General features: G+C 71.2%; 48 protein-coding genes and 3 pseudogenes (1 of these 51 running past the window's edge). 27 read left to right on the top strand and 24 right to left on the bottom strand.

Features of this window, described 5'->3' with window-relative positions; translation table 11 throughout:
• The 6 genes from ACZ49B_RS21870 to ACZ49B_RS21895 all read left to right on the top strand — a co-directional run.
• Positions 1-660, top strand: the 3' portion of a protein-coding gene (locus tag ACZ49B_RS21870; protein WP_468308363.1) for an SDR family oxidoreductase. The gene continues 234 nt to the left of window position 1, outside the view; the window shows 660 of its 894 coding nt (coding positions 235-894); its start codon lies off the left edge, out of view; its stop codon occupies positions 658-660.
• A complete protein-coding gene (locus ACZ49B_RS21875) occupies positions 657-1,658 on the top strand; it encodes a PHP domain-containing protein (RefSeq protein WP_468308365.1) in 1,002 nt (333 codons plus the stop codon). The genes ACZ49B_RS21870 and ACZ49B_RS21875 overlap by 4 nt, the downstream gene beginning before the upstream one ends.
• 152 nt (positions 1,659-1,810) lie before the next feature.
• Positions 1,811-2,371, top strand: a complete 561-nt coding sequence (locus ACZ49B_RS21880; RefSeq protein WP_468308368.1) for a hemerythrin domain-containing protein — start codon at positions 1,811-1,813, stop codon at positions 2,369-2,371.
• A 195-nt stretch (positions 2,372-2,566) separates the two neighbouring features.
• The gene (locus ACZ49B_RS21885) at positions 2,567-3,070 is read left to right on the top strand and encodes a hypothetical protein (protein ID WP_468308370.1); all 504 of its coding nucleotides are present in this window, start codon (positions 2,567-2,569) and stop codon (positions 3,068-3,070) included.
• Between the two features lie 619 nt (positions 3,071-3,689).
• Positions 3,690-4,256 (top strand): dihydrofolate reductase family protein, encoded by a 567-nt coding sequence (locus tag ACZ49B_RS21890; RefSeq protein ID WP_468308372.1) that lies wholly within the window; start codon positions 3,690-3,692, stop codon positions 4,254-4,256.
• 436 nt (positions 4,257-4,692) lie between these two features.
• Entirely contained in the window at positions 4,693-5,433 is a 741-nt protein-coding gene (locus ACZ49B_RS21895; protein WP_468308701.1) for a recombinase family protein, read from the top strand.
• A gap of 189 nt (positions 5,434-5,622) precedes the next feature.
• Here ACZ49B_RS21895 and ACZ49B_RS21900 read toward each other — a convergent pair whose 3' ends face one another.
• The gene (locus ACZ49B_RS21900; protein ID WP_468308374.1) at positions 5,623-6,357 is read right to left on the bottom strand and encodes an SDR family oxidoreductase; all 735 of its coding nucleotides are present in this window, start codon (positions 6,355-6,357) and stop codon (positions 5,623-5,625) included.
• Positions 6,358-6,428: 71 nt separating this feature from the next.
• Here ACZ49B_RS21900 and ACZ49B_RS21905 point away from each other — a divergent pair, with 71 nt between their 5' ends.
• Positions 6,429-7,373, top strand: coding sequence for a LysR family transcriptional regulator (locus ACZ49B_RS21905; protein ID WP_468308377.1), 945 nt, complete (start codon positions 6,429-6,431; stop codon positions 7,371-7,373).
• A gap of 151 nt (positions 7,374-7,524) precedes the next feature.
• Here ACZ49B_RS21905 and ACZ49B_RS21910 read toward each other — a convergent pair whose 3' ends face one another.
• Positions 7,525-8,163: a hypothetical protein gene (locus ACZ49B_RS21910; protein WP_468308379.1), complete on the bottom strand. Its 639-nt coding sequence runs from the start codon at positions 8,161-8,163 to the stop codon at positions 7,525-7,527.
• 162 nt (positions 8,164-8,325) lie between these two features.
• Here ACZ49B_RS21910 and ACZ49B_RS21915 point away from each other — a divergent pair, with 162 nt between their 5' ends.
• Positions 8,326-10,098: a serine/threonine-protein kinase gene (locus tag ACZ49B_RS21915; protein ID WP_468308382.1), complete on the top strand. Its 1,773-nt coding sequence runs from the start codon at positions 8,326-8,328 to the stop codon at positions 10,096-10,098.
• Between the two features lie 19 nt (positions 10,099-10,117).
• Here the strand turns inward: ACZ49B_RS21915 and ACZ49B_RS21920 are convergent.
• Together ACZ49B_RS21920 and ACZ49B_RS21925 are read right to left on the bottom strand one after the other, a co-directional pair.
• Positions 10,118-10,249: pseudogene (locus ACZ49B_RS21920) on the bottom strand (dienelactone hydrolase family protein); the annotation flags it as partial.
• A 195-nt stretch (positions 10,250-10,444) separates the two neighbouring features.
• Positions 10,445-10,720: an isoamylase early set domain-containing protein gene (locus tag ACZ49B_RS21925; RefSeq protein WP_468308384.1), complete on the bottom strand. Its 276-nt coding sequence runs from the start codon at positions 10,718-10,720 to the stop codon at positions 10,445-10,447.
• Positions 10,721-10,925: 205 nt separating this feature from the next.
• On the opposite strand from ACZ49B_RS21925, the gene ACZ49B_RS21930 reads away from it, so the two are divergent.
• A complete protein-coding gene (locus ACZ49B_RS21930) occupies positions 10,926-11,129 on the top strand; it encodes a hypothetical protein (RefSeq protein ID WP_468308387.1) in 204 nt (67 codons plus the stop codon).
• A gap of 446 nt (positions 11,130-11,575) precedes the next feature.
• Positions 11,576-12,382, top strand: coding sequence for a hypothetical protein (locus ACZ49B_RS21935; protein WP_468308389.1), 807 nt, complete (start codon positions 11,576-11,578; stop codon positions 12,380-12,382).
• 408 nt (positions 12,383-12,790) lie between these two features.
• On the opposite strand, the gene ACZ49B_RS21940 is transcribed toward ACZ49B_RS21935, so the two are convergent.
• On the bottom strand, positions 12,791-13,369 hold the full coding sequence (locus ACZ49B_RS21940) for a hypothetical protein (RefSeq protein WP_468308392.1): 579 nt from the start codon (positions 13,367-13,369) through the stop codon (positions 12,791-12,793).
• Positions 13,370-14,124: 755 nt separating this feature from the next.
• On the opposite strand from ACZ49B_RS21940, the gene ACZ49B_RS21945 reads away from it, so the two are divergent.
• A complete protein-coding gene (locus ACZ49B_RS21945; protein ID WP_468308393.1) occupies positions 14,125-15,171 on the top strand; it encodes a calcium-binding protein in 1,047 nt (348 codons plus the stop codon).
• Between the two features lie 463 nt (positions 15,172-15,634).
• Here ACZ49B_RS21945 and ACZ49B_RS21950 read toward each other — a convergent pair whose 3' ends face one another.
• Positions 15,635-16,519 (bottom strand): MBL fold metallo-hydrolase, encoded by an 885-nt coding sequence (locus ACZ49B_RS21950; RefSeq protein ID WP_468308396.1) that lies wholly within the window; start codon positions 16,517-16,519, stop codon positions 15,635-15,637.
• Between the two features lie 578 nt (positions 16,520-17,097).
• Entirely contained in the window at positions 17,098-17,799 is a 702-nt protein-coding gene (locus ACZ49B_RS21955) for an NADPH-dependent F420 reductase (protein ID WP_468308399.1), read from the bottom strand.
• A gap of 94 nt (positions 17,800-17,893) precedes the next feature.
• Between ACZ49B_RS21955 and ACZ49B_RS21960 the strand changes: the two genes are divergently transcribed.
• Positions 17,894-18,853 carry a helix-turn-helix transcriptional regulator gene (locus ACZ49B_RS21960; RefSeq protein ID WP_468308400.1) on the top strand — a complete coding sequence of 320 codons (960 nt, stop codon included), beginning with the start codon at positions 17,894-17,896 and terminating at the stop codon, positions 18,851-18,853.
• A gap of 618 nt (positions 18,854-19,471) precedes the next feature.
• On the opposite strand, the gene ACZ49B_RS21965 is transcribed toward ACZ49B_RS21960, so the two are convergent.
• On the bottom strand, positions 19,472-20,128 hold the full coding sequence (locus tag ACZ49B_RS21965) for a class I SAM-dependent methyltransferase (RefSeq protein ID WP_468308402.1): 657 nt from the start codon (positions 20,126-20,128) through the stop codon (positions 19,472-19,474).
• 236 nt (positions 20,129-20,364) lie between these two features.
• Between ACZ49B_RS21965 and ACZ49B_RS21970 the strand changes: the two genes are divergently transcribed.
• Complete coding sequence (locus tag ACZ49B_RS21970; RefSeq protein WP_468308403.1) at positions 20,365-21,207, top strand: SDR family oxidoreductase; 843 nt, start codon at positions 20,365-20,367, stop codon at positions 21,205-21,207.
• Between the two features lie 61 nt (positions 21,208-21,268).
• On the opposite strand, the gene ACZ49B_RS21975 is transcribed toward ACZ49B_RS21970, so the two are convergent.
• Positions 21,269-22,207: a MerR family transcriptional regulator gene (locus tag ACZ49B_RS21975; RefSeq protein WP_468308404.1), complete on the bottom strand. Its 939-nt coding sequence runs from the start codon at positions 22,205-22,207 to the stop codon at positions 21,269-21,271.
• A 98-nt stretch (positions 22,208-22,305) separates the two neighbouring features.
• Here ACZ49B_RS21975 and ACZ49B_RS21980 point away from each other — a divergent pair, with 98 nt between their 5' ends.
• Positions 22,306-23,997: a carboxylesterase/lipase family protein gene (locus ACZ49B_RS21980; RefSeq protein ID WP_468308406.1), complete on the top strand. Its 1,692-nt coding sequence runs from the start codon at positions 22,306-22,308 to the stop codon at positions 23,995-23,997.
• A 41-nt stretch (positions 23,998-24,038) separates the two neighbouring features.
• Here ACZ49B_RS21980 and ACZ49B_RS21985 read toward each other — a convergent pair whose 3' ends face one another.
• Entirely contained in the window at positions 24,039-25,268 is a 1,230-nt protein-coding gene (locus tag ACZ49B_RS21985; protein WP_468308408.1) for a cytochrome P450, read from the bottom strand.
• Between the two features lie 222 nt (positions 25,269-25,490).
• On the opposite strand from ACZ49B_RS21985, the gene rph reads away from it, so the two are divergent.
• Positions 25,491-28,100 carry a rifamycin-inactivating phosphotransferase gene (gene rph, locus ACZ49B_RS21990; protein ID WP_468308411.1) on the top strand — a complete coding sequence of 870 codons (2,610 nt, stop codon included), beginning with the start codon at positions 25,491-25,493 and terminating at the stop codon, positions 28,098-28,100.
• A gap of 103 nt (positions 28,101-28,203) precedes the next feature.
• On the opposite strand, the gene ACZ49B_RS21995 is transcribed toward rph, so the two are convergent.
• From ACZ49B_RS21995 to ACZ49B_RS22005, 3 genes and pseudogenes are all read right to left on the bottom strand, one after another.
• Complete coding sequence (locus tag ACZ49B_RS21995) at positions 28,204-29,643, bottom strand: MFS transporter (protein ID WP_468308413.1); 1,440 nt, start codon at positions 29,641-29,643, stop codon at positions 28,204-28,206.
• Positions 29,644-29,906: 263 nt separating this feature from the next.
• Entirely contained in the window at positions 29,907-31,022 is a 1,116-nt protein-coding gene (locus ACZ49B_RS22000) for a chitinase (RefSeq protein ID WP_468308704.1), read from the bottom strand.
• A 42-nt stretch (positions 31,023-31,064) separates the two neighbouring features.
• A pseudogene (locus tag ACZ49B_RS22005) lies at positions 31,065-31,571 on the bottom strand (carbohydrate binding domain-containing protein); the annotation flags it as partial.
• 259 nt (positions 31,572-31,830) lie between these two features.
• Here ACZ49B_RS22005 and ACZ49B_RS22010 point away from each other — a divergent pair.
• Both ACZ49B_RS22010 and ACZ49B_RS22015 read left to right on the top strand, forming a co-directional pair.
• The gene (locus ACZ49B_RS22010; RefSeq protein WP_468308414.1) at positions 31,831-33,360 is read left to right on the top strand and encodes an MFS transporter; all 1,530 of its coding nucleotides are present in this window, start codon (positions 31,831-31,833) and stop codon (positions 33,358-33,360) included.
• The gene (locus ACZ49B_RS22015) at positions 33,357-33,980 is read left to right on the top strand and encodes a TetR/AcrR family transcriptional regulator (RefSeq protein ID WP_468308417.1); all 624 of its coding nucleotides are present in this window, start codon (positions 33,357-33,359) and stop codon (positions 33,978-33,980) included. The genes ACZ49B_RS22010 and ACZ49B_RS22015 overlap by 4 nt, the downstream gene beginning before the upstream one ends.
• A gap of 273 nt (positions 33,981-34,253) precedes the next feature.
• Here ACZ49B_RS22015 and ACZ49B_RS22020 read toward each other — a convergent pair.
• Positions 34,254-34,610, bottom strand: a pseudogene (locus tag ACZ49B_RS22020) (TipAS antibiotic-recognition domain-containing protein); the annotation flags it as partial.
• Positions 34,611-34,952: 342 nt separating this feature from the next.
• Here ACZ49B_RS22020 and ACZ49B_RS22025 point away from each other — a divergent pair.
• From ACZ49B_RS22025 to ACZ49B_RS22050, 6 genes are all read left to right on the top strand, one after another.
• Positions 34,953-36,296, top strand: a complete 1,344-nt coding sequence (locus tag ACZ49B_RS22025; RefSeq protein WP_468308419.1) for a PIG-L family deacetylase — start codon at positions 34,953-34,955, stop codon at positions 36,294-36,296.
• Between the two features lie 566 nt (positions 36,297-36,862).
• A complete protein-coding gene (locus ACZ49B_RS22030; protein WP_468308421.1) occupies positions 36,863-37,336 on the top strand; it encodes a CAP domain-containing protein in 474 nt (157 codons plus the stop codon).
• A gap of 677 nt (positions 37,337-38,013) precedes the next feature.
• A complete protein-coding gene (locus ACZ49B_RS22035) occupies positions 38,014-38,208 on the top strand; it encodes a hypothetical protein (protein ID WP_468308423.1) in 195 nt (64 codons plus the stop codon).
• 163 nt (positions 38,209-38,371) lie between these two features.
• The gene (locus ACZ49B_RS22040) at positions 38,372-38,971 is read left to right on the top strand and encodes an HXXEE domain-containing protein (protein ID WP_468308426.1); all 600 of its coding nucleotides are present in this window, start codon (positions 38,372-38,374) and stop codon (positions 38,969-38,971) included.
• Positions 38,972-39,085: 114 nt separating this feature from the next.
• Complete coding sequence (locus ACZ49B_RS22045) at positions 39,086-39,949, top strand: alpha/beta fold hydrolase (protein ID WP_468308427.1); 864 nt, start codon at positions 39,086-39,088, stop codon at positions 39,947-39,949.
• A 204-nt stretch (positions 39,950-40,153) separates the two neighbouring features.
• The gene (locus ACZ49B_RS22050) at positions 40,154-41,056 is read left to right on the top strand and encodes a hypothetical protein (RefSeq protein WP_468308429.1); all 903 of its coding nucleotides are present in this window, start codon (positions 40,154-40,156) and stop codon (positions 41,054-41,056) included.
• Between the two features lie 72 nt (positions 41,057-41,128).
• Here the strand turns inward: ACZ49B_RS22050 and ACZ49B_RS22055 are convergent, their stop codons facing one another.
• From ACZ49B_RS22055 to ACZ49B_RS22085, 7 genes are all read right to left on the bottom strand, one after another.
• Positions 41,129-41,740, bottom strand: a complete 612-nt coding sequence (locus tag ACZ49B_RS22055; protein WP_468308432.1) for an RICIN domain-containing protein — start codon at positions 41,738-41,740, stop codon at positions 41,129-41,131.
• 324 nt (positions 41,741-42,064) lie between these two features.
• Complete coding sequence (locus ACZ49B_RS22060; protein WP_468308433.1) at positions 42,065-42,724, bottom strand: MSCRAMM family protein; 660 nt, start codon at positions 42,722-42,724, stop codon at positions 42,065-42,067.
• A 153-nt stretch (positions 42,725-42,877) separates the two neighbouring features.
• Positions 42,878-43,864, bottom strand: a complete 987-nt coding sequence (locus ACZ49B_RS22065) for a hypothetical protein (RefSeq protein WP_468308435.1) — start codon at positions 43,862-43,864, stop codon at positions 42,878-42,880.
• The gene (locus ACZ49B_RS22070) at positions 43,861-45,129 is read right to left on the bottom strand and encodes an MFS transporter (protein ID WP_468308437.1); all 1,269 of its coding nucleotides are present in this window, start codon (positions 45,127-45,129) and stop codon (positions 43,861-43,863) included. The genes ACZ49B_RS22065 and ACZ49B_RS22070 overlap by 4 nt, the downstream gene beginning before the upstream one ends.
• Positions 45,129-46,475, bottom strand: coding sequence for a discoidin domain-containing protein (locus tag ACZ49B_RS22075; protein WP_468308439.1), 1,347 nt, complete (start codon positions 46,473-46,475; stop codon positions 45,129-45,131). Before ACZ49B_RS22075 ends, ACZ49B_RS22070 begins: the two co-directional genes overlap by 1 nt.
• Before the next feature lie 432 nt (positions 46,476-46,907).
• Positions 46,908-47,609, bottom strand: a complete 702-nt coding sequence (locus tag ACZ49B_RS22080; protein WP_468308441.1) for a response regulator transcription factor — start codon at positions 47,607-47,609, stop codon at positions 46,908-46,910.
• Positions 47,606-48,805 carry a sensor histidine kinase gene (locus ACZ49B_RS22085; protein WP_468308444.1) on the bottom strand — a complete coding sequence of 400 codons (1,200 nt, stop codon included), beginning with the start codon at positions 48,803-48,805 and terminating at the stop codon, positions 47,606-47,608. Before ACZ49B_RS22085 ends, ACZ49B_RS22080 begins: the two co-directional genes overlap by 4 nt.
• Positions 48,806-49,063: 258 nt before the next feature.
• Between ACZ49B_RS22085 and ACZ49B_RS22090 the strand changes: the two genes are divergently transcribed.
• Positions 49,064-49,627, top strand: a complete 564-nt coding sequence (locus ACZ49B_RS22090; RefSeq protein WP_468308446.1) for a peptidoglycan-binding domain-containing protein — start codon at positions 49,064-49,066, stop codon at positions 49,625-49,627.
• The gene (locus ACZ49B_RS22095; RefSeq protein WP_468308447.1) at positions 49,624-50,223 is read left to right on the top strand and encodes a GNAT family N-acetyltransferase; all 600 of its coding nucleotides are present in this window, start codon (positions 49,624-49,626) and stop codon (positions 50,221-50,223) included. The genes ACZ49B_RS22090 and ACZ49B_RS22095 overlap by 4 nt, the downstream gene beginning before the upstream one ends.
• A 118-nt stretch (positions 50,224-50,341) precedes the next feature.
• Here the strand turns inward: ACZ49B_RS22095 and ACZ49B_RS22100 are convergent, their stop codons facing one another.
• Together ACZ49B_RS22100 and ACZ49B_RS22105 are read right to left on the bottom strand one after the other, a co-directional pair.
• Entirely contained in the window at positions 50,342-50,701 is a 360-nt protein-coding gene (locus tag ACZ49B_RS22100) for a VOC family protein (RefSeq protein ID WP_468308450.1), read from the bottom strand.
• Positions 50,702-50,822: 121 nt separating this feature from the next.
• Entirely contained in the window at positions 50,823-51,623 is an 801-nt protein-coding gene (locus tag ACZ49B_RS22105; RefSeq protein WP_468308452.1) for a hypothetical protein, read from the bottom strand.
• Positions 51,624-51,865: 242 nt separating this feature from the next.
• Between ACZ49B_RS22105 and ACZ49B_RS22110 the strand changes: the two genes are divergently transcribed.
• Complete coding sequence (locus tag ACZ49B_RS22110) at positions 51,866-53,104, top strand: chymotrypsin family serine protease (protein WP_468308454.1); 1,239 nt, start codon at positions 51,866-51,868, stop codon at positions 53,102-53,104.
• Positions 53,105-53,176: 72 nt separating this feature from the next.
• Here ACZ49B_RS22110 and ACZ49B_RS22115 read toward each other — a convergent pair whose 3' ends face one another.
• Positions 53,177-55,063 (bottom strand): glycoside hydrolase family 15 protein, encoded by a 1,887-nt coding sequence (locus ACZ49B_RS22115; protein ID WP_468308456.1) that lies wholly within the window; start codon positions 55,061-55,063, stop codon positions 53,177-53,179.
• Positions 55,064-55,345: 282 nt separating this feature from the next.
• Between ACZ49B_RS22115 and ACZ49B_RS22120 the strand changes: the two genes are divergently transcribed.
• Positions 55,346-55,894, top strand: coding sequence for an EF-hand domain-containing protein (locus ACZ49B_RS22120; RefSeq protein WP_468308459.1), 549 nt, complete (start codon positions 55,346-55,348; stop codon positions 55,892-55,894).
• The last annotated feature ends 5 nt before the right edge of the window (positions 55,895-55,899 follow it).

Consider the following 55,899-nt stretch of genomic DNA (forward strand, 5'->3'; position numbering starts at 1 on the left):
GCCGACGTCGTCTTCACCCACCTGCCCGAGGAAGTGGACGAAGCGGAAGAGACCCTCCGCCTGATCCGCCAGGGCGACCGCGTCACCGTAGCCGTCGCATGCGACATCCGGCACGAAGGCGAGTGCACCGCCCTCGTCGACCGGGCGGTGAACGAGCTGGGCGGCATTGACCTGCTCGTCAACAACGCCGCCTACCAGATGGCCCAGCCGGACGGGATCGAGGCGATCACCACCGAACAGTTCGACCGGGTGATGAAGACCAACCTGTACGGCATGTTCTGGCTCACCAAGGCCACGCTGGCCCACATGCCGCGCGGCGGCTCCGTGATCAACACCGCCTCCGTGCAGGGCTACCAGCCCAGCCCGCACCTCCTCGACTACGCCATGACCAAGTCCGCGATCATCTCCTTCACCCACAGCCTGGCCCAGATGCTGGCCGAGCGTGGTATCCGGGCCAACGCCGTAGCCCCCGGACCGGTCTGGACCCCGCTGATCCCGGCGACCATGCCCGACCCCACGAAGTTCGGCGAGCAGTCACCGCTGGGCCGGCCGGCCCAGCCTGCGGAAATGGCACCTGCGTACGTCTTCCTCGCCTCCGACCAGGCCTCCTACATCACCGGCGAGATCGTCAACGCCACCGGCGGAACCCCCTTGCCATGACCCCGGACGAAGCCCTGCGCCGGATCGCCTTCCTCCTCGAATGGCGCGGGGCCTCCCCGTACCGGGTGCGGGCCTTCCACACGGCGGCCGACGCCGTCCGCGACCTGCCCCCGGGCCCGGTGGACGCTGCGCAGGCCGGACGGCTGCGCGGGGTGGGCCCGGTCACCGCCGAGGTGATCGCCCAGGCATCGACCGGCGCGGTACCGCGCTACCTGGCCCGCCTGGAGGCCGAAGCCGAGCCGGACGCCCGGGCCGGCTGGGACCTCGCGGCTGCGAGCACCGGGGATTGCCACCTGCACTCCGACTGGTCGGACGGCGGCAGCCCGCTCGAGGACATGGCCGACGCGGCCCGAGCCCTGGGCCGCCAGTGGGCCGTTCTGACCGATCACTCGCCGCGGCTGACGATCGCCCACGGACTGAGCGCCGAGCGGCTCGAAAGCCAACTGGAGGCTGTGGCCGCCGTGAATTCCAGGATGGGCCCAGATTTTCGGCTGCTGACCGGCATCGAGTGCGACATCCTCGAGGACGGCTCTCTCGACCAGGACGAAGGCCTGCTGGGCCGGCTCGACGTCGTCGTGGCATCCGTGCACTCGAAGCTCCGCTCAGAGTCCGAACCGATGACCGCCCGTCTGCTGGCCGCGGTGCGCAACCCGCACGTCGACGTCCTGGGCCACTGCACGGGACAGATCATCACCGGTCGGGGGCGCCCGCAGTCCCGGTTCGACGCCGAGGCCGTGTTCGCCGCGTGCGCCGAGGCCGGCACCGCCGTGGAGATCAACTGCCGGCCCGAACGGCGCGACCCGCCGGACGACCTGCTCGTACAGGCCGCCGCCGCGGGCGTCCGCTTCGCCGTGGACACCGACGCCCACGCCCCCGAACAGCTGCACTGGCAGAGCACGGGCTATGCGCGCGCGGTACGGATCGGCCTGGGCGCGGACCGGCTGATCACGACCTGGTCGCTCGAGCGGCTGCTGAAGAGCAGGAGCGGCCGCCGATGAACCACCGCCTTCCGCCCGGCACGGGCCGGGCGGAAGGCGGCCTCCTGCTCCAAGCGGGTGAGGCGCCCCGTGCGCCCGAGCGGCGCCAGGTCCGGCGGGGAAGCGATCGGATCGGGCCGCAGCGGCCCGATCCGAACACGCATGGAGGCGACATGGGACACGGCGGGAATGTGATCGACGAGCTGATGACCGACCACCGGGAGGTGGAGGAGATGTTCAGCCGCATCCAGGCCATGACGGGCACCGGGCAGGAGCTCCGCCATCTCATCGACGAGATCACCATCGAGCTGGTGCGGCACTCGGTCGCCGAGGAGCAGTACCTCTACCCAGCGGTACGCGAGCACGTCGAGGGCGGCGGGCGCATGGCGGACAAGGAGATCGAGGACCACAGACGCGTCGAGAAGATCCTCAAGCAGCTGGAAAAGATGAGCACCGACGACGCGCAGATCAGCCCGCTCCTCCAGCAGCTGATGGAAGAGGTCGCCGCCCACGTCCAGGACGAGGAGACCAACCTCTTCCCGATGCTGAAGAGGGCCTGCACCCCTCAGCAGCTGGACGATCTCGGTGACAAGATCCGCCGCGCCAAGGCCATGGCGCCCACCCGCCCGCACCCCGCCGCACCGAGCAGCCCCACGGCCAGCAAGCTCCTCGCACCGGGCGCCGGCCTGGTGGACCGGGCGCGCGACTTCGTGACCGGCCGCGGCAAGTCCTGAACCCCGATCCAGGGCGGCGGGCCCCCCGCAGGCGTGCTTCCGGGCCCGTCGCCCTGGACGACGGTGACGTGTGTCACGCCGCACGCCGTCGCTTCCGGCTACGCTGGTCGGCCACGAGCGGAGCGGCGCAGCTTCGCGCCGCAGCTCGCGGACCCGGCACGGGCCAAGGCGAGCACACCCCCCGAGGAAGCCGCCGTGTCCGCCGATCTCGCACCTGTCATAGCCGCCGGCACTCGCTGGCTGCTGACCGCCTTCCCGCCCGCCCCGGGCGCGTACAGCCGGGCGCTGGCCGAGGCCCAGGCCAGGCAGGCCGTCACCGTTGCTGCCGACCTGCGGTACCCGACCCCCCTCGACGCACAGCTGCTGCATCTGCTCGGCCCGGGCGGAAGCGCCCGGCTGGACTGGCTGACCGGCGCCGATCACGGCGGCGACGCCGACGCGGGCTGGCGTACTTGGGTGGACGAAACCGTCGTCAGCTGGGCCGCCTGCCTCCTCGCGGACCCCGCCCTCGCCGTCGACGCCCTCCGCCTCGTCGACCGCGGCCATGCTGGCGAGGTCGGCCGTCTCACCAGTCCCGGCGACCAAGAACGCGACGCCGCGCCGTTGCTGCGCCACCCCGACCTGCTCGAGCCGGTCGCCGCCCTCCACCGGGCGCTGCTGCTGGGCCTGCTGGACAACGAGAACGCTCCTCTGGGATAAGGCAGGCTCTGCCCCTGCAAGGGGCCTCGGCGGTGGCAGACCACTGCCGAAGACCTGTCGGTGTCCGGAACCGACCTGCAGGGCAGGCCGGGGGGCCAGTTCGCGGATGCCCGGACCGTCAGCGCGGGGACCGCGAGCTGCCAGGTCTGCTGCGCCCTGGGAGCACAGCACCGGAGGGGCTGACGTGCACGAACACACGCGGAACGCACATGGGGCCGCGTTGTCGGGGTAGACAGATGCCGGGGGTGCGGCCTTGGCCATCAGGGCTGCGACGGAGGCCGCACCCCGCGCCCGTCCGGTGACACGTGGAGCGGGCGAGAAGGGGCGGCCGCCGGTGCAGGATCTCGCCGCTCGTGCCATGTCGATCTTGCGTGACCTGGGCATTCTTGGCTGTCTCACGGCCTTGTCACCCATGATCAGTCTCAAGTCCGTGGCACTTCCTCGCGAGGGTGAGGTCGCGAGGGTGAGGTCGAGATCAGGCGGCTTGCCCGAGTCGGCCGAGTACACCACGCTGAGCCCCGAGGCACGAGGACTGCAGGCGAGCCCAGATCGCGCACCGATGAGTCTCCCGCGCCGAGCTGGTCTCTACGCCGGACACCCACGGACGGAAGGCTGGGCCATGCGGAAACTGATCTACGGCATGAACCTGACCCTGGACGGCTACATCGCCGCGGCCGGCGACGACATCGGCTGGAGCGGACCGCCGAGCGACGAGCTGTTCCAGTGGTGGCTCGACCACGAGCAGGAGAGTGACTTGTCGCTGTACGGGCGCAAGCTGTGGGAGACGATGAGTTCCTACTGGCCGACCGGCGACCAGCAGCCGGGCGCCACCCCGGCGGAGATCGAGTTCGCGCGGAACTGGCGGCACACGCCGAAGGTGGTGTTCTCCTCGACGATCGACAAGGTCGACTGGAACACCCGCCTGGTCACCGGCGACGCGATCGCCGAGATCACCCGGCTCAAGGCCGAGGACGGCGGCCCGATGAACATCGGCGGCGCGACGCTCGCCGGGGCGGCCATGCGCGCCGGGCTGATCGACGAGTACGCGATCGCCGCCCATCCGGTCCTGGTGGGCGGCGGCACGCCGTTCTTCAGCGCGCTGGACAGCTGGGTGAACCTGAACCTGGTGGAGACGCGGACGTTTCCCGGCGGCGTGGTCCTGACCAGGTACGAGACGAAGCGCTGAGCAGCAGCACCCACGTGCTCGTCTCACGGTGATGTCGTATAAGACATCGGTATGACACGGCCCGTGAGGCTACGACATCAGCCGCGAAGCCCTTCAGCCGGTCAGGGGCCGAAGATGGGCGGTGAGGGTGATGGCCTGTCCCGTGTGGGCAGGGGACTTGAGTCTCGGGCTGTTCCGCCGACTGAACCAAGGCATGCGTATGCGCAGGTCAGGGAGCGTTTCTGCTAGCTTCCCGGCCATGCTCGAGACGGGTGGTTCTGCCCGGGATCTGGTCGGCTTCGTGCTGCCGGAATCGGGTGGGTTGGTGGAGTCAGGGAATCCTGCACGGCCGTACGTGCTGCTGGACGCACACGGGGCCGTGGTGGAGCCGGTGGATCGGTTCTTCGCTGAGCTCCAAGCCCACGGACGACCACCGGCGACGGTCCGGTCGTACGGGATGGACCTGCTGCGCTGGTGGCGGATCCTGGCGGCCGGCCGGGGGCTGGCGTGGAATCGAGTCACACGGGTGGATGGCGTGACTTCGCCCGGTGGAGCAGGTCGCTCCGAAGCCGAGCCGCGCCCGGGCGATGCACTCGGCGAGGATGCGTGTGCACTGCGAAACGGTGCTGAGGTCGTCCTACGCCTTCCACCTGGACGAGGGGACGGGCCCGATCACCAACCCGTTTCCCGAGGGCCGGGATCGCCGGCGCCCACCAGGTGCGGGTGGCCCTTCCCGCGTGCCGAGTGGTGGCCGCTACCGGCCGTCAGTACCCACCCGGTTGCCGCGGCGGATCCCGGATCACCGGTTCAATCCCTCGAAGCCCAGCTCGACTCCCTCGCCGAGGCCCGAGTGACGCGCATCTTCTCGGAGAAGATCTCCACCCGCGCCACCCGGCGCCCCGAGTTGGAGGCCGTCGTCAAGCCCGCCGGGGAGATCCGTTCCTCCGGCGTCGCCGTCACCTTCGTCGTCCACGAGCACGAGCGGCTCTGCCGAGGCATCGAACTCGCCATGCTCGCCGAAGAGCTGAAGGCGGGCGATGTCGGGCTGGAGCTCCTCACAGGCGAACTCCGCGACATCGCCAAACGCCTCGTCATCACCACCGGCACGAAGAAGGGCCAGCACCCCTCACCCGCCACCGTCATGCGCATGCTGCGTGAACACGACGAGCACACAGCCGCGATGGAAACCGCCGGCTGACCCGCGGCCCAGCCCTTGACGCAGATTCCGCGAATGAGTGATCACCTCGTGCCCGTCTTGGCTTGTGCGCCCACCAACTACCAGTAAGGCCCGCCCCGGGGGGATGGGCGCCGCGCAAGAGGCCAGTGATCGTCACGGCGGGGTTGAAACACCCCGTCAGGCTTCGGGCGGAGACGGCGCGGCATGGTCTCACCAGGGAATCGGCCCGTCCTCGGCCAAAAGGGCGCCCGTCGGGCCGTCCTCGCCCGCCGTCGCCAGGTCAACCGCCACGGCCGCCCCCTCCTCCGCCGTGCGTATCCCGGTGTGGCGGTTGAGGTCGGTCGCGCAGTAGCCGGGACTCACCGCGTTGACCAGGATCCCTTCGGCGCGCAGTTCATTGGCGTAGAGCACGGTGATCGCGTTCACCGCGCTCTTCGAGGTGCAGTAAGGGAGGAGGATCGAGTAGTAGGCGGACCACGGGCTGCCCGGGTCGGCCAGGTGGGTGAGGGAGCCGAGTTCGCTGGACATGTTGACGATGCGTGCGGCGGCGGAGCGGCGGAGCAGGGGGAGCATGGCGTGGGTCACCGCGATGACGCCGAACACGTTGGTCTCGTAGACCTGCCGGACGGTGGCGGCTGGGGTTTCACTCGGCTTTTGCGGTCCGGCGGCGATCGCGGCGTTGTTGACGAGGATGTCGAGGCGGCCGAACGTGGCGTCGATGTGCTGGGTGGCGGCTTGGACCGAGATCTCGTCGGTGACGTCCAGCGGAACGAACCGTACGTCGGCGCCGCCCGCGCGAAGCTCCTCGGCCGCCGCCTCGCCACGCTCGGCGTTGCGGGCGCCGATCAGCACGGTGATGCCGAGGGCTGCGAGCCTGCGCGCCGTTTCCTTGCCGATGCCCTTGTTCGCGCCGGTGATCAGAGCAGTCTTCTGCGAAGTCGTCATGGCACCCAGCCTCCCCTCACCGACGGGCGGCAGGGAAAGACCAGAAGACTCTGGATCTATAGTCCACAGATATGAGTGAGCTAGAGGTGCGGGAGCTGAGGTACTTCATCGCGGTCGCCGAGGAACTGAACTTCAGCCGGGCCGCCGGGCGCCTGGGGATGGCACAGCCCCCGCTGTCGAAGACGATCGCTCAGATGGAGTCCCGGCTCGGGGTACGCCTGCTGGAGCGCACCACCCGGCAGGTGAGGCTGACCAACGCCGGTCAGGTGCTGCTCGACCAGGCCCGGATCGCGGTCGACGCGGTGCACGCGGCGGCCCGGCGAGCACGCCGGGCCGGTCAGCCGACACCCCAGCTCGTCGTGGCGGTCAAACCGGGAGGCGATGCCGGGCTGCTGCCGGAGATCCTCGCCGCCTACCGGGGAACGGGTTCGCATCTGCCGCCGCCTGAAGTCGTCGTCGGCGGCAGCGGAGAGCCGATGGCCATGCTGAGGGACGGTCGTGCCGACGTAGCGCTGCTGCGCAGCCCGTTCGACGGTCAAGGGCTGGATTCCCAGACCCTCGTGGTCGAGCCGCGACTGGCCGTCCTCCCCGCCGCACACCGCCTGGCCGGACGCCGGCGACTGCGGCTGACCGACCTCAAGGGCGAACCGATCCCGCGCTGGAAGGGGGCCGCCCCCTCCGGCACCGCCTACTACACCGGATACGACGGCGCAGAAGCAGGCGATGGCCACACAGGCTTGGCGCCGGCTGACACTCCTGAGGGGCCGCTCGTGGCCAGCGTCGAGCAACTCCTGGAGGTGGTCGCGCTGGGCCAGGCGGTGGCGTTCCTGTCACGCTCCACCACCGAGCGGCACCAGCGCCCGGACATCGCATACCGGCCGGTCACCGGCCTCAGCCCCAGCGCGGTCATGGTCGCCTGGCCGGAGACCTCGCGATCCGCAGCCGTCGCCAGCTTCGTCCAAGCCGCCCACGACGTCGCCACCCACCATGCTGACCACATGACCGCACTGGCCTGACCGGCGTACTCGACCCCTGCCTCTCGTCGAGCCGGGGCAGGAGCGCTCCGACGACACCTGCCCTGGCGATCTGCCGTCGCCGACACGAGGACATCCAGCCGGGCGGGGACCGGAAACAGGGCATCAGCCGCTGCGCCGTTCCCCGGTCCGGTCAGTGGAACACGATGGCTTGCCCGGTGGCGATGCTCGTGCGGCACACCTTGTACAGCTGGTGCCAGGCGGATCTCTCCATGTGGAAGGGGTTGTCGGACGCGGTGTCCAGGCGGGCGCTCTCCTCGTCGGAGAGGTCCCGGTCCCGGTCGAGCCGGACTCCGATGGCGGGAGCGAAGCCGCACAGTTCGGCGAGCAGCTGCTGACTGGAACCGACCATCCCACCGCCCTCCACCTGCTTGTCCGCCGGCAGGAAGAGCGGATCGTCGAAGTCGACCGGCACGTAGAAGCCCGCGCTGTCCGAGTGGCACAACAGGTGCGAGCTCATCATCGTCGACTCGTCGAAGACCTTGTCCTCGTCGCGTTCGTACTGCTCGGCGCTTGTGGCCGATGCGGGCGTGACGGCCTCACCCCGTGCCGCCAGCACGAAGGCGCGTCGCAGGTGATGCAGGTGGCTGGTGGGGAAACTTGTGAAACACGGATGTGACGGCTCGTCCAACGCCGGTTCCTGCCAGACGATTCCCTCATCGGCCAAGGCCCGGCTGAGCAGGTCGAATCTCTCCTGCCAGCGTGCGAGCGCCTCGTGCTCCTCGACGCTGGCCATGTTCTGGAGCATGCTGACCGAAATATGAAGTCCCATGGCCGAAAGGCTAGACGGAGGCTCTGACAGTCACGGCAGCACCGTTGAGAGGCAGTGTCGGCTCCGCCACTACGCACCGCTTCGGCGACGAGCGCGGCGCGCGCTGGACGGCATAACGCGGAGCGTGAGTCAGGGCGTCCCCCGCTGCCCTAACCTTTCGCCATGAGCACCATGGGGGACGTGATCGACGGACGGTTCGAGCTGCTTGATCGACTCGGCAGCGGGGGGATGGGCACGGTCTGGCGAGCGCTGGACCGTGCCCTTCACCGTGAAGTGGCCGTCAAGGAAGTACGGTCGGCGGCCGGCCGGGACGACCCGGAATTCCGCGGAGTGCTGCGCGAGCGGGTGTTGCGCGAGGCCCGCGCCCAGGCCCGGATCAACCATCCGAACGTGGTCACCATCCACCACATCGTCGACGAGGGCGAGCACCCCTGGCTGGTGATGGAGCTGCTGCCCGGCCACTCCCTCCAACAGCGACTGGAGCAGGGACCGCTGCCGCCCGCCGAGGCTGCCCGGATCGGCCGCGAGGTGCTCGCCGGGCTGCGGGCTGCGCACGCGGCCGGCATCCGCCACCGGGACGTGAAACCCGCCAACGTGCTGATGCGGGCCGATGGTTCGGCCGTGCTCACCGACTTCGGCATCGCCGCGCTCCAGGACGCCGCCTCGCTCACGATGACCGGGGAGGTCATCGGGACCCCCGAATACCTCGCGCCCGAGCGCATCCGCGGCGCCGACCTGCCCGCCTCCGACCTGTGGTCGCTGGGCATGACGCTGTACGTGTGCGTGGAAGGTGTCAGCCCGATGCGCCGCGCCACCACCCTGGCCACGCTGGCCGCAGTCCTCGACGAGCCGGTGCCCGCACCGCGCCGGGCCGGGCCTCTGGCCGCCGTACTGGCCGAGCTGCTGGTCCGCGACCCGGCCGCGCGGCCCGACGCGGAGCGGCTGGACCGGCTGCTGGCCGCCGTCGCCGAGGGCACCGGCAGCGCCGTAACGCCGGAGCCCACCCGCCTCGACCGGGCGCCTGCCGACTCTCCCGCCCCCTCCCCCGTGTCCGGCCGGTCGCCGTCCGCGGGCCTGTTCGGCCCGCCGCCCCCACCACCCCCGCTGCCGCCGGGCCCGACCCCTCGACCGGAGAAGCCCGCGCCAGCGCCACCGCCCACTCCCGTGCCCTTCCCGCCCCACGAGGCCACGCCCCAGGACGCAATGCCCACCATCGGCAGCCTGAACGGCGGCGGCCCGCACGGGACCGGACCGGGCCTCCGACGGAAGGTCACCCCGCTCGCCGCAGCGGCCGCCGTGACGGCCCTGGCGCTGCTCGGAATCGGCGGGTACACCCTGTTCGAGCCGGGCGCAGACGGCGGCACGGACGGCAAGGGCACGGCCTCACCGACGGTCTCCGTGGTCTCCACAAGCCCGGGTTCACCCTCGGCGACTCCCGCACCGGGGACCACCGGCACACCGTCGACGGACCCTGCCCCCACACCGGGCACGACCGCGGGCACCACCGGTGCGCCGGGCACGCCGGGCACACCGGCCGGTACGCCGCCGAGCACCCCGCCGACCGCCGTCCCCGGGGGCGAGGGCGGCGATGGCCCGGCACCTGGCGTCGACCGCTGGATCGCCCAGCTCTACTCCGAGCCGGAGAGCACCGGCACCGCCGCCCGCGACCAGCGGCTGGCCGCGATCCGCGCCACGGTCCCGGAGGCCCGGGTGCTGCGCAGCCGGGACTACGCCTCTCTCAACCCCGGTTACTGGGTGGTCTACGCCCCCGGCCCGTTCGCCGACGGCCGTGCGGCCCTCGCCTTCTGTGGGCAGAAGGGCCGGACCACCGCCAACGAGTGCATCGGCCGCTACCTCAGCGACGACCAGGGCGACTACGCGTACCAGTGCACCCCGCCGGCCGACTCCCCCCGCGGCCGCTGCCGCCATCCTTGACGGGAGCCACTGCAGCAAAGTCCAGAATGCCGAGCGCGCTCGTCCGGGTCCGTTCGGCGGCCTGCTCGTCGTGGTTCGGGAGCCCCGGGTCGGTGTACGGGTGCCCGGCGCCCGGGTACCCGTACACCGATTCGGACGCCCCGGCATGCCCGGCACAGCGCAAGGCCCGCCGTGAGTACGAGGACCGCGTCGACGCCGTCGTGGCCGACACCCGGCACTGAGCGGACCCGGCGGCACCCCAGGAAGATCCGTCGATGGATCAACCTGACAGGGCACTGGGCAATACGCTCCACGTCCCCCGTCGGCCGGCGCCCTTCGGAGGCGACCAGCGCTTCGGAGCGATCGTCTAGGTGTGAAGGCGGCTGTTGGGGCCATCTTGGTCGCCGGCGCTCTCGTCGTTGAACCAATAGTCCCCGGCGGCCAGGTACCGGAACGAGTGGGTGCTCTCGCTGGGCAACTCGACAGTCACGGCGCGCTTGCCGTCCTTGCGGGCCGTCAGGGTGTGCACGCCAGGCTGCCAGTCGTTGAAGTCGCCCACCACGCTGACCGGGCCCGGCGGGGTGTCAGTGGGCAGGATGAACGTGACCTCGGTGCGGTGCTTGCGCAGCGTGCGCTCGAGCATGAGTGGGCTCCTGACAGTGGCACGGACGGGAGATACGGGCACATCGTCGACGGCGGTCGCACCGGCCGCACGCCGAGGCCGCCGCCCGGGCCCCGGCATCACCCGCACACCACGAACGGTGACACAAATAGTGCGAAATGTGACCGCGGGTGCCAGTGTGAAGCGAGGAATCAGTCACCCACGCATCGCCAGAGGAGTCGCCGTCATGGGCGGTATGCAGGACAAGCGCCAGGAGCCGGGCAAGGGCCGCGAGGAGCAGGAACGCCTGAGCCGTCCTGGCCAGGACCCCGTCCACCCCGGCCCCGGCCGGGAAGGCGCCCGGGGCAAGAGCCCCGAGGAGCTCAAGCGACGCCAGGAGGAGATGACGCGCGAGCGCGACGAGGACCAGATGCGCGACGAAGAGCCCTGAGCAGCAGCCCAAGCCATCGCGCCCACGCACGCAGGACCCGGCCGGGGCCCGTAGCCACCCGGCCGGGTCCTGTCATGCGCCCGCAACCACGTCACGCGCGGGACTCCCCTGAGCCGAACTGCGGCTGGATGCCTTCGTATCAGTCCGCATCCCACGCTCTCGGCCACTGAATGAACCGCGCCGGGGCTGGAGCAACACGACCCACTATGCGTGCACGTCGGCGGTCCGATGGACATGGACCGGGCCCCGATGCTGCACCAAGCCCTGCCCCGCTCTTCGCACCTACGGTGCGCCGCGCGGGCGGACAGGGGGCCGTTCGTCGTCACGCGCGAAGGTCCGGCGCAGTCGGCGGTTCTGCGGTCTCGTCACTGGAGCACCAATCCAACTCACCTCCCTAGACGGGCGGTTGAGCCAGTACTAGCCTCCGCAGCGTGTCCCGGGAATGCATGAGCTCCTGTCCTGCTCTGGTGAAGTCGTACTACGACGCGGCATACGCGCTGGAAGTCGGCCTGAAGACCAAGATCACGAACTTCTTTCCACACATGTGGCCGGTATCCATGATCGGACTGGACCGGCTCAACCGCGCGATGAACGGCGTGGAGCGGGCGCTGTTCCCCACGACTCCCGGCTTTGCACCCATGGATCCGCAGGCAGCCGCCGCCCTGCTCGACGCGTACGACAGGCTCGGCACGTGCCCCGGGCCGCAGGCCGGAGTGAAGACCGTACCGCGCTGCTTCTCCAGGACTCTGCGGGCGTTCGGGGCGGCGGACACCAAGAAGGTCCCCTCGTACTCCTGCCCGGCGAGCACCGCGCCGGCTCCCGGTGTCCTGCCCAGCCAGTGCCCCGAGGTGCAGAAGCACGCGGCGATCCTGACCGAAAGGCTGGTCAAGGCGGCCGACACCGACGGGCTCATTCCGTCCGTACGTAAGACGATCATGAGCAAGATCGACGGCAAGGCCTTGGAACACGCCAAGAACTCGGCGGAGGCTCTGCGGAAGGAGCTCCCCCAGCTGGCGGGTGATGCGCGCGAACTGGGCGAGAGGGCGGTCCTGGCGGGGGACGTGGTGCGCTACGCGGGCATGGCGGTCAAGACGGCCAACGTGCTCGGGAACGGTGTCGGGAGCGTGCTGTATCTCAGGGCCGCCCGCAGCCTGGACGAGTTGGTCCGCCACATCGCGGATCCCGACTACACCTGTCCGGACACGACCGGCCAGTGCAACAGGCCGCCTCTCAGTCCCCGGCGCACCGGCTGACCGGGGAGCTGCTCTCGTCACCGAGAAGGGTCGAGGGGTGGGCCGCCCGGGGGCTCGGCGTTTCAGCTCGTCCGGGGGGCGGTGATCTCGGCCGGACAGCCGTCGCAGGAGCCGGTGGGATGCCTGGAGCTCGTCCGGGTTGGCCACGTCGTGGATGGCGGTGATGCGGCCGTCGGCGTCGAACTCGAAGTGCCCTGGGCGGCGCCCCGCCACCCGCCCCACAGCAGAGGCCCCGGGCGGCCGGGAGGCGCAGTGCGCCCCACCACCCACCCGCCGGCCGGCCGGCCGGCCGGCTGCCAGCACACCGGCCAGCAGCGACAGAAACAGGCGCGGGCATCGCGGCGCGGCCACCGTCGTAACACTCGGGCCGCGCCGCCCTGCCCGGCCGGCCGGCCGGCCGGGTGAGGATCAGCCCCCGATGGGCCGGAAGATCCCGCCCGGAATGACCACCGGACGGTCGATCGCCTTGAAGCGGTACTCCATGCTCACGTCGTCGATCAGGAACGGCATCCGGTTCGCCGCGTCCTCGATCGCCATGAAGCTGATGTTCACCTTCTGCGGAGACGAACCGTAGAAGGCGTCGGGCAGTGTGACCGTCACCTTCTCGTAAGAACCGCTGGTCCCGGCCTTGTTCATGCGGTCGTGCAGCTCATAGGGCGTGCCGTCCTCCGCCGTGGCCTCCACGATCAGCTGGCGGAAGCCGAAACCGCTCGACCCGCCGGAGACCACATCACTGCGCACCCAGAACGACAGCACCGGAACCCGGTACGCCGGGACCGTGATCTGCTGCGAGATGCGGCTTATGCCAGTCAGGCCCTGACCGCCCAGCTCCGCCTTGCCGGTGCCCGAGTGGGCCGGCCAAGCAGAGGAGTTGTTGATGAGGTGTCCTGCGAACGGGGTCACTTTCTCGTTCCAGGACGCGTTACCGCTCTCGAAGCCTGCGTTCGCGATCTCGGACGTACCCGCGCTGGCGTTCGGTGCGGCCATGAAGATGCTTGTGGCCGCGACGGCGGTGGCGGCAGCGAGAATGCTCGCTCTCCGCGCTCTCTTTCTCATGGATCTCCTGGCTGTTTCTCGGTTTCTGAACGGGGACGCGCCGCAACAGCCGACGGTCCGCCCCCGTACACCTCTGACGTCATGTCAAGAGGGTGCTGCGGTGGGCCATGCCCGACGAGCTGGTGGTCAGCCATCTCAACCGCGGCGCACACTGTAACGCCTCGGTGTGACAATCCGACCGCGGGACTGCTCGTCCACCGACCGAGGGGCGTCGACTTCCTGCTACCGCCGGGAACCTGGCACGGGCTCCGCCCGGCTTCGACCCGACGAGACGCCGAACGCATACGACGTACGCGGACTGCCTGCGGAAGGTCTTCGAACGCCCTTCGACGAGCCGCCGCGCCACCCGCACCGCCCCGACACCGGCTTCGCCAATCCGAGCGCGTACTGCGCGGACCTAGCGGCGTTGATCGGACGCGTACGGGGGCGGGCGGCAAAAGGGCGGCGGTCAGCTCACGGGCGGTGGCATCGGTTCCGCGCGTCGCGTGACACATCGCCACCAATCGATCGGATGAAAGTGCCGGCAAGGTGACGAGTCCGGGGTCGGTCGCTGGCAGACATCGCGCGCTGCGATCCCCGCTTCCGGAAGGAACACCACCATGTTGGGAACCCCAAGACGTCGCACGAGACCCTCTCGATCCGCCCACCGGGTCGTCGCGGCCATCTGTGCTCCGGCCCTCACCGCGGTGGCTTTCGTCGGCTACGACGCCACCGACGCCATCGCCGCGCCCACCTGCTTCGATCTGGCCGCCACCGTCACAGGAATTACCGGTACCGCAGGAGACGACGTCATCATGGGTACCCCGGGCCGCGATGTCATCGACGGCCTGGGCGGTAACGACAAGATCTGCGGTCTCGGCGGAAACGACATCCTCACAGGCGGGGAGGGTGACGACAGTCTGTCCGGCGGGGTGGGTGACGACCGGCTCGAGGGGGGCAACGGCAACGACCGGCTCGTCGGTGACAGCTGGGCGTTCACCGGAGACGTCACCGGCCTGACCGGGCGCGATTACCTCTCAGGCGGTGCGGGCTTCGATGTCCTGGGGGGCGACAACTCGGCTGTTCAGGGTACGGCCACGGGAGCCTCGACGGACATCCTTCTCGGCGGGGCCGATCCCGACACCCTGATCGGCGACAGTTCGGGTGACTACGCGAACGGTGCGGCGGCCGACCGCCTCGACGGCGGTGGCGGGGACGACACCCTCACCGGCGACGCGTTCGGCTGGTACGGAGCCACGGGCGCGGCGGACGACGCCCTGTTCGAAGGGGAGGGGGTGAATGGTGATGTGACGGGCGACAGCCAGTCTCCCTTCGGGAACGTGACAGGCGCGGGCGGCGACGACGTCATCGACCTCGGTGTGGACGGCGCCTTCGGCGCTTGGGGCGACCACTTCGCCGGCGGTACGGCCGTGGGTTCCGGAAACGACCACATCACCGGGGGCACCGGAGGCGAAACCGTGCTCGCGGGAGACAGCAGTCTCGCCAACCCCGCCGGATCGACGGCGGGCAACGATGTGATCGACGGCCGGGGCGGTGACGACCACATCTTCGGCGACAACACGGACTGGAGCCAGACGCTCGGCACTGCAGGAGGCAACGACATCATCCGCGGTGGCGATGGCGACGACTTCTTGCGCGGCGGCCCTGCCGGCGACACACTCAACGGCAACGCGGGCATCGACGACTGCGACGGCGAAGGCGGCACGGACTCCGAGCTCAACTGCGAGGCGTGATTGCGGGAACGAGACGAAGCACGCGACGACCGAGGCCGTTCGGGCGTGCTACGTCCTGCTGAACACTGCTTTCCTGGACCATAGCTTCGACCTGAACGACCTCTGGTACGCGCTCCGGGCCGACTGCGTCACGGACGACCCGAGGTCACGGTGGGACGAAGCGCGGCCTTTCCTTCGCTCCGGGAACCGGGCGGCTGGCCGGTCGGCATCACCGGTCCGTCCGACTGCGACAACCTGCACGTCCGGGGCCGGCCGGCTTGCGGACGCCAAGGGCTTGTACGACCACCCAGACGGAGTGGTGGACCCCGTCCAACCTATGGACCCACCACCGGTCCTGGGTCCTGTGCCCGGACTACGACATGTGGGCCACGAAGCTCGCCGGCCCAGCCCCACTCGTCGCTGCCCTCCTCGGAGACTTGGAGATCGAGGCCGTACGACTGCCCTGGGCCCACTGATACATCCCTCACTGGGAATCGGTCACGGCCGGTGTGTCCTGGTACACGAGGATGAACTCCCCGTAGGGGTGGGTGCCGTGGCGGTCTGCCGTCTCGTCGAGGGCTCTGCGCAGGGTGCGCAGATGGCCTGTGGTGAGCTGGAGCGGCGGCTCGTTGGGCTGGTACGTGGTGCCGCGGGGGTAGTCCTCGCCCGCCGTGGTGGTCATCTCGATGTGGCAGCCGAGGACATGGCGCACGGGCTGGGCGGCGCAGAAGTCCAGCAGCCGGTCGACGGTGGCCGAGTAGGCGGCCCGGTCCTCGATGTAGAGCCGTCCTGGATAGAGTGAGTCGCCGGTCAGCAGGAGGCCGGTGTGGCGGTCGTGGAAGACCACTGCGGCCGGATGGTGGCCGGGGCCGGGGATCACATCGAGGACGCGGCCGCCCAGGTCCAGCGCGCCGGTGCGGTGTGGCCAGTCGGCGAGGTCGAACGTGGCTGTGACCTCGTCCAGTCCGGGTCCCACGACCGTGGTGAGGGGGCGGTCCGCGAACTGCGGGTCCCCCGCGGTGTGGTCGCCGTGTCCGTGCGTGTGGGCAACCAGCAGCGAGTATGCGGGCCTCGGATGGCGCTCCAGCCACTCCGTCACGAGCCGGTCGACCGTTTCCCGCAGGGGGAAGTGGGCCGGGTCGGTGGACGCGCCCGTGTCGAGGAGCAGCGCCCGGTCATTGCCGAAGAGGAGGAAGAGGAACGGGGCTTCGTAGTGCACGGATTTGTTCTGGCGCAGGAGCACCGTGTGTTCGGAGTAGGCGTGGACCTGGATCTCCGGGGCGGGGTCGTGTTTCGGGGAGGGCCAGCCCGCGTGCCAGAGGACGTCGAGACTGCCTGCGACCGGGGCGCCCCGGAGAAAGTCGATCACGCGTCCAACCTACCCCTTGGCGCCGCGCGCGGGAGCGGGCCGTCGGACAAGTCCGTACAGGTCCCGGGCCCGGCCCGCGTACGTTACCCATCGCGGTTGCCGCGTACGCGACCAGGGGCGCGAGGAACGCGGAGCCGCTCCGAAAGGCGTCAGACGGAGGTCGATCCGGCCCTGGTGACCAGGGCTCCGATCCCGGCCAGGGCGGTTCCGTGCATGGGTATGCCGCGCCGGCCAAGGCGGTCCATAGAGGGTGCCACGGGGTGCCCGGGACCGAGGCGGCCCAGGCAAGACCGTCTGGGCCTACCGTCCCTTTTGGCCGCGCGGCTAGAGCTTCGCGATGTCCTTGTGCATCACGTCAACGCTGTCGGAGTGGTAGGCGGCCAAGCGTCACCTCGCGGTAGCCGCTGCCCGCCGAGCTCCTCCGCCGTCTCGAAAACAGCCGCCGGATAGGCGGACTCGGCGGCCTAGGAGTCGGCGAGCTGACGTCCGTCGCGCGCCCACATCGCATGACACATGATCTTCCCGAACAGGGTGGCGGTGTGCTTGTCGCTCGAGCGTGTCCTTGCGCGCGGTGCGGGTCAGCGGACGACCTTGATGCCGAAGTGGCCGCCGAGGCCGATGGCGGAGTGCATGTGCGCGTACATCTCCATGCCGCGGGAGCAGACGAGCGGGCCGAGGTCGAGGATGTCGCTCCAGCCGTAGGACTTCAGCAGGTCGGTGACCTGCTGCTTGGCGCCGGTGTCCTCGCCGGCGACGAACATGGTGTGATCCCCGCCGCCGATGGCCTGCGGGGCGACGACGGTGGTCTGTTCCTGGGTGACGAAGGACTTGACGACCTTGGTGCGTGGCAGGGCGCGCTGGATCTGCTCGCCGAGGCTGTCGGTGTCGCACGGGTCGAGCTTCGGCATGGTGCCCCACGGCGTGGGCCAGGGGTTCTCCGTCTCGTGCTGGTAGACGTAAGGGACCGCGTAGTCGATGAGCGTCTTGCCAGCGAGCTGATCGGCGATGGCGGACAGTGCACGGACGGCGTTGTGTCCGTCGATGCCGTTGATCACCAGGTTGTCGGAGGCAGCCGCGGCGTCACCGAAGGTGTGCAATTCGATGCCGGGGTGCTCGGCGAGGAAGTCCTTGAAGGGCTCGGTGCCCATCATGTCGGGCTCGGTGCGGGCCAGGGTGGCCTGCGGATCGCGGGTGCCGACGTGTACCTGGTGACCGAGCTCGGCGAGCCTGGCGATATGGGCGCGGGCTCCGCCACCGGTACCGAGAACAGCGATCTTCATGGGGAAATCTCCTGTTTTGCTCCGTGTGGGACGTTTCCACCGTAGGGGTATTTCAGGACAGGAGGTGTCCTTTGACAGGGGCATCATGGAGCCCATGACGAGCGACATGACCGCCCGCGTGCTGCGACTCCTGTCCCTGCTGCAGACCCGGCGGGAATGGTCCGGAGCCGACCTCGCCGAACGCCTGGACGTGACCGTACGCACCGTGCGCCGCGACATCGACCGCCTGCGGGAGCTCGGCTACCCCGTCGACAGTGCCCGCGGACACTCCGGCGGCTACCGCCTCACCTCCGGCACCGACCTGCCACCGCTCCTCCTCGACGACGAGGAAGCCATCGCCGTCGCCGTCGCGCTGCGCACCGCCGCCGGGGGCCTGACCGACATCGAGGAGAGTGCCCTGCGTGCCCTGGCCAAGCTCGAACAGGTCCTGCCCCGCCGCCTGCGCGGCCAGGTCACCGCCCTGCAGAACTCCCTCGCCGGCATCACCTGGAAGGAACCGGGGCCGCGCGCCGACCCCGCCCTGCTGGCCACCCTCGCCGTCGCCTGCCGCGACCACGAGATCATCGCTTTCGACTACACCACCCGCCGGAACACCGCCTCCCGGCGCCGCGCCGAGCCGTGCCATCTGGTCGACTCCGGCGGCCTCTGGTACCTCGTCGCCCACGACACCGACAAGGACGACTGGCGCCTCTTCCGCCTCGACCGCATCAGCGGTGCCGTACCCACAGGCCGGCGCGTTGCGCCCCGCCCCGTACCCGGGGACGACCCCGCCGCGTTCGTCGCGAGCCGGCTCTCCGCCGCCCCCACCCGTCACCGTGCCGTCGCGACCGTCCACGCGCCCTCCGACCACGTCCGCGCCCGCACCCGGGGCCTGGCCACCCGCCTGACCCCCATCGACGAACACACCTGCCGGCTCGACGCCTCCGACGACCACCTGCCCCGCATCGCACAGACCCTGGCCGGCCTCGACGCCGACTACACCCTCGACGCCGACCCAGACGTCGTCCGACACCTTCACGACACCGCCCACCGCGCCCTGCGCGCCACCACCTGACAGCGCAGGCGCCACGGGCACGGCCCCTCCGTTACCGGCGGCGCGGAGGGAAACCGGCCCGTCGGCAACGACGCCACGCCCCGGCGCGGGACACCATGGTCAGCCCCTACCCGTGGCCCTCCCCCACCCGCCCCACCGGATCGCACCCGTCTGGCATGTGAGCGCATCCACTTCCCTGGGAACAAGGGGAGATCGCTCGGCTTACGAGGAGGCATCGGCGTACCGCTTGCCTCTGGTGTGGGGCCGTCAGGGGCTCGGCCGCGCAGGTGGGAGGCCGTCACTGGATCGGGATGGTCACCTCGGATCGCGCCGGCGGCTCGCCTGGAGGAAAAGTACGTGACTGCTGGTGGGCCGGGCGGAGTTGGTTTGATCGATCGGCGTGACCTGGTCACCGACCTGGACGTTGCCGCACGACGGCGAGTGACGGTCGTCTCGCGGCCGGCGGGCAGCGCGAAGACCGGCCGCAGGCCACCGGAAGCATGCCGGCCGCGGGCGTCCTCGCCGGTCTGGCCTGGCTGGTGTGGGACGCGCACGAGGTGGGCGTGGACGTCGACCGCCTCGGGTGTCGGGCGACAGCGGCGGCGGGCACGCGGCCGCCACCGCGAGATCCTGGCCGGGTCAGGCCCGGGCGATCAGCGCGTACCTCTCGTCGGTGACGGGTCCGCCCCACAGCTCGGGGTCGCCGCTGAGCGGTTCGATGTGCAGGCTGGACACGAGGGGACGGACGGCGCCGGCCAGATCCTCGGCGGTGATACCGCCGTGCCACGGCAGGGATTCGGCTCCGGCCACATACGGCACGCCGCTCTGGCCCGCCTCACGCCACCGTCCCTCGACCAGCACCAGCCGGCCTCCTGGGCGAAGCCGTGCGACCCACTCCCGGAGCGCGGCCTCGGGATCGGGCAGGGTCCACAGCAGGTGCCGGGAGAGAAGGACGTCATACCGTTCTTGCCCGGTCGGCGGAACGGCGGCGTCGCCGACGAAGAATCGGCCGGCAAAACCCCCAGCCGCGAGCTTGGCCTCGGCCTGACCCACCATCCGGGGCGCCAAGTCCACGCCGGTGACCCGGTGCCCGGCCTCGGCCAGCAGCAGGGACAACGAGCCGGTTCCGCAGCCGACATCGAGAACGTCGGCCGGCCCGAGGGGCAGCCAGGATTTCAGGAGCCGGGCCCATGCGGCGCGCGTGCTTTCCTGACGCAGTCCGTGATCCGGCTCATCGTCGAACGCGGCCGCGGCAGCGTCCCAGTACTGGGCAATGGCAGGGATGGGATCAGACATGGAAGTGATCATGCCAGAGCCCACTGACAGCACAACGAGGCTGAATGCCAGGGACGTTGATCGCACAACCCGCTTCCCGCACCGGTCGATCGCCGGGCCGGCCGTGCCGTGCGCGCCCGGACGTGCGCCCGCGCGCCTCCGCACGCCCCCGCACGAGGGATGACCGCGGGCCGCCGCCCCAGGACCATGACCGTCACCACCACGGTCCGGAACACTCGCTCGTCACGGGGGTCACGATGGGACGACGCTGGCTGCTCACGGGATGCTCCTCCGGCCTCGGACACGCGCTGGCCTCGGCCGCGGCCCGGGCCGGGGACGAACTGGCGGTCACCGCCCGCAAGACCGCCGACCTGGAGGGCCTCGCCGCCGCCTGGCCCGGCCGCATCGTCCCGATCCCGCTCGAACTGCGGGACACCGCTTCCTGCGAGGAAGCCGTCCGCAGAGCCGCCGACCGCCTCGGCGGCATCGACGTCCTCGTCAACAACGCGGGCATCGGACTGTTCGGTGCGGTCGAGGAGGTGTCGGACGCCGAGCTGCGCGACCAGTTGGAGACCCTGGTCGTGGGCCCGTGGCGGCTCACGCGGCTCGTCCTGCCGCTGATGCGTGCCCAGGGCCACGGCCACGTCGTCAACATCTCGTCCGTGGTCGGCCGGATCGCGTTCCCGGGCCTGGGTGCGTACGTCGCCGGGAAGCACGCCCTGGAGGGCATGAGCCAGGCGCTGGCCATCGAGGCCGCCCCGCACAACATCCGCGTCACGGTGGTGGAACCGGGCATGTTCGCCACGCGCTACGGCACGTCCATGGCGGAGGCGCAGCGCCGGATCCCGGTCTACGACGTGACCAACCGCGAGATGCTCGAGGGTGCCCGCGGTCTCGCGGAGAATCCCGAGACGGGACGTCCCGAGGACTTCGCCGCGCGGGTCCTCGACATCGTCGCGGCCCACGGCCCGACACCGCTGCGGATCCCGGTCGGCGACGACGCGTACGGCTTCCTGGACCTGGCCGAGCAGGCCGACCGCGAGGAGTTCGCTGCGGCCCGGATCCTCGCTCAGGGCCCGCCCCCGCCGGCGGCGGCCTGACGGCGGGCACGGCCCCGCCCGGGAAGGGGTGGCTCCGGACGGTGGCGCGGGGGGGCCGCGACTACCGGCCCGAGGGAATCGGTGCGGCCCCGGTCGCGTCGATCGAGATCGACAGCCCCTCGGTCAGCCATTTGTGAGCCACCGTCATGTTCAGCACGCGCCCACCGGTGGCCGTGCCGACCAGGGCCCAATAGCGTTCCAGGCGGGGGTCGAAGCCGGACGACCTCGACACCAGCCCGTGCAGGTATGCACGGAACGCGGGGGTGTCCGACTCCCGCCGAGCTCGTGCGTGGGCGGATACGAAGGCGTTCACCGCGTCCCCCGGGCCGGGCGGCAGACCCCGGGCCACCGCGGCGGCCGTCAGGGCGGCCGCATCCTCGATTTCCCCGTAGAAGGCCGGACCATCCCTCATCTCTTCGTCGTGGTCCTGCGTCCAGCGGGTGAAGCTGGGTGTGGCGACGAGCAGATGAAGCTCCGCATAGGCCAGGGCCGAAGCGGGATCGGGGTCCTGTGGGGGACCGGGGGACAACATGGCGATCATGATGTCGAGCCGGCGCTTGGGCATGGCCGCGGACAGTTCGCGATACCAGTGGTCGGTGAGGCTGCGATGCGCCTCAGGGAGCCGCTGCACGCGGGAAAGGATCTCCAGGCGCCGGAGCCGTTCCTCACTCGTGCAGTCGTCGAGGGACATGAGTGTGGCCTGGCGCCACCGCAGTTCGGTCAGTCGCTCCTGGACCGATTCGAGCTCGCTCGACACCAGTTCGCCGAGGGAGCACTCCCCCGTGACCACCTGCGTGATGGTCGCGATCGGAGTGCCCACCGCCCGTAGGCGCCTGATGAAGCGGATGCGCTCCCACGCCTCGGGGCCGTAGCGCCGATGGCCGCCCGTGCTACGGCTTGCAACCGGCAGCAGACCGCTGTCGGAGTAGTAGCGGAGGGTCTTCACCGGCACGCCCGTTCCGGCGGCGAGTTCGCCGATGCTCCATGTGTCGTGCGTCATAGTCCCTTGAATCTCCTGCGCGGGGGAGGTCCTAGCGTACGGAGCACCGAACCGACCACATCGAGTCGGCCCCCTCCGAGCAGGAACGGTGGATACGCATGTCCCCGACCACGACAGCACCGCGTCCACGCCGACGTGACCGGCTCCGCGCGGTGCTCTTCCCCTTGCTGTGCGCGCTGGCCCTGCTCACGGGTATCGCCGTACCGGCGACCGCCGCCCCACCAGGTTCTCCGCCCTCCGCGGGGCGGACCGGTCCGGTCGTACGGACCGACCACGGTGCGGTACGCGGCGTGTCACACCGCTCGTCCGCCACCTTCCTCGGCATTCCCTACGCGGCACCGCCGACCGGACCGCTGCGCTGGCAGGCCCCGGCGCCGCCTGCCGCATGGCAGGGCGTCCGGGACGCGACGACGGCGGCTCAGCGCTGTGTGCAGATGCCGGCACCGGGAGCGGGCGCGGTCCTCGGGTCGGAGGACTGCCTCTACCTCAACGTCACGATGCCGACCGCGAAGCCGGCCCGGCAGAAGCGGCCCGTGATGGTGTGGATGCACGGCGGTGCGTTCCTGGGCGGTTCCGGCAGTGACTATGACGCCGAACAGCTGGCGGTCCGGGGCGACACGGTCGTCGTCACGGTCAACTACCGCTTGGGAATCTTCGGTTACTTCGGCCACCCCGAGTTGGGCTCCGCCCCGCCGTTCGGCCTGGCGGACCAGCAGGCCGCCCTGCGCTGGGTGCGCGCCAACGCCGAGCGCTTCGGCGGCGATCCGGGCAACGTCACGCTGTTCGGCGAGTCCGCGGGCGCCCTCAGCATCTGTGCACACCTCACCTCGCCGACGGCCGCGGGCCTCTTCCGGCGGGCCGTCCTCCAGAGTGGTTCGTGCTTCATGTCCTTCCCGCGCGGTGCTCTCGGGCCCGGAACGCCGGCGTACGAGCCGTTCGCCTCCCAGGGCGACGTGCAGGCGGCCGGTACGGACGCTGCCCGGCAGTTGGGCTGCGCCACGGGGGCCGGAAACGAGGTACTGGCGTGCCTGCGCGGGCAGAGCACGGACCGCCTGGGCACCGCGCAACTGATGCAGTCCTTCAACCGGCCCGCCTTCGGCAATGCACTGCTGCCCGAGGCGCCGGACCTGGCGCTGGCCTCGGGACGCTTCCACCGCATGCCGGTCATGCAGGGCACCAACCACGATGAAATGCGGATGTTCGTCGGCCTGACGCTCGCCGCGTTCCCGATCCGCACCGAGGAGGATTACCGCGCACGCCTGGTGGACGCCTTCGGGCCCTCGGCTCCGGCCGTCGAGGCGCAGTATCCGGCAGCACACCACCCCACGCCCGCACTGGCCTGGGCCGCGGTGCTGACCGATCGATCCCTCACCTGCACCACACTGGCGGCAGGCCGGGCCATGACCGCTCACGCCCCCGGACTCCCCCTCTACGGCTACGAGTTCGATGACCCGAGCGCTCCTGTCCTCGCAGGCCTGCCGGCGAACCCGGGCTTCCCCTACGGATCGGCACACGGCTTCGAGATGCCGTTCCTGTTCGCCTCCTTCCCCACCGAGGGACCGCTGAGCGACGCCCAACGCGGCTTGTCCGACCGGATGGTCGGATACTGGACGAACTTCGCGCGCACGGGAGACCCGAACACCCCCGGCGCCCCGCACTGGCCCGTCCTGCGCCCTTCGTCTCCCCACGCGCGGTCGGTGCAGTCGCTGACTCCCGGACCGGGCGGAGTCCGTCCCGTCGACGTGGATTCCGCACACCACTGCTCGTTCTGGGCAGGTCTGCCTCAGTGAGCGGCCCTGCCCGGCCGGGGTGCACGGCGCCGGCGGGCGGGTCACCAGGTGGCGTACAGGGCCTGCGGTGAGCGGTGGATCAGCGTGGGCCACATCTGCGGTCGTGGACGGCGTTGGTCCAGTCGTAGTTCCGGCATGCGGCGCAGGAACAGTTCGAGTGTCAGGCGGAGCTGTTCGCGGGCCAGTTGGGAGCCGGGGCAGCCGTGGGTCCCGTACCCGAAGGCGAGGTGCCGGCGGTTGCCGGGCCGGGTGATGTCGAACTCCCCTGCCCGCTCGTACCGTTCCTCGTCCCGGTTGGCCGAGCCGTACGCCACCATCACGGTGGCCCCCGCGGGCAGTTCCGTCCCGGCGAGGGTCACCGGCCGGGTGGTGGTCCGCCGGAACGCCTGGATGGCGGTGTCGTGGCGGGCGGCCTCCTCTACCGCCGCGGGGACCAGGGACGGATCGGCGCGGAGCATCCGCCACTGCCGCCCGTCGTCGCCGAGCAGGTGCAGCAGCGTCGTGCCGATGAGGGCACTCGTGGTGAGGAATCCGGCGATGAGCAGGTTCTGCAGGCTCGTCACCAGTTCGTGGCGCTGCTCGAGGGTGAGCTCGGCGTCACCGGGGGCCAGGGCGGCCACCATGGCCGAGCACATGTCGTCCCGGGGCCGGGCGCGGCGCTCGCGTACGTACCCGTCCAGCAGGTGCTGGAGCGCGACCACGTCCTCGGCGGCGGCCGCCTGCCCCTCGGGCGGCAGAGGGCGGAACAGCAGCTCCTCGGCCCGGTAGCCGCCGTGCACGGCGGCGGGCACGTCGGCGGGGTCCAGCCCGATCAGCCGTCCGACCACCCTCCCGGGCAACCGCCGGGCGTACGCCTCCACCAGTTCGGCGGACCCGTCCGCCGCGAAGCCGTCCGCCAACTCCCCTGCGCACGCACGGGCGTACGGCAGGAGCGCGGCAACCCGGGCGGCGGACAACCCCCGGTTCAACGGGGCGCGGAGCCGCCTGTGGGCCCCGGCGTCGCTGGACACGACGGTGGGGCGGGGCCCGAACCCCCGGGGCAGGACCCCGAGCGCCGCCTCCGAGAGCGGGATGTCCGGCAGCAGGGCGTTGGCCGAGGAGAAGTCCTCCGCACGCAGCAGCACTTCCCGTACGTCGCGGTCGCGCGCCACCAGCCACGCGTCGAACTCGGGTACGTACAGCAGCCCCTCGGACCGGCGGGCGCGTTCGTAGAGCGGATAGGGGTCGCGGTACAGCTCGTCACGCCGCGCCTGATCGTCGTGCCACGCCACTGGGACCTCCGGATCACGGTCGGGACCGGGCTGCTGGAGGGGCCGTGGGCGCCGGTCCCCGGTGGAGCTCGTCGCCAGAAGGCGAGGACGGCACATGACAAAGGCAAGGAGAGCACTCTCCTTGCCACTCTCAAGTTATAGCGTGCCGGGGGGCTTGCCGCAAGGCCCCCGCCGGGCCGCAGAATCGTCGTCCGAAGCCGCAACCGCCCCGGAGGAATCGCAGTGAACGAGTGGTACGTGTGGGACCTTCACGAGGTGGACGAGACGCAGACCGCGGTCGTCGGCGGCAAGGGCGCGCATCTGGGCGGGCTGTCGCGGATCGAGGGCGTCCGGGTGCCGGACGGATTCTGCGTGACGACGGACGCCTTCCGGCGGATCATGGCGGAAGCACCGGCGATCGGCGAGCGGCTCGATGAGCTGTCCCGCGTGGACCCGGATGACCGCGAGGCGGTCCGCACGCTCAGCGCGCGGATTCGCCGGACCATCGAGGGGGCTCCCGTCCCGGGTGACCTCGCGGCGGCGATCACCGGCGCGCTCGGCCGGCTCGGCGAGGAAGCCGCCTGTGCCGTCCGGTCCAGCGCGACGGCGGAGGACCTGCCCACGGCCTCCTTCGCCGGCCAGCAGGACACGTACCTGAACGTCGTGGGGCCGGAGGCGGTCCTCCGGCACGTCAGCCGGTGCTGGGCCTCGCTGTTCACCGAGCGGGCCGTGGTCTACCGCCGGAGGAACGGCATCGATCACCGTACGGTCCACATGGCCGTGGTGGTGCAGCGGATGGTCCTCCCGCAGGCGTCCGGCATTCTGTTCACCGCCGACCCCGTCACGGGCAACCGGAAGGTCGCCACCGTGGACGCCGGCTTCGGCCTCGGTGAGGCCCTGGTCTCAGGCCTGGTGAACCCGGACGTCTTCAAGGTGCGGGACGGGGAGGTCGTCGCGAAGGCGATCGCCGCCAAGCAGCGCGCCGTGACCGCCCTGCCGGGCGGCGGTACGCGGGAAGTGACGATCGACCCGCAGCGGCAGGAGCAGCCGTCGCTGACGGATGCGCAGGCCGTGCGGCTCGTACGGCTCGGGCGGCGGATCGAAGCGCACTTCGGACGCCCGCAGGACATCGAATGGTGCCTGGTCGACGACGACTTCCAGATCGTTCAGAGCCGGCCGATCACGACGCTGTTCCCCATCCCGGAGGCGGGCGACGACGAGAATCACGTCTACGTCTCCGTCGGCCACGGGCAGATGATGACCGACCCCATGAAGCCCCTCGGCTACTCCATGTGGCAGCTGACTGCCATGGTGGCGATGCACGAGGCCGGCGGGCGGCTGTTCGTCGACGTCACCCGGCGCCTGGCCTCGCCCTCGAGACGTGCCGGGCTCCTGAACACCATGTCGAAGGGCGATCCGCTGATCAGGGACGCGCTGGAGACCGTCCTCGACCGCGACGGCTTCGTCCCGCTGCTCCCTGACGCGGCTCCCGGCGGCACGCAGGCAGGCGGCGCATCCGCTCCGACCGCCCCCATCGCGACCGACCCGGCCATCGTCACCGGGCTGATCGAGCGCAGCGCGGCGTCCATCGCCGCCCTGGAGCGCGATATCCGGACGAAGACCGGAGCGGAGCTGTTCGACTTCCTGCCGGGGGCCTTCGAGGAGCACAAGCGGGTCCTCAGCGACCCGCTGAGCATTCAGGCGATCATGGCGGGGATGGAGGCCACGTGGTGGCTGAACGACAAGCTGCAGGAGTGGTTGGGCGAGCAGAACGCAGCCGACACGCTCACGCTGTCCGCCCCCCACAACATCACGTCGGAGATGGGGCTGGCGCTGCTCGACGTCGCGGACGTGATCCGCCCGCACGCGGAGGTGGTGGCGTTCCTGCGGGGCGTCGACGGCGAGGACTTCCTCGACGGGCTGGCGAAGCTCCCGGGCGGCTCCGAAGCACGCGAGGCCATCGAGTCGTACCTCGACCGGTACGGCATGCGCTGCGTCGGCGAGATCGACATCACGCGGCCGCGTTGGCGCGAGCGCCCGAGCACGCTCGTACCCGTGATCCTGGACAACGTACGGAACTTCGAGCCGGGCGCCGCCGAACGGCGCTTCGAGCAAGGACGGCAGAAGGCGCAGCAGAAGGAACAGGAGGTGCTCTCGCGCCTGCGGGACCTGCCGGACGGGGACCACAAGGCCGACGAGGCCAAGCGGATGATCGACCGGGTCAGGACCTTCATCGGGTACCGGGAGTACCCGAAGTACGGCGTCATCACACGCTACTTCATCTACAAGCGGGCCCTGATGGCGCAGGCCCGGCGCCTGGTGCAGGCGGGCGTGATCCCTGAGGAGGAGGACGTCTTCTACCTCACCTTCCAGGAACTGCGCGACGTCGTGCGCTCGAACCGGGTGGACGACCCGCAGCTGATCCAGAGGCGCAAGGAGGCGTTCAGGGCGCACCACGCGCTCACACCGCCCCGGGTGCTCACCTCGGACGGTGAGGCCCTCACCGGGGCCTACCGGCGCGACGACGTACCGGCCGGCGCCCTGGTCGGCGTACCGGTCTCCGCCGGGACGATCGAGGGGCGGGCCCGCGTCATCCTCGACATGGCGGACGCCGATCTCGAAGAGGGCGACATCCTGGTCACGCCTTTCACGGACCCGAGCTGGTCGCCGCTGTTCGTCGGGATCGCGGGCCTGGTGACGGAGGTGGGCGGCCTGATGACCCACGGGGCGGTGATCGCCCGGGAGTACGGCTTGCCGGCCGTCGTGGGCGTGGAACGGGCCACCCGACTGATCCGGGAGGGCCAGCGGATCCGCGTACACGGAACCGACGGGTACATCGAACTCCTGCCTTGACCCGAGGCCGGGCCGCCGCAGAGGCCGGTACACCGTGCGGTCACGTTCCTGAATGCATCGCGTTCGCGGGCCGCGGGTGTGGGGGCGGTGCGGCTCCTCCCCCTCAGGCGCGCGCCCGGGGCAGTTTCACGACTGCTACGAGCAGGGCGATCCTGAGGAAGCAGCTGGCCATCACGAAGGCGGCGAGTGCGGCCGAGGCGGTGACGATGCCCGCCTCGTCCGAGGAGTTGGCATTGACACCCAGGACGGCGGCACCCGCGCTGGCCAGTCCGATCGACCCGCCCAGCTGCCGGAACGTCTGCCGTACGACGGACGCGTCGGTCCGCTTCACGGCGGGAACGCTGCCCATCATCGCGGCGCTCAGTGCCGGAACGGGCAGGCCCATCCCGAGCCCCGCCAGGACCATGCCGGGCACCTGCCAGGCGTACGCGAGGCCGGGCAGCGCGAGCGTCCAGGCCACGGCGCCCAGTGCGGCCAGCGCCAGGCCGAGGACGGCGGGCACTCGGACCGACCGGAAGCGGTCCAACAGGTATCCCGACAAGAAGGTGCCCGCCGCCAGGGCGGTGACCAGCGGGAGCAGGCCGAGGCCGGTCTCCCGCAGCGACAGGTCCATGGCCTGGCGCAGGAACAGCGTGCCGTGCACCAGCATGACCAGTTGGGCCGCCTGCACCAGGAACGTCAGCGCCACCTCCACGGCGTAGGGCCCGATGCGCAGCAGCCTCAGGTCGACGAGGGGGTGCGCGGACCGCAGTACGTAGCGCGCGGTGAGCCACAACGCGAGCGCGCCCACCACCAGCGCGGTGACCGTCCTGGCGTCGGTGATGCCCCAGATGCCGCACTGGTAGAGCCCTAGGATGAACATGCCCAGGGAGAGGACCACGGCGATCGGCTGCCCCAGGGTGAAGGTGCCGGTCGGGGCATCCCGGTGCACGCGTGCCCGGGCGATCGCCCACAGCGTCAGCGCGCCGACGGGTACGTTGGCGAGGAACACCGAGCGCCACCCGAGGGAATCGATGAGAAAGGCCCCCAGGACGGGCCCGAGGACGTAGAAGACCTGCGCCAGACCCGCGTAGCGGGCCAGTGCCCGGCCGCGTTCGTGTTCCTCGTACACGTTGGCGATCAGCGTCGTGGCCACCGGCAGCATCAGGGCGGCGCCCAGGCCCTGCACGACGCGCATCGTGAGCAGGTACGGTTCCGCGGCGTCACCCCCGGGAGCGAGGCCACAGAGGCCCGATCCCAACGCGAAGACCACGGTCCCGAACTGAAAGGTGCGCAGGAGGCCGAACCGGCGTGCGGCCATCGCCCCGACCGGCGTGCACGCGGCCATCTCCAGGCTGTAGACGAGCACGATGGCGTGCATGACGAACGTGGTCAGGTGCAGGCTCCGGGCCACCGGGTCGAGGGCGAGCGCGACGACGGTCTGGTCGAGCATCACCATGCCACCGGCGCAGCCCATGGCGACGACGACGTAGTGCTTGCGGGGCGCGGGAGTTCCCCCGGCGGACGGGGAGCCTACGTCGGAGGGCCGGTTGGGGCGCGACATCGGCTTCATAACGAGCGGAAGGACCGTCGGACACGACCCGGCCACCGGACGGCTGACGCCGCCTCTCCCTCCTCACGAGCCAGGCCGTGGACGTTCCGCCCCCCGCGCGGGCCCTCGTCGCGGCGCCCGCGTCGCGGAGGCTGCCTCGTCGCGACGCTGGTGGTCGTTACGGTGGGGCCGGTGGGGCTGCCCGGCCCCACCGGCCCTTTCCGTCTCGCTTGCACCCCGGAGCACCGGACCGGGGCGTCGGAGTCAGCTGGGCATCAACGACCCTGCAGGGTCCTGACGTTGTCGCCGAAGGTCCAGCCCTTCGAGCCGTCCCAGTTGAGCGACCAGGTCATGAGCCCCTTCAACGAGCCGCCGTAGGCGTTCCACGACTGGCTGACGAGGGTCGGCGACATGTAGCCGCCGCCCGCACCGGGCTGGGCGGGCAGGCCGGGCACCTGCTTGTCGTAGGGCACCTTGACGGTGGTGCCCTGGATGGTCAGGCCGTTGTTCAGGCAGGTGGTCTGCGCGGTGAAGCCCTGGACGGTGCCGGCTTGGTAGGAGTCGCCGGAGCAGCCGTACATGCTGCCGTTGTAGTACTGCATGTTCAGCCACCACAGCCGGCCGTTGTCGGCGTACTTCTTGATGATCGGCAGGTAGGCGCCCCAGATCGACCCGTAAGTGACGCTTCCACCGGTGACGTACGCGGTTTCGGGGGCCATGGTGAGGCCGAAGCCGGCCGGCATCTGCGCGAGGACGCCGTCGATGATGCGGATCAGGTTGGACTGGGAGGCGGACAACGTGTTGATGTTGCCGCTTCCGGACAGCCCGGTCTCGATGTCGATGTCGATGCCGTCGAAGTTGTACTTCTTGAGGATCGGGACGACGGTCGCCACGAACGTGTCGGCGACGGTGCCGGAGCTCAGGTCGATGCCGGCTGCGGCGCCGCCGATCGACATCAGGAGCGTCGCCCCGGCCGCCTTGGCCCGGCACATCTCGGCGGGCGTCGAGACCTTGACGCCGGCGTCCATGCCGTCCTGCCACAGGACGGTGCCGTCCGAGAGGATCACCGGGAAGGCGGCGTTGATGACGTTGTACCCGTGCGCGGCGATCCGGCTGTCCGTGATGGGGACCCATCCCATGCCGGGGTGGACGCCGTTGGAGGCGCCGTCCCAGTTCTCCCAATAGCCCTGGAGGACTTTGCCCGACGGCCTGGGCTTCGTCGGGCAGGTGTCACCTGGCGGGGTCGTGGGCGGTGCCGTGGTCGGCGGCGCGGTGGTGGGCGGGGCGCTGGTCGGTGGGGCGGTGGTCGGTGGGGCGCTGGTGGGCGGGGCGCTGGTCGGCGGCGTGGCGGTCGGCGTGGGGTCGGTGCCGCCGGGGCCGCTGAGCGACACGTCGTCCGCGTAGTACGCGGGCTGCCCGTACCAGCCGTGCAGGTAGACGGTCACCGATGTGGTGTTCGGCCCGGTGGTGAAGGCGACGCTGAGCCGGCTGTACGACGGGCTGTTCGGCGTCCACGTGGACGGGGCGCCGGTGAGGCCGGCGCCGGTGACGCCCAGGTAGACGTAGCTGCCTTGGACGTACGCGCTCAGGTCGTACGAGGAGTTGGGCTGCACGCTGATGGTCTGGGTGCACTGGGCGGTGTCCTGACCGGTCGGTGCCGCCTTGAGCGCGGAGGCCCCGGTGCGGACCGGGCTGCCGACGGCCGTGGCGGCTCCGCCTGGGCATGTCCAGTCGCTCAGCCCTTTCTCGAAGCCGGAGTTGGCCACCAAGTTGGTGGTGGCGGCCCCGGCCGTGATGGAGCCGGCCACAGCGAGGCCGGTGGCGATGACGGCAGTGGCGCTGACCGCGGCGAGAACGCGCCTCAGCACGGCCGCGCCGGGATCGGGACGAGGGGGGAGAGCGTCCGACGGACATGGAGTACGCGACCTTCGACGGAACATGGTGTGCTCCCTTCCCGCCAGGTGTCATGGGCATGACGATGCGTGGGGGCGTGACGCCCGGCTCGGGTGAGGTGGGGACATGTGGGGCTGCGCCGGACCGGATCGTAGGAGCGTCGACAAGTCCCGTCAATAGGTCTGGACCATTGACCGGACGCCCAGAGCCCAAAGGCTGCAGATCCGGGGGTGCACAATCGTTTACCCTGGGGGTGAACGATTGTGCACCCCTGTGTGACCGCTCCCTTCGCGCCCTTGGAGCAACATGCCCGCCGCGATACCCGCACCTGGTCCCACCCCCGACGCCGCCCCCTCCCCCGCGCCCACGACCCCCCACAGCCGTCACCCCGGGCTCGTCATGCCCGTCCTCGCCTTCTGCGGCATGGTCGTCGCCGTCATGCAGACCCTCGTGGTTCCGCTGCTGCCGCACGTCCCCGACCTGACGGGGGCAAGCCCGGGCGCCGCGGGCTGGCTGGTCACCATCACGCTGCTCACCGGCGCGGTCTTCACTCCCGTCCTCGGCCGCGTCGGCGACATGTACGGAAAACGGCGTGTCCTGCTCGCCTCACTGGGCGTACTCACCGTCGGCTCCGTGCTCTGCGCGGTCAGCTCCGACATCGGCGTCCTGATCACCGGCCGGGCACTCCAGGGAGCGGCACTAGCGGTGATCCCCCTGGGCATCAGCATCATCCGCGACGAGCTGCCCGCCGACCGGGTGCTCTCCGCGATCGCGCTCATGAGCTCGACGCTCGGCATCGGTGCGGCGATCGGCTTGCCCGTGGCCGCGGTGGTCATGGAGAACTTCGACTGGCACACCATGTTCTGGGCGTCGGCGGCGCTCGGGCTCCTCGATCTGCTGCTGGTGCTGTGGATCGTCCCCGAGTCGCCCGTACGTTCGCACGGCCGCTTCGACCTCCCCGGCACCCTGGGACTGACCACCACCCTCGTCGGGCTGCTCCTCGCCATCACCCAGGGTTCGGACTGGGGCTGGACCTCCCCGCGCACGCTCGGCCTGCTCGGCGCCTCGCTGGCCGTGGGCCTGCTGTGGGGGTGGTTCGAGCTGCGCACCGACTCCCCCATGGTCGACCTGCGGGTCTCCGCCCGGCCCGCCGTCCTGCTCACCAACGTGGCGGCCCTGCTGATCGGCTTCGCGTTCTACGCGAACTCCCTGGTCACCGGACAGATGGTGCAGGAGCCCACCAGCACCGGGTACGGCCTCGGCGCATCCATCGTGGTGAGCGGACTGTGCCTGCTGCCCGGCGGCCTGGCCATGGTGGCCCTCTCCCCCGTCTCGGCACGGATCTCGGCCGCCTACGGGCCGCGCACCGCACTCGCGCTGGCCGCCGTCGTCATGGCCGTCGGCTACGTGGTCCGTTTCTTCACCAGCCACAGCCTCTGGCTGATCGTGTGCGGTGCCACCGTGGTGGCCTCCGGCACCGCCATCGCGTACTCGGCGCTGCCCGCCCTCGTCATGAGGGCCGTACCGGTGAGCGAGACGGCCGCGGCCAACGGCCTCAACACCCTCATGCGCTCTGTCGGCCAGGCCTGTTGCAGCGCCGTGGTCGCCGCCGTCCTGGCCCACGTGACCTTCGTCGCCGGTGGGCGCACCGCACCGACCCTGCACGCCTACCTGCTCATCTTCCTGATCGCCGCGGGGGCGGCGCTCGCTGCCCTCGTCGCCACACTGTTCCTGCCGTCGGACCGTACGGGAGTCGGCCGGGGACCGCTGCGCGGTCGCGCGGGCGGTACGGTCACGGTGTCAGCGTCCGTGACCGCCGCCCGGGAGAGCGCATGAACAGCACCGAGAACTCCCTCACCACCGCGTCTGCCACGGCCGACGGGGTGGCCGGCGCGGTGGCGGGCGAGGAGGCAGGCGCCGAGACCGGACGCGAGGCCATCGTCCGCGCCGCCCGCCGCGCGTTCACGCTGCGACCGTACGCCGAGGTCACGATGCGCGGCATCGCGGCCGACGCCGGGGTGAGCCCGTCGCTGATCGTCAAACGCTTCGGCAGCAAGGAAGCCCTGTTCAACACGGTCGCCGACTTCCGGGCGGCCGCCGACGAGCTCTTCGCTGCCGCGCCCCCCGCCCTCGGCCGGCACCTGGTCCTGACGATGGTCGCGCTACGGGACCGCCTCCGCGGGGACCCGCTGCTGCGCGTCGTGTTCTCCCTGGGTATCGAGGACGAGCGCACCCTGCTCCGCGCGCGTTTCCGCGAACAGGTCACCGACCGGCTGGCCGCCGCCCTGACCGGCCCGGACACGCAGCTGCGGGCCGAGCTGATCGCCGGCCAGCTGCTGGGCCTGGGCGCCACCCTGAGCCTGCACCGCCCCGACGGCGCCGGCTCGCACGCCGGCGCCGAACGCCTGGCGGACCTCTACGCCCCCGGCCTCCAGCGGCTCATCGACGGTCCCTGAGACGGCCCTGCCTCCCGCGGCCGGTCCCGTCGGCGCGCCGACGCACGCGCCGATGCGGCAGTGACCGGGCCTCCTCGAGTGGCCGGGCGGCCTCGGGCTCAGCCTCGCGGCAACCGATCCGGCGACGGGGCTCGGCCTCGGCAGCTTCAGTTCTGGCACGCGTACGAGCCCCCGCCGGCCGGCGATCTGCTCATGCACCGCCGGCAGTCCTGTCAGCGTGGCTCGGCTGCTCCGCCGGGGTCGGTGTGGTGCCGGTCGGCCCCTGCCGACCCGTCAGGCGGGGCGGATGGTGACGTAGTCGTCGATGGCGTCGCGCTGGAACGCGGCGAGGCCGGGTGTGATGGCCTCGTAAGCGGCGCGCCAGGCGGGGTTGTCTACGCAGGCGCGACCGATCGCCCGGTACTGCTCCGCAGACACCGGACGCATTTCGGTCAGGGCCCGGTACTGGGCGTCGATCTCGGTCTGGACGGCCTCGGCGTCTGCCAAGTTGCCCGCGGTCATGAGTTCGGCGAGGCGGATCATCCGGGCGGTCCGCTCACGCTTCCCGGCCTCGATGTCCTCGGGGCTCATGGCGGCAACGCGGCGTGCGACCTGTTCGGCGTGCTCGGGGAAGTCGCGCAGGCTGTCCTGCTACAGCGTGCGCCGCCGAGGGGACAGCAGCTGTCAGTGTGACGTCGGATCGCGGAGTCGCTGTCACAGGTCGCTCCTCCTCGAAGAGTGACGTGGGAGGGCATGGCCGTGTTCCGCCTCGTCCACCGGTCGGCCCATTCATGTCGCAGCCTTCGCACGCTCATTCGTAGGATCGGACACAGACGGCCCGACACGCGCGAGGTGCCGCTCGCGGCACGGCGTGCCACGAGTCAGCCGAAGGGATCCGAGGTGAGGTCTGAGCCGCTCGACAGCAGTGGATGCGCGCGGTCGGGGCGCTCTCCCTGCTCGGCCCCGCGAGCAGGCCGGCGCTATCGCTCGCGGATGCATCTGGTGGCTCTGGGGCTGGCCCTCGGCGCGATCACTTCGACCCTGCCGGTCGGGCAGGGGCATGCGCACGGTGTGGGAGGCGCCGGGGTCCGCCGGGGCGTGGAGCCGGACGCGGGGTGTCGGCCCACGCTGGCGGGCGTGGCCCACCAGGACGACGACCTCCTCTTCATCAGCCCCGAGGTCCAACGGCTCATACGCGCCGGATGTTTTGTCGGCACCGTCTATCTGACGGCCGGGGACGCCGGCCGCCCGTTCACCGGCGGCGACTCCTACGTACGCCGTCGGGAGAGGGGTCTGCGGGCGGCCTACGCGCGTATGGCAGGCGCCGCGAACCACTGGTTCCGGGCAGATCTCACGGTGCGCGGGCGCGCCCTGGTGTCCTACGTCCTGGCGGGACGCCCCGACGTACGGCTGGTCTTCCTGCGACTGCCCGACGGGCTCCCGAGGGGTGTCGGCAGTCCGCGGTACGCGCGGCAGAGCCTGCTGAAGCTGTTCCGGGGGCAGTCCGCCACCATGACACCGGTGGACGGGACCAGGCCCTACACGGAGGCTGAGCTGGCCTCCGTCCTGACCGAGGTGCTCACCCTGCGCAAGGCGGAACACGTTCTGACGCTGGACTACGACAGCGCGACGTTCGGGGTCGGCCCGCTGGATCCGGCCGATCACAGCGATCACGAGATCACCGGACGGCTGTTTCGGAGGGCCGCCTTCCGATCCCCCACCCGTCCGGCCGTCACGCCGTACGTCGGCTACGGTCTGCCGCTGCTGCCACCGAACCTGACACCGCGGCAGCGACGCGACAAGAAGGCCGCGTACGAGGCCTACGCCGCGTACGCGGGATGCATCACACTGCCCTGCCCGGCCCGCATCACACTGAGCCGGAGCTATCAGCAGTGGATGGAAAGGGAGCACCGCAGGATGCACCGGCAGCCCGTTCCCGGGGAGGTCATGTCGGTCATCGGCCGTACCGCAGAGCGGGTCGCCGTCGAGCGGTGTCTGACTCTCGGCGTCGGTCGGCCAACAGCGGCGGTGACGACGGAGGACTGTGACGGCAGCCCCGCCCAGCAGTGGACCTTCGCCGGTGGCACCATCAAGGCCGCCGGGTCCGACGACTGCCTGACCGCCGCTCTGGGCGTGGCGTCCTGCGACGGGTCGAGCGGCCAAACCTGGTGGCGCGACGCCGACGGCAGGATCGGGTCGGGCGAGCGGTGCCTCCACCAGGACGACCTGGCGGAGCTCGCCCCCCGCCTCACCCTGCAGGCATGCTTCCCCTATCAGCCCGAGCTGCGCTGGCTCTGGCAGCACCGGAGGCCCGCTCGTCGGAGACGTGGCGGATGACGGCGTTCCCGCGCCACGCTGCGGCACTGCCCGCGCACCCGGCTCCGGCGGCTCTCTGACGGCGGCCGCAACGTCGCCTGGTCAGTGGCTCGCCCGCCAGGAGGGCGGCCAACTGGCTCGTTCCGGAAGACCTCACCCGGTACTTGCAGGCTCGCCCGGGCCTGCCCCCCATCCAGTGCTGCGACTGGCAATCCCCACCCGGCGGCGCGTCCACTCGGCGCGGATACCTCGAGTGGGCACGGGACCGGTTCTTCTTGGCGCTCGACGCCCTCGCCCGGTTCTGCACGACGGCATGCACCAGGGCCGCGCTCCGGGGTGGGCGGTGATGGTCGCAGTCCCGGTCGCCACCCCCGTCACGTGGACATACGCTGGCCGTAGGGGAGGCGGCCAATGGGCCGCCCTTACACGGACACCGCGTCGCCGATGGCTCAGTCTCCATCGTGCTTGCCGGCTTCGTTGCCCCTCCCGTGACGGCTGACGGTCGCGAACCGCGCCGGCACTCTCCGCTGTTTCCGCGCGACCAGGGAGTCGCAATGACAAGACTTTCTCGTGCACGACGTCAGGCCATGGCCATTGCGGCAACGCTGATGGCCGGAGGCATGGTCTTGGGGGTAGGCACAACGGCGTCCGCCGCCGTCTCGGCCGGCCTTCCCGCCGAGGTCAGCCCCGCCGACCAGGCGGCCATCCTGAACGACACCAATGCGATACGTCAGACGGAAGGCGCGCCGCCCATCGCCTGGGACGCAGCGCTCGCCTCAGGCTCCCAGGCATGGGCCGACAACCCCGCTTCCCACGCCAGTGGGCTCGCGCACGACAAGAGCTTCACCACCGGCGCCGAGAACATGTCGGGTGGAGGGCCGTCCCAGGCCGTGTCGCAGTGGGCCGGAGAGAAGGCCGCCTACGACGCGGCCGGACCGAACTGGAACACGGATGACCCCAGCTACAAGTACTGGGGCCACTACTGGAACATGGTCCAGAAGAATTACACGAAGATGGGGTGCGGCGCTGCAGCCGGCGTAACGGTCTGCCGCTACGCGTGACCGGACCCGCACGGCCTCGCGGCCACCGTCGGCCGCGGGCCCTCCTGCGGGCCGTCGGCGCCGTCCGGGGCGTGAACGCGAACCGCACGGTGAAGCGGTTCATGCCCGCGCTCCTGTCCGTGCTCGTGCCATCCAGTCCGCAAGCAGAGGCATCCAGTCGGACCGGGCGTTGCCCAGGAGGTGGTCGCCGTGCGGGACGGACAGGTAGGTGCCGCGCGGTGCGAGGCGGGCCAGCGATTCCCGTTCGTCACGCCGGGGATGACGTCCCGGCCGCCCTCCACCACGGGCGGGATCTGCCGGCGGTGACGACGGCACTGCTGCACGGCGACATCGACGCGGCCTTCGGCCGCGTCCACCACCGTTGCCCGGCGGCCTGACGCACCGTCTTGTCCGCCTCGAGCCGGTTGACGCCGTCCTGAGTGCGGACCATCCGCTCGCAGCCGAGCCGGCGCTCCGACCCGGGCAGCTGCACGAAGCGCGCTGTGGGCACCCGGTGCGCGCGACCGGCTCGATTTCCTCCGCCAGTTCGCCGACCATTTCGACGTCCGGGAACGGACCGGCAGCGTCAGCCTCGGGCTGGGCCACTTCCTTGCCGAGGTGGCGGAACACCCGCGCGCTTCTCGCTGCTGCCCGCCGATGTGCGCCTGCCGCAGGTCCCCGGGCTGTGCACCGTTCCGTTGATCGATCCCACACCGCTGTATGCCTGGTCACTGCTGTGGCGCACCGGAAACACCCACCCCGGCCTCAGCGGCCTCGCCGCCGCCTGCGCCGTGGAGGCAGGGCGAAGCCGGTGGCTGGAGTACGACCCGACCCGCGACTGGCTGCCCGAGCAGTCCTCCAACGGTCCCGTCATGGGACGGGGCGTTTCGTAGGTGGTCCCTGTCGGCAGTGCGCCCGCTTCCAGCTCCTCCCCTCCGTCCGCTCCGAACCGTACGTCGCCGCCCCCGACGCACGCCCAGGCAGCGAATGGGTGATCGTCGGTGAGGCGGGATCCGCTGCCGGAGCGCACCAACTGTGCTGACAGACTGCCTGGTTATGAGCGGACATGAGATCGGGATCAGCGGCGGCGTGACCTTAGGATTGCTGGCGGCGTGGGCACTGCATGACGCGGAGGAAGTCATCATGGTGCCGCGCTGGGCGCATGACCGGGTGCCGGAACTACGGGGGAGATTTCCGCAGGTACCGGATCGGGTGTGGCGGCGTCTGCAGTCCATTGACCAACGTGAGTTCGCGACCGCCGTCGCCGGGATGGCCGTGGTGGTTGCCGCAGCGGCTGCCGACGGGTACCGCACGGGCGGACGTTCGGCCTTCTACCAGGGGGCCCTCAACGGATTCGGGCTGCACGGCCTTGTGCATCTCGCCCAGGCCGCTGCGGTCCGTGGGTACACACCGGGCTCGGTGACCTCGCCCTTGGTGGTCATTCCCTTCACCCTCTGGGCCCGTGGCCGAATGCGCCGGGCCGGGGTACTGCGCCCTGCACGCCCCCACGATGCCGTGCAGGGCCTCGCATTGGCCGCGGTGGCCACGGTCGGGTCACATCTGATGGCGCGACGGGTTGGCGGCTGGGCGACGGCCCGGCCCGGCCAACCCAGCGCCCCAGGCGGCGGCGACGGCCGGGGCGCAAGCGCGACATGAACGCCTCGTCCGCGCTGAACCCGGCCGAGCCGCCCGCCGAAAGCAGTACGGCGATCTTCCGCTGTGAATGAAAGGCCTTGGCCGTCGATCCGTACCGGGACTAGCTTTGGCGCCATGCGCGAGTTGATCACCGACGACCGTCGGACGTTGGCAGTGGAGCAATGGGGCGACCCCACCGGGATACCGGTCGTCTACCTGCATGGCAGCCCGATGAGCCGACTGGCCCGATACCCGGACGATTCCCTGTTCCACGAGCTCGGCGTCCGGCTGATCACCTATGACCGGCCCGGGTTCGGAGGCTCCACACCGAAGCCGGGGCGTCGGGTCGTCGACGCCGCCGCTGACGTGGCCACCATCACCACCGCACTCGGCCTGGACCGTTTCGCGGTGTTCGGAGTGTCCGGGGGCGGCCCGCACGCCATGGCTTTCGCCGCCCGGTATCCCGAACGGGTGACACGGCTGGGTGCGCTGGCGAGCCTGGCACCGCGTGACGCGGTCGGGCTGGACTGGACCGCCGGCATGAACGAGGGAAACCGCCACAGCGCCGCCATGGCGGTGACCGGGAGGCACGCCGTCACGGAACACCTCGCGAATCTCGGAACGGCCAACTTCCCGCCGCTGCCCGAGATCGAACAGACGGTCCTCTCGCGACCGGAGATCAGCGCGATGATCGGCCCTGCATTCGCCGAAGCGGTCCGACCGGGCCTGGACGGCTGGGTGGACGACGTCACCGCCCTCTTCGGCACGGAGTGGGGGTTCGACCCGGCAGACATCACGGCCCCGACGCGGATCTGGCACGGGGGTCTCGACACCCTGGTGCCCCCTGCGCACGGCGAATGGCTCGCCGCACGCATGCCGACGGCGACGCTGATCAGACAGGCCGATGCCGGGCACGGCGGCCACTTCGACGCCACCCCCGCGATGCTCGCCTGGCTGATCAGCGACATCGACAACGAGGTCCACGCTCCGGGAAGCTGACCTCGCGAGGCCGCCGGCCCCGACGCCACCGGCTCACGAGCCCACTCGTCCGGCGCCGGCTGACCGGTCACCGGCGCGGCGTCCTGCGCGAGCACCTCGGCCCTGGTATCGGTCCGTCATGGATCTCACGAACCTGATGGCCCGGGCCGACACCGAGACCATCCACCGCGCCGGTACCGGTACCCCCACGCCTCGGGAAGCCCGATGACGGCCGAGGCGGATCTCGGTTGCCCCGGGGCGGCGGTCCTGACATTCGCCGGCGGCCACCTGCCGGTGCGCCTCGACGGCGCCGTGCTGCACTCACGTCCCTCCGGTACCACCACCCTGAGCGGCCTGGCACGGTCCGGCACCCTGGCCCCCGGTGGGGAGTTGTGCCTGCCGCTCGTCGAGTACGGGAACCGCCGCTGGTCCGTGGCGGACGTGCACGTCGAGGTTGCCCCCACGGGTGACCGCCATGACCGGGTCATCGTCAGCTGGCACAGCGGCCTCGAGCTGGAGGCCGTCGACCCCAACGGCCGCTACCGGGTGGAGGTGGCCTGGCTGCTGCGGGCCCGCACCCTCAAGCTGCTGCCACTCGACGACCTGATCGACGGCCGCCTGGCCCCTTACGCCCTCGCCCTCGCCTCCGGCGTTCGTGACCCACGCGTGGCTCGCCGCCTGGAGCTCGCCTGCAACGAAATCGCCACCCGGGACCCGCTCGTGACGCCCCGGCGCTCCCGCCGGTCGGCCGAGACCGGCCCACTGCGGCTGCTCCATGACGTGACGGCGGCCGGCGGGCACCTGGCCGCCACCACGGGCACGGTCAGGGCCCGGGCCGAAAGCCGCGACCGACTCGCCGTCCTGTCGCTGGTCACCTTTCCCCTCAAGATGCCCGCCGCACCGGACGCGCCCGTCCTCGTGGTCAACGCGGGAGCCCCGACCCTGGACATACTGCGGGCCTGCGAAAGCATGGCCGCCGAGGAGCGCACCCGGCGCGCCCTCTCCGACGTCGACGCGGGACGGGCCTCCTGCGGCGAAACCGCCTTCGAGGCCGCGCGCGAGGCACTGCACCGCCGCTACACCCGCACGCTCCCCCACCGCCGACGGCACGGCACACCGAGCCCATGAGCCCCGGCCGGCCGAGACGACCCGCTGCACCGTACGTCCGGTCGCCATGCAGGGCTTTGCGCAACTACCGGGTCAGTCGGTCCATATGTCCCACCACTGCTGTGACTGGAAGTTCTTCTGCCACAACTGGACACGGGCGCCGTTACCCAGGACGTTCGCGTCGCGGTCCATGACGATGTTGCCGCCGCCGTAGAAGCGGGCGTTGTAGATGGCGCGGTCGCCGGCGGGGTGGGACCAGCTCTGCTGCGGTGTGTTGTTGCAGTCCCAGACCTGCACCCTGGTGCCGTTGTTGCCACCCCCGTTGAGGTCCGCGTCCAGGCACTTGCCGGGGAAGCGATAGCTCTCGAGCGCGCCGTTGTTCCAGAGGTACCAGCGCTGCTGGGTGGTGCCGTTGCACTGCCAGAGCTGGACGACGGTTCCGTTGCCGCCGCCGTTGGCGTCGACGTCCAGGCACTGGGTGGTGGGACGTTTGGCGAAGTCGTTGGTGATCCGAACGGCCTGGTTCAGCAATCGCTGCGGCGCCGCGGCCGTCCCACCCTGCGGCTGTGCGGTCCAGTACACGGGGCGGGGCGCCGCCTTGGCCCCAGCGGCAGATCCTTCGGCCGCGCCGGCACCGGGCGTTGCGGCCAGTACGGTGGCGAAGGCGGCGGCGGTGACCGCGGTCCATCGTGTGATGCGGGGCATGACCTCTCCTACCTCATCGGGGCGTGCAAGGGCCGTGCGGCGGCACACTGATGACGCACCGGTGCAGTGCATGCCGGTGCGTGGCCGTGCCGGGACGTAGCTGAACACAGCCCGGCGCGGTGGCGTCAGAGTGCCGATCCGGCCAGCGGGCATGCGCACCGCCCGCCTCGACCTGATCGGCTCGGAAGGTCACCGGCCGCTCCTCCGCCTGCGGGGACTCGCTCCGGCGGGATTTCGCCGCCGCGGCGATGAGGTGGAAGCGATCAGGACTTGCTGGACGGCGTGGACGCGACTGTCGGCCGGACCGTGCCTCGACGGGCCGGGTCACTCGCTCGTGAGCGCCCCGGATTCCCTTGTGTTGGAGATGGCGAAGCGCACGCCGGCATCGGCGTTCTCCTCATCCAGCCGCAGCGGAACGGACACCGGGTTCAGCGGCAGGTCGTACCCGGGCGGCGCCTGTGTCTCCTCCCAGTAGTAGACGCCGAACGGCACGGTACGGGAGCACTCACCGTTGGCCCCGGTGGTGCAGGGACCCTCGATGACGCTGTCCGGTTGGGAGCCGGTGGGCTGGAGGCCCGGGATGCCGTTGGTCTCCTCCCACAGCTGGAAGACCGCGCCGCTCAGGGGGTCCCCCGTGAAGGAGTCCTCCTTGATCACTGTGATCGCACCGGTGTCGGGCGAGCCCGGTCCGTCGCAGTCCGGCGAGCCGTCGGGGCAGTGGCGCGGCGGGCGGCAAGGGCCGCAGTGCCGCGGGGGGCGGCAGGGGCCGCTGGGGAGGGCTGCATGGCTGTGGGGTGCGAACCAGTCGCCGTGACCCGGTGGGCACACGGCGGCCGCGCCCTCGCCGCCGACCTGAGCCCGGCCGGGGATCGGCTCTGCCGCCGCGGCGTACGAGGGGGCCGCGGCCAGCAGAGCGGCTGCCGCCATCCCGAAGACCCAGGGACGCCACGAAAGCCATGTCGAGCGGAGTTCACGAGAGGTCATGGCACGACATGATCGGGCCGCGCCGTCGGGGAGGGACCCCGACACACCTGTACTCCGGCGTTCCGTCCGTATGCCCACTCGAACGGCGTCGGAACGGATTGCGGGTGCCCTCGAAGGCGAGTGCCGGCAGCAATCGGGGCCGGCCTGCTCCTTTCAGCTCACGGCGGCCGGGGAGGTGCCGCCGGGGACCAGGAGGCGGGGTTCGCCCGTGCCGTCCGCCGGGACCGACCAGATGTCACCGGCGCGTCCTTCGCCTCCCGGGAGGGCGTAGCCGACGGTCCTGTCGTCCAGCCAGGCCGCCTGGTCGTCGACGCCGCGCGTCTCCGCGAGCGGGTGCTCGCGCAGGTCCGCCAGGTCCAACACGTACAGTCGCCAGGGTGCGGCGGGATCGTCGGAGACCTTCTTCTTGAAGGCGATGCGGGTGTTGTCCGGTGACAGGGACGGGCATTCGACGTTCTCGCGCAGGGCCTTCGCCGACCAGGCGTGTAGGTCCCCTTCGACGAGGTGGGTGCGGCCCTTGGTCGACACCGTGGCGTAGAAGCGGTTGTCGTCCCGGGCGAAGGTCACTCCCCAGTAGTTGACGTCGGGCGCGTGGTAACGGGTCCCGTCGATGGTGAGCGGAATCTCCTCCATCGATTTGATCAGGTAGCCGGTGCGCAGGTCGAGGATGGAGGTCCGGGTGGAGAAGCCGGTCGTGGCGTACGAGTCGCCGATCGCGAAGGCCGTCCAGGACAGCACGTTGCCCGAGGCCGAGACGCGGGCCCGGTTGGGGATGCCGGGTACCGTCACGCGCTTGACCTCGCGCAGCTGCCGGTCCAGTACGAGGGCCAGGGTGCGGGCCGGGATGCCGGGCAGCTTGCGCAGGCACAGGGCGCGCTCCCCCGCGGCGTAGAAGCGCTCGCAGGCGGGGCCTCCCGTGGCGGGCGGCGCGCCGGTGCCGCTCCGGCGGGCCACCTGTCCGGTGGCCGAGTCCCGGTAGTAGAGCCCTGGTTCGGCCAGGCTGAACGATGCGTCCGCGGTGGCAGTCGGCAGATCGCGGTGCCTTGCGTGCAGTACGTAGCCCAGGGAGCCGCCCCCGAGCAGCAGGACGGCGAGCACGACGAGGGCGAGCCGGCGGAGCTGTGAGGGGCGGTGGTTCACGGTGCCTCCGGGGTGTCGAGGGCGGGAGCGGGTACAGGGGCGAGGGCGGGTGCGGGGGCGGGCAGAATGCGCCAGGCGGCAGCGAGCGCCCCCGCCAGGGTGAGCGCCGCCGCCCACAGGGCGGGTCCCTGTCCCCAGAACGTCCAGGCGGCCCCGAAACCCGCGGCGCCCAGCAGCCGGGCCAGTGCCTGGCCGGTCTGGAGCACCGCGAGCCCGCCGGCGCGGCGGTGCGCAGGCAGTACGGGGCCGGCCAGCGCCATCAGGACCCCGTCGGTCGAGGCGTAGAAGACGGCGAGGAGTGCCGGCACCGCGGCCACGGCCGGCCAGGCCACGGGGAGCAGCAGGACGGCGTACGCGCCGAGCAGCGCGGCGTGTCCGGCCAGGAACGGCAGTCGGCGCCCGACGCGATCGGCGATCCGGCCGGCCGGGACGGCGAGCAGCAGGTATCCGGCGGCGGCGCCGAGCGGCAGCAGCGGGAACAGGGCGGGCGGCAGGTCGAGGCCGCGCTGCAGGAGCAGGTAGAGGAAGGAGTCGCCGATGGTGGCGGCTCCGAGCAGGCAAGCGGCGTACAGGATCCGGCGGTAGACGGGGTCGCGAAGTGCGCGCGGCTGAAGGGGGGTCGGCCGGATCGGTGGTGCGGGGGCGGCGGAAGGGACGTAGAGCACGAGCAGGAGCACGCCGAGCAGGCCCGTGCAGAAGCTGACGGCGAACACCGCGTCGTAGGCGTCGGCGGTCGCCCACAGCACGGCGAACGCGGCGAGGGGGCCCAGAAGCGCGCCGGTGGTGTCCATGGCGCGGTGCACGCCGAACGCCCGGCCCAGTGTCTCCGGCGGGCTGCTGAGCGAGATCAGCGCGTCGCGCGGGGCGGTGCGCACGCCCTTGCCGAGACGGTCGGCTGCGAGCGAGGAGGCGATCCCCGCGGTGGCGCCGTCGGCGAGGAGCAGCCCGAGCCGGGAGAGGGCGGAGAGCAGGTAGCCCGCACCGGCGACCCTCTTGTGGCGGCCTCCGCGGTCGGCGAGTCGGCCGCCGATGAGCCGCACGAGGGCGGTGGCTCCGTTGAACATGCCGTCCAGGAAACCGAATTGGAGCGGCGAGAGGCCGAGGCCCAGGACGAGATAGAGCGGCAGCACGGCCGTGACCATCTCGGCGGAGACGTCGGTGACGAGGCTGACCGCGCCCAGCGCGATGACGGTGGCGGGGACGCGCCGCCGGGCCCCGAAGGGGCGGGGCGGCGCGTCCGGGCGGCCGGCGTTGGCCAGGTACATCAGTGGCAGCTGTACTTCGGGCTGGTGTCCTTGACCCCGTCGGCGGCGACGTAGGTCCAGCTGTAGCCCGAGTCCGTGAAGTCGAGCTTCAGTACCCCGTACTGGCCGCTGATGCGCTTCTGGCTGTTGGGCTGCACCTGCTCGATCGGGTAGGGCTCGGCGCCGCCCATGCCGCCGACGATCTCCACGATCCCGTCGGCGGCCGCCTTGCCGTCGGGGTTCTGCGGGGCGAACCGCTCGTAGTGGTGGTCGTGTCCGTTGAGCACCAGGTCGGCCTTGGCGCCGTAGAGGATCTTCCAGACGGGCTTGGAGACGGGGTCGTTGCCGTGTCCGCCCGAGGAGTACAGCGGGTGGTGCCAGTAGGCGGCTATGCACTGCTTGCCGTTGGCGGCGAGGTCGGCCTTGAGCCAGTCGATCTGGGCGGCCTGGTCGAAGGCGTTGGAGTCGAGGGCGATGAAGTGCCAGTTGCCCTCGTCGAAGCTGTAGTAGCTCTTGCCCTGCGGGTAGGCGATGTTCCCGAAGTACGCCTTGTATCCGGCGAGGGAGCCGGCCGGGTCGTACGTCTCGTGGTTGCCGGGTACGGGGTGGGTCTTGGCCTTGAAGGCGCCCCAGCTCTTGTCGTAGTAGGCGCGGAAGTCGGCGATCCGGGCGTCGTCGTACTGGTTGTCGCCCATCGTCAGGTAGAACTTCGGGTCGATCTGCCGGGCGAGTGCGGCGGTCTTCGGGTGCGCACAGCCGCTGTCGGACGCGGTGCACTGGGCGGCGATGTCACCGGCGGCAACGACCGTGAAGGCGCCGCCGGGGGGCGGGCCGCCGTCCACGGTGCCGTACACCTCGGCCTCGAAGAGGGAGTAGCCGTACGCCGTGCCGCGCGCGGTGCCGTACACGCGCAGGTACCTGCCCTTGCCCGAGAGGCGGGCGAAGTCGTCGGTGCCGCCGTTGCCGGCCTTCTCCTCGGCGATCCTGGTCCAGGTCGCTCCGTCGGCGGAGACCTCGACGCGGTAGGCCTTGGCGTAGGCGGACTCCCAGGTCAGCTTGACGCGGGACACGGTGGCGCCGGCGCCCAGGTCGACGCGGATCCATTGCGGGTCCTTGCCCTCGGCGCTGGCCCAGCGGGTCGAGGGGGCGCCGTCGAAGGCGTTGGCGGCACCGAGGGAGGAGCTCTCCGTGGAGGAGGCGGTGGCGGGCTTGCCGCGCGAGATGAGCGGGTCGGCGGCGGCCCCGGCCCGGCCGGGCCAGGCGAGGAGCAGCCCGGCGACGAGCGCGAGCACGGCGGTCACGACGAGGAGGGCGGGCCGAAGCCGACTGCCCGGTGCGGGTGGTGGGGTGGAGGCGTACAGGTGCATGCCTGGACTCCTTGGCCTGGGAACGGCGAGAGCTGGACACCGGTGCGGAGAACGCCGCCCCCGGACCACGGAGGCGAGCAGGGGCAGCGTCACGGCGGCCGGGTCAGAGCTCTCGCTGAGCGCGTCATGCCCATGACATCAGGCACCGCGCCAAGCCGCCGTCGGGGAGCGTAGCGGATAGGAAAGTTTCCTACCAGTGGTTCAACACGACTGTCGGCAGGGGCAGATGGGGGCCACGGCACAGGCGGGGCGTCCGATGCGCGCCGCGTCAGGTCGGCCGTTCGAGCGCGGGCTGCCTGTCGCTCCTCGCGGCCGCCTGCGGGCGGTAACAGTTCGGCCGGGTCCGGCCGGAGGACGACGACGGCATCGCGTTCGACGGCCTGGTCATGGCCGCGGGGTTCTGGGGCGCCGGCTCGCCCCGGAGCCGCCTCCTCAGGGGTTCCGGCCGGGGACCACCAGCCCGCTCTCGTACGCCGTCACCACCGCCTGGGCCCGGCTCTCCAGGCCCAGCTTCGTCATCGTCCGGCTGAGGTGGCTCTTGACCGTGGCCTCGGTGATGAACAGCCGCCAGGCGATCTCGGCGTTGGCCAGGCCCTGCCCGACCAGCTCCAGGACCTCCAACTCCCGGCCCGTCAGCGCGTCCAGTCCGGCGGCCCCGGCCCTCGCGGCGTCGCCGCCCCCTTCGCGGCCCGCACGGGTGGCGAAGGCCTCCACGAGCCGCCGCGTGACCGTCGGCGCGAAGAGGGCGTCCCCGCTGCCCACGGCGGTGACGGCGGCCAGCAGCCGCTGGGGGCCCGAGTCCTTCAGCAGGAAGCCAGAGGCCCCGGCCTTGAGCGCCCCGTACACGTACTCGTCCAGGTCGAAGGTGGTCAGGATCAGCACGCGGGGCGCCGGGGGCGGGGTCCGCGCGAGGATCTTCTCCGTGGCGGCGATCCCGTCCATGCGCGGCATCCGGATGTCCATCAGGATCACGTCGGGGCGGGTACGGGCGGCGAGCTCGACCGCCTCGGCGCCGTCCGTGGCCTCGCCGACGACCTCGAAGCCCTCCGCCACCTCGAGCAGGCCCACGAGCCCGGCCCGGATGAGGAACTGGTCGTCGGCCACGAGCACCCGCAAGGGTCCGGCTCCCGTCATGCCGGGCGGCCGTCCCCCGGCGGCGGTACGGTCCGGGCGGAGGTCGGCAGGGTGAGGCACACGGCGTAGCCCCCTTCGCTGCGTGGCCCGGTGCTGATCGTTCCTCCGTAGAGCTTGGCCCGCTCGCGCATGCCGATCAACCCGTTCCCGCTCCCTCGTGCCAACTTGGCCGGAACGGCGTCCCCGCCCGCGCCGTCGTCGGTCACGGTGACCGAGAGGTGCGTAGGCCGGTAGTCGAGGGCCACGGTCACGCGGGCGCCCGGGGCGTGCTTGAGGACGTTGGTCAGCGCCTCCTGCGTCACCCGGTACGCACACAGCTCCACCCCGGGGGCCAGGGCGCGCGCATCGCCCGTGATCCGCAGGTCCACCGGAACGCCGGCGGCCCGGATCCGTTCGGCCATCTCCGCCAGCCGTGACAGGCCCGGCATCGGAGCGTCCCGGCCCGGGGATTGCGAGCCGGCCCCGCCGTCGGGTTGCTCCTGATCGGTGTCCCGCAACAGGCTGAGCATGCGGCGGAGTTCGTCCAGCGCCTCGGCGCTGGTGTCCTCGATGGTGGACAGCGCCGCCCGGGCCTTGCGGGGCGCCGAGTCGAACGCGTACCCGGCCAGGCCCGCCTGGACCGAGATCACGGACATGTGGTGGGCCACGATGTCGTGCAGTTCCCGTGCGATGCGCGCGCGTTCCTCGGCGACATCGCGGCGGGCCCGTTCGTCGCGCTCCCGCCGTAGCTGGCGGGCCAGTTCGGCCGATCGGCGGGCCACCCGCCCGAACCGCCACAGCACGGCCGGGAAGACCACGGCCTGCGCGAGCACGGTCGCCATGGATCCGCCGGGACCGTTGCCCAGCAGTCCCGCGTAGACCCAGACCGCCCCCATCAGGACAGCGCAGGCCGACGAGGTGCGGACCGGGCAGAGCGCGGCCACCGTGTACACCGCGAGCATGGGACCGAAGCAGGTGACCACCGGCCAGTACCCGGCGGTGATGTACACGAACCACATCAGCTGGGTGAACAGGCAGACCGCGACCGGTGCCTTGGTCCGCAGGGCCACCGGCACCGTCACCAGCCCGACGAGCAGGTAAGCGGCGAGGTCCAGGGGAGGCCAGCCCTGGGCGACCGCCTCCCGGCCCAGCAGCACGGCCACACCCGTCTGCGCGAGGGCTGTCAGCGCGTCCATGGAGGAGGGGCGGATCCGCATCGCCGCAGCCTAGCCCGGACGGCGCAGACCGACCTCCCACTCCCGTACTCAACCCTGAGTGGGAGAACGGGCGGCCCTGCGCCGGAGGTTGACTCGGAGATCCATCCGGCACGGGACGACGGGCCCGGGCGGCGGCCCGTAGCTTCATGTCCCGGCAGCACGGGACCGGCCGACCACCGGTCCCCCACACCAGGACAGCGGGTCACTCGGGGACACCCCGGGAGGAACGGCCCGCGCCGATCGAAGGACGGAACAGCCATGCTCGTCAGCAAGCGTCTCGCGCTCCTCGTCGCCTCCACTGCCTTGTGCACCGGTGTCACCCTGGCCCCGTCGGCCGTGGCGGCCACCAACTCCGGTACGTCGGTGACCGGTTCGCGCGGCTGCAACCACACCGACTCCCAGCCCACCATCAGCAGGGGTTCCAAGGGCGCTGCGGTCAAGCAGGCCCAGTGTCTGCTCAAGACCTGGAACGTGAACATCGGCTCCTCCGGCGTCGACGGCGACTTCGGTCCCGACACCGACCACGCCGTGCGCGAGTTCCAGCGCCGGGTGAAGGACATGTGCCACATGCCCGTCGACGGCATCGTCGGTCCCAAGACCTGGAGCGCCCTGAAGAACCCGCGCTGCCGACGCGGGGATCCCGGTCACGGCCCGGCCCCGGGAACACGGACCGGGCCCCGGTCCGCGCGGTCGTCGTCCGACGCGCGCGGACCGGGGCCCGGCCGTCCTGTGCCCGCAGCAGCCGGACCTTCACCCGGCTGTCCGCCGAGGCCGAAATGCGGTGGACAGCCCTCTGGTGCTGGGCGAGCATCTCCGCGATGAACAACGAACCTCTCACCACGCCCAGACGCGTCCGCTTCGTCGAGCTCAGCGCAAAGGCGCTGCGGGCGCTTGCCGACGGTGACCTCGCAGGCGGCAGCGCTGAGGCCGGGGTCGCCCTCGACGAACACTTCGTCGGCGAACGAGCGCGCTGGATCTTCGGCTACCGCGCTGACCAACTCGCCGGGGACCCGTCCGCCGCGCCCTGGCTCACGCGGGCCGCGGTGTCCGAACCGGACGGGGCCGTCGTCGGCGACGCCGGGTTCCACGGCCCTCCGGACGAAGCCGGCATGGTCGAGGTCGGCTTCACCGTCGTGCCCGCCCACCGCCGCCAGGGCTACGCCCGCGCCATGCTGACGGCGCTGCTCGCCAGGGCCGCCGCCGAACCCGGTGTCAGGACCGTGCGGGCCCGTATCAGGTCCGACAACGACGCCTCCCTGGCCACCATCGCGGGCTTCGGCTTCACGCGCGTAGGCGAGCAGGGCAACGAGCGCGACGGCATCGTGATCGTCTTCGAAGTCCCGGCATCCGCGGCTCAGGCCGAGCAGCTCTCCCGTGTCGGCGGACACGGTGATCGTCCCGGTCGGGCCGGGACATGAGCACGGCCGTACGGGTCCGGAACCTGGCGGCGTAGCTGCGGCCGGACTCCGCCGCAGCCGGCCACGCACTGATGCTCCTCCGCATCGGTTTGCGTTGAACCGTGTGGGCAGATCCGGGTCAGTTCAGGTCGTACGCGGTGTCGTGGTTCGGCTGATACAGCCCGACCGTGCCCGCGCCAGGCACGGCCAGAGTGGTGACCGAGCCCCATCGCTGTTCGGTGATGTCGGTCGTGAACTCGACGCCTTTGGCTTTCAGCTGTGTGACCGTGGCGGCGAGGTCGTCGCACATCAGGAACAGTTCGGTGCCACCGGCGGAGTGCGGGTCGGTGGGGTGCACGGCCAGTTCGCCCGGCGGGGATTTGAAGATGAGCCAGCCGGCTCCGGCGTCGACGTACGGGAACCCGAGGACGTCGCGGAAGAAAGCGCGTGCCGCCTCGGCATCGGTCGCGTAAATGATCGTGTGTGCACCCGTGATCACCTGCCCAAGCTAGCAGCCCGTCCAGTTGCCCCGCTGAGTACGCGCCGCGCGTCGCGGTCCACACCGCCCGTGGAGACGGACTGAGGGGCGCGCGGACCCTTGGCGACACACTCGACCTTGATCAGGTCTTGTCGCACTGGGGCGAAGCCTGGGCCCTCGTGTTCCACTCTTCGGAGCTCACAAGGTGAGGCCGTGCTGACGGCGTCCAACCATCCACGCGGGCTACGGCCCCGCCGCTGTTGCGAACCCAGGCTTTTCCGTTCGGGTCCATGAACTCCAGCCGAAGTTGCGCGAGGTCGCCTTCCGCCAGGCTCAACGACGGCTGTTCCATGGCCATGGACCGCAGCAAGGACTGGTTCGGGATGTCGATCTGCTTGCACGGTTGCATCAGGTCCACATCCCACCACACTTTGCTCGCCGGAAGCGTGAGTCGCATCGCCATGGCCCTTGAACTACCGTTCACTACGATCACCTCCGACCCCATCCGGTAGAAATCGACGAGGTCGGCGTAGGCCTTCTCCCTCGCGTCTTGGGCGCGTTGCTCCTCCCTTTCGGCGCGCTGATCCGCTCTCTTGGCGCGCTGGTCCTCTCTTCCGGCGTACAGTTCGGCTCGAATTCCGAGCACCAAGCCGATGAGTGACGCGACCACGGTGACGGCCGCGACCGCGAACCGTCCGAGATCAACCATCGTGACACGGTACGGCTCACGCTCCGGTGCAGTGCCGTCCTCAGGTGCCGTCGCCTCCTCGGTCGCGCTCAGTTCCTCGGCGCTACTCGCCTCCTCGGATGCACTCGCCTCCCCCGGGCCGCCACCGCCTCCGTCGGGAGAACTCGCCTGAGCGTGGGCGGTCGGCGGCTCGACAGGTGCCGACCCTTCATCCTCAGAGGTGGGCGGCCGTTCTTCGCCGATGCGTTCAGTCATAACCCCATGGATGTCCCGCCGACAGTGGAACTAGGCCGTTCCCTTGGGATCATCTGATCGTTTGATTGCCGTTGCTCGACGCCCAGCGGGCACGCGTTGAGCCGGAGCCGGGCGCGCGCGAATGTACGCACGCCCCCAACGCGCCTCCAAGGGTCCACGCGCGCCCTTGCCGGGCATTTCGGACGATCACTACGGTCACGGAACGTACGCACCATGCACAGACAGTCACCCCAAGGGGACGTATGAACAAGGCTGCTTGGTGTTCGATCGCGCTCGCGACCGTGCTGGCCGTCCTACCGCTCGGAGTGACGGCGGCCGAGGCGGAGCCGCCCGGGCCCCTGTCCGCCGATGCCGTGGCGGCGATGACACCGGAGCGGCAGGGCGAGGTGCTCGAACCCCTGAGGATCGTGGCCGACGCCGCGGCCCGGGCCGGCCGGGGTCCTCAGGCGGACGTGTACACACAGGTCGAGATGGCCGCCGACTACCGCTCCGTCAACGTCTACCTCACCGATCCGAACCGGGGCGCGGCCTTCCTCGACGCGGTGCACAAGGCCGACCCCAAGGCCGACACGAAACTGCTCAACGTACGCAAGAGCGCGAAGACGCGGCAGCAGCTCAGGGAGGAGATCACGGCCTTCCGCAGCCGCCAGGACCTCCCCTTCAAGCTCGAAATGGCGGGCAGCACCGTCGACGGCAGTGCGATCGAGCTCGGCGTGGACGACGAGCAGGCCGCACGGCAGTACCTCGCCAGGCCCGCCGTCGCGCAGCAGCTCACGGACGACGGGGCCACGCCCCTGCGCATCCGCCAGTCGTCCGCCTCGGTGCCCCTCAACCGGTGGAACGACTCGGCTCCGTTCTACGCGGGGGCCGCACTCGGCCCCGCGACGGGCTCGTTCGCCCACTGCACCAGCGGCATCCCGGCCATCAGCACCGTGGACCGCCGTCAGTGGCTCGTCACGGCGGGCCACTGCTACGGCCTCGGCGAGACCGTCTACACGGCCGGCGGCAGCCAGATCGGCCGGGTCGGGGCCAAGTTGGCCGACCTCGACTCCGCGTTCATCGAGACGCAAACGGATCGCCGCACATGGGACGGCCTCGACGAGAACGGGTACTCCCGTTACCTCAACGGGGTGCGCAACGTGGCGGTGGGCGACTTCACCTGCCAGCTCGGCTACGACTCCAAGGTCGTCTGCAACATCCGCACCACGTACGCGGGCAGCGCCACCTGGGTGACCGACGGCGCCTACGTCTGGGGAAGCGCCGGCGTCCCGCACAACGGAGGCATCGTCGCCCGGCCCGGCGACAGCGGCGGCCCCGTGATCACCATCAACAACCAGGATTCCCGGCAGCTGAACGGCATGGTCGTCAACGCATGGGGCTGTGAGGGCACCGGCACCGGCCGGGTCTGCCGTTACGAGGTGGGCTGGATCGAAGTGGAGGACATCTTCGAGAAGTTCGCCATCACCCTCAACCCCGCCTGACACACCCGACCCGCACGCCCTGTGTTCACCGTTCGCTAGGTCGCCTCCGTGCAGGCGGGGTTCGCCGCCCACTCAGGTCACGTTCGGCTGCGACGGCGGGGTGGGCTGGGGGGAGCCCTGCAGGGCCAGCGCGGTGAGGACGACGAGCGAGTCCGTCCAGCCCAGGGGCGCGACCGAGGACGGCAGCCCGGCCGCGTTCACCGTTTCGGGCAGCTCCCCCAGCCCGTTCCTCTTGGACAGCACCCAGTCCAGCGTCTTCCTCGCCCTCGTCTGCTCGCCGGTTCCCGACCAGGCGAGGGCGAAGAAGGAGGTGCTGGCCGTCCAGGCGTACGATCCCCAGCTGAAGTCGGGGTCGTTGCCGGGCGAGACGCCACCGTTGGGCAGCAGCAGCGCCCGGTAGGTGGAGTCCAGCGCGGCGCTCAGTCCGGGCGGGGCAGTGTTGAACGAGGGCGCCATGAACGCCACCGCGCTGTCCCGCCCGTGCTTGCCGTCAGCGGTCCGCGGGTACCCCAGCCGGGCGAAGGCGTCCATGCCGGCGGAGAGGCGCCGGGCCGCGTCCCCCCAGCGCCCTGCGTCTTCGCCCATGCCCAGCCGGGCGGCCAGGTCGGCCGAAGCGTTGAGTCCGGCGAGGAGGGGAGCTGCCGTACCGATGTTGGTGGTCGCCGTGCCCAGTTCCCAGTAGTCCGGGGACGCCGGCGGGAGCCCGTCCGGTCCCAGGGACCGCGCGGCGTAGTCGGCCGCCTTGCGCACCATCGGGTAGAGCGTGCGCAGCCGTTCGTCCCGGTCGCCGGCCGGCGCCGCCTCGTACCACTGCCAGGTGGCCCAGGGGACCCAGCCGTTGCCGTCCAGCTGCCACTTGCGTGCGTCCGGCCGTCCACTGCCGTCCAGCTTCGTACGCGCTTCCCAGGTACCGTCGGTCCGCTGGGTCCGCGCGTCGTAGTCCAAGATCCGGTACGCCTCCTCGTCGTGCCCGGTGGCGGCGAACGCGGCCGCGGCGAAAGCGCCGTCCCGGGGCCAGGAGTACTCCCACGCCGGCGACCACCCCGCGGCGAACGCGCCGTTGGGCTTGAGCAGTGCCCGCATGGACAGCAGGGCGCGCTGCACCCCGGCCCGCTGCACGGCGGTGGTCCCCGGCACCTGGCCCGCGGCCAGCCAGGCGCGGTTCTCGTCGATCTGCGCCAGGGCGCCCGGGTCGTCGGCCGCGACCACGCGGGATGAGGAGCTCCCGTTGGGAAGGTACCGCCACCGGCCGGAGGGCAGGCGCAGTACGTTGCTCCCGTCGACGTAGGAGGCGCCGACGGCGAAGGAGGGCAGGACGGCCTCGGTGTCCACCCCGTTCGTCAGCAGCCCCGCCGTGCGGGCGGCGAGCGCCGAGGCGGGCACGTAGCAGGGCTCCGTCTCCCCACACCGCTCGCTGCCGGTGGGATTGACGTGGAAGGCGAGCCGGGATGCGTACGCGTGCCAGCCTCCCCAGTACGACCGGTCGTAGTTCCAGCTGGTCAGCGAGCCGGGCACGGACCGGAGCGTGCCGTACCAGGCGATCGGCTTGCTCTCCGCCGTGGTCGCCTGGACGAACAGGTAGTAGGTGGCGCCCGCGGTGACGGCGGCGCTGACGGGGAATTCGACCCAGCCGGCCCCCGCCCCGCCCAGTGCGTCCAGGTTCAGGGTCTTCGAGGCGACCACCGACCCCGCGTCGTCGCGAACCCGGCGGACCTGGGCCGTTACGGTCCCGGTGGCGGCCCCGCTGCTCAGGTAGACGCTGAGTCGAGTCAGCCGGGAGCCGTTCACGGTGAACGCCTGGGCCGCCGCGTTGTTGCCGGCCTTCACGCTGAACAGCGCCGTCTCGTGACGGGCCTGCCCTTCGTAGGACACGGCGGTCGTGGCGTCCGGGAACGCGGCGGGGGCGCCCGTGAGCGTCAAGGAGAGCAGACCGGGCAGCAGAGTCTTCGCGAATACCATGGGGTACAGGCCCTCCCGTTGCTTGGCAGGCGCGCGGGGCGGGGCGTGCCACGGCGCCGAATGCTGCACCCACCATGCAGGCCGCAGTCCCGGGGGAAGGCGAGGTCCGGACGTGTCCCACCGGATCGAGGCGTTCCGACGTCCGATCGTGTGACGGAAACCGGCTGGAGTGACAGTCCCGGGGGCGACCGAAACCCGTGTCGAGCGGAAGCCGAATCCCGGGACACGCCCCCGGGAGCTGCAATCGGCAGGGGCGTCAGCAGAGCCGCGTACGCTCACGGCATGGAGGCCGAGCAGGTGGCAGTGGCCGACGACATCTTCGATCGGCTGGACACGAACGGTGACGGAGTACTGGCCGCGGACGATTACCGGGCCAGCGCGGAGCGGCTGCTCCAGTCGTACGGCGCGGGGCCGAACGCTCCGAAGGGACGCGCCCTCATCGAGGCGAATCAGTCCCTGTGGGAGCGCCAGGCCGAGCTGGTCGACCGCGACGGGGACGGGAAGATCGGGCGGGAGGAGTACCGCGAGTGGTTCGCGTCCCTGCCGGCCTCGGAAGCCGGCTCAGGCGCACTGTCGGGTTCACCGGAAGTGATGGCGGTGCTCCACGCGCAGTTCAACCTGGCCGACCGGGACGGTGACGGGGTGATGGACCTCCACGAGTTCACGGTGTGGCGGGCCCTCAAAGGCGTACCGTCACAGAGCGCTGCGGCGGCGTTCGACCTGATCGACGCCGACGGGGACGGTGCGATCACCTGGGAGGACTTCACCGGCGCGGGCAGGGCGCACGGGCTGGCCGCCCTGCTGTACGAGCCCGGACCCGGACCGCAATAGTGGTG

Source organism: Streptomyces sp. NPDC031132 (assembly GCF_055570595.1).

Excerpts from the sequence above, each read along its gene's own strand:
- ACZ49B_RS21875 (WP_468308365.1), top strand. The coding sequence starts at position 657 with ATGACCCCGGACGAAGCCCTGCGCCGGATCGCCTTCCTCCTCGAATGG.
- ACZ49B_RS21880 (WP_468308368.1), top strand. The coding sequence starts at position 1,811 with ATGGGACACGGCGGGAATGTGATCGACGAGCTGATGACCGACCACCGG.
- ACZ49B_RS21890 (WP_468308372.1), top strand. The coding sequence starts at position 3,690 with ATGCGGAAACTGATCTACGGCATGAACCTGACCCTGGACGGCTACATC.
- ACZ49B_RS21895 (WP_468308701.1), top strand. The coding sequence starts at position 4,693 with ATGGACCTGCTGCGCTGGTGGCGGATCCTGGCGGCCGGCCGGGGGCTG.
- ACZ49B_RS21900 (WP_468308374.1), bottom strand. The coding sequence starts at position 6,357 with ATGACGACTTCGCAGAAGACTGCTCTGATCACCGGCGCGAACAAGGGC.
- ACZ49B_RS21905 (WP_468308377.1), top strand. The coding sequence starts at position 6,429 with ATGAGTGAGCTAGAGGTGCGGGAGCTGAGGTACTTCATCGCGGTCGCC.
- ACZ49B_RS21910 (WP_468308379.1), bottom strand. The coding sequence starts at position 8,163 with ATGGGACTTCATATTTCGGTCAGCATGCTCCAGAACATGGCCAGCGTC.
- ACZ49B_RS21915 (WP_468308382.1), top strand. The coding sequence starts at position 8,326 with ATGAGCACCATGGGGGACGTGATCGACGGACGGTTCGAGCTGCTTGAT.
- ACZ49B_RS21925 (WP_468308384.1), bottom strand. The coding sequence starts at position 10,720 with ATGCTCGAGCGCACGCTGCGCAAGCACCGCACCGAGGTCACGTTCATC.
- ACZ49B_RS21930 (WP_468308387.1), top strand. The coding sequence starts at position 10,926 with ATGGGCGGTATGCAGGACAAGCGCCAGGAGCCGGGCAAGGGCCGCGAG.
- ACZ49B_RS21935 (WP_468308389.1), top strand. The coding sequence starts at position 11,576 with ATGAGCTCCTGTCCTGCTCTGGTGAAGTCGTACTACGACGCGGCATAC.
- ACZ49B_RS21940 (WP_468308392.1), bottom strand. The coding sequence starts at position 13,369 with ATGGCCGCACCGAACGCCAGCGCGGGTACGTCCGAGATCGCGAACGCA.
- ACZ49B_RS21955 (WP_468308399.1), bottom strand. The coding sequence starts at position 17,799 with ATGAAGATCGCTGTTCTCGGTACCGGTGGCGGAGCCCGCGCCCATATC.
- ACZ49B_RS21960 (WP_468308400.1), top strand. The coding sequence starts at position 17,894 with ATGACGAGCGACATGACCGCCCGCGTGCTGCGACTCCTGTCCCTGCTG.
- ACZ49B_RS21965 (WP_468308402.1), bottom strand. The coding sequence starts at position 20,128 with ATGTCTGATCCCATCCCTGCCATTGCCCAGTACTGGGACGCTGCCGCG.
- ACZ49B_RS21970 (WP_468308403.1), top strand. The coding sequence starts at position 20,365 with ATGGGACGACGCTGGCTGCTCACGGGATGCTCCTCCGGCCTCGGACAC.
- ACZ49B_RS21975 (WP_468308404.1), bottom strand. The coding sequence starts at position 22,207 with ATGACGCACGACACATGGAGCATCGGCGAACTCGCCGCCGGAACGGGC.
- ACZ49B_RS21980 (WP_468308406.1), top strand. The coding sequence starts at position 22,306 with ATGTCCCCGACCACGACAGCACCGCGTCCACGCCGACGTGACCGGCTC.
- ACZ49B_RS21995 (WP_468308413.1), bottom strand. The coding sequence starts at position 29,643 with ATGTCGCGCCCCAACCGGCCCTCCGACGTAGGCTCCCCGTCCGCCGGG.
- ACZ49B_RS22010 (WP_468308414.1), top strand. The coding sequence starts at position 31,831 with ATGCCCGCCGCGATACCCGCACCTGGTCCCACCCCCGACGCCGCCCCC.
- ACZ49B_RS22015 (WP_468308417.1), top strand. The coding sequence starts at position 33,357 with ATGAACAGCACCGAGAACTCCCTCACCACCGCGTCTGCCACGGCCGAC.
- ACZ49B_RS22025 (WP_468308419.1), top strand. The coding sequence starts at position 34,953 with ATGCATCTGGTGGCTCTGGGGCTGGCCCTCGGCGCGATCACTTCGACC.
- ACZ49B_RS22030 (WP_468308421.1), top strand. The coding sequence starts at position 36,863 with ATGGCCATTGCGGCAACGCTGATGGCCGGAGGCATGGTCTTGGGGGTA.
- ACZ49B_RS22040 (WP_468308426.1), top strand. The coding sequence starts at position 38,372 with ATGAGCGGACATGAGATCGGGATCAGCGGCGGCGTGACCTTAGGATTG.
- ACZ49B_RS22045 (WP_468308427.1), top strand. The coding sequence starts at position 39,086 with ATGCGCGAGTTGATCACCGACGACCGTCGGACGTTGGCAGTGGAGCAA.
- ACZ49B_RS22050 (WP_468308429.1), top strand. The coding sequence starts at position 40,154 with ATGACGGCCGAGGCGGATCTCGGTTGCCCCGGGGCGGCGGTCCTGACA.
- ACZ49B_RS22055 (WP_468308432.1), bottom strand. The coding sequence starts at position 41,740 with ATGCCCCGCATCACACGATGGACCGCGGTCACCGCCGCCGCCTTCGCC.
- ACZ49B_RS22060 (WP_468308433.1), bottom strand. The coding sequence starts at position 42,724 with ATGACCTCTCGTGAACTCCGCTCGACATGGCTTTCGTGGCGTCCCTGG.
- ACZ49B_RS22070 (WP_468308437.1), bottom strand. The coding sequence starts at position 45,129 with ATGTACCTGGCCAACGCCGGCCGCCCGGACGCGCCGCCCCGCCCCTTC.
- ACZ49B_RS22075 (WP_468308439.1), bottom strand. The coding sequence starts at position 46,475 with ATGCACCTGTACGCCTCCACCCCACCACCCGCACCGGGCAGTCGGCTT.
- ACZ49B_RS22080 (WP_468308441.1), bottom strand. The coding sequence starts at position 47,609 with ATGACGGGAGCCGGACCCTTGCGGGTGCTCGTGGCCGACGACCAGTTC.
- ACZ49B_RS22085 (WP_468308444.1), bottom strand. The coding sequence starts at position 48,805 with ATGCGGATCCGCCCCTCCTCCATGGACGCGCTGACAGCCCTCGCGCAG.
- ACZ49B_RS22090 (WP_468308446.1), top strand. The coding sequence starts at position 49,064 with ATGCTCGTCAGCAAGCGTCTCGCGCTCCTCGTCGCCTCCACTGCCTTG.
- ACZ49B_RS22095 (WP_468308447.1), top strand. The coding sequence starts at position 49,624 with ATGAACAACGAACCTCTCACCACGCCCAGACGCGTCCGCTTCGTCGAG.
- ACZ49B_RS22105 (WP_468308452.1), bottom strand. The coding sequence starts at position 51,623 with ATGACTGAACGCATCGGCGAAGAACGGCCGCCCACCTCTGAGGATGAA.
- ACZ49B_RS22110 (WP_468308454.1), top strand. The coding sequence starts at position 51,866 with ATGAACAAGGCTGCTTGGTGTTCGATCGCGCTCGCGACCGTGCTGGCC.
- ACZ49B_RS22115 (WP_468308456.1), bottom strand. The coding sequence starts at position 55,063 with ATGGTATTCGCGAAGACTCTGCTGCCCGGTCTGCTCTCCTTGACGCTC.
- ACZ49B_RS22120 (WP_468308459.1), top strand. The coding sequence starts at position 55,346 with ATGGAGGCCGAGCAGGTGGCAGTGGCCGACGACATCTTCGATCGGCTG.